This is a genomic window from Paenibacillus sp. EZ-K15 (assembly GCF_002573715.1).
GTDB lineage: Bacteria > Bacillota > Bacilli > Paenibacillales > Paenibacillaceae > Paenibacillus_AQ.
The window spans coordinates 58597-116267 of the sequence record NZ_PDHM01000003.1; the positions used below are offsets into that span (position 1 = coordinate 58597).

Genomic DNA, 57671 nt, shown 5'->3' on the forward strand with positions numbered 1-57671 from the left:
GAAAAAAACAGACCCAAATGGGCCTGTTTGTGCTGTGAAATACAAAGAGCCCCCGTCTCTTCAAGACGAGGGTGAGGTGTGTGATCCAACTGCAAAGGCTATATCCAGCCCTTCTCTTCCGCCATCGAGATCGCCTCGATCCGGTTCTTGGCACTGAGCTTGCTTAAAATCTCGGACATATAGTTGCGGACAGTCCCATAGGACAAGTGTAGCTTCGACGCAATTTCATTGGAGCTGTTGCCGTCTGCAGCCAACCGCAGCACTTCCCGTTCGCGTTCGGTCAGCGGATTGGCCCCCGCACCGGAAAGTGTACCGAATACGAGCTCAGGGGAGACCTCCCGCCGCCCATCCATTACCCGGCGGATGGCTTCTGCCAATCGTTCACTGGGCTCGTCCTTAAGCAGGTATCCCTGAACTCCCGCCTGCACGGCCCGCTCGAAATATCCGGGTCTGGCAAAGGTCGTCAGGATGATGACCCGGCTGGGATAACCGCGCAGCTTTACTTCCTCCGCCACTTCGAGACCACTGCGTGCAGGCATTTCGATATCGAGCAGGCATACATCGGGTTGATGCAAGGCAATCAGGGATAGAGCTTCATTGCCGTCGCCGGCTTGACCAATCACATCAATATCGTCTTCAAAATCAAGCAAGGAAGCCAGAGCGCCGCGCAGCATTCGTTGATCCTCGGCGATCAGCACTTTGATGCTCATGGGATGTGTCCTCCTTCCGGTTCTTGATGATGATCGGAACACGAATGTCTATTATCGTGCCTTGCTGGTCGGAGCTGGCCTCTACGGTGCCCCCGATAAGGGAAAGCCGCTCCACCATGCCTTTCAGGCCATTACTGTTGGATGAAGAAGATGAATCTTCTTCTTTGCATTGAAGACCGACTCCATTGTCGGCCACCTCAAGAAGCCACTCATTGTCAAGCGACTCGATGGCAATCCGGCACTGGCTTGCCTGACTGTGCTTCACCACATTGGTCACGGCCTCCCGCAAGCAGAGGCTCAGAATATTGTGGGCCAGGTCGGATATTCCCTCCAGCTTCGGGTTACCGGTGCAGATAAACCGGATATCGGCACTCTCCAGAATGATCTGGGCCTCGACCAGTTCCTCGGGCAAGGTGGCGGTCCGCATGTCGGATACCAGCTCACGCACTTGGCGCAGCGCGGCGCGCGAGGTGTTCTGAATCTCCCGGGCCTCCATTTGGGCTTTCTCGGGATCCTTTACCGCCAGCTTCTCCACAAGCTGGCTCTTCAACGTGATGAGAGACAGGGTATGACCCAAGGTATCGTGAAGATCTCTGGCAATACGCATCCGCTCTTCGCCTTTAATCAGATTGCGGATCTGCTCGTTAGCCTGCGCGAGCTCCTTCTCCAGTTGCTGCCTCCGGTTTAGAGAGCGGATGCCGAAGGGTGAGAACAGCATGATGAGAAAGAAAGGAATCATAAAGACCAGATCCTTCCATCCCAGCATGCTCGCATTTTTGATCAAAGGAATGATCTCTATGATGCCAAACAGCACAAGGGATATCGTGAATTTGCGCCGGTCGGTATACCAGCCGATGAAATTGGCTGTGAAGAACCCCATATACATATAGGTTGGGTGGTACCACATGCAGAGAATGAAAATGATGGACATCTGAATGCTGAGCCACCAGAAAAAACGAGGAGTGCCAGCAGCGAAGTAAAGCTGGCGGTACGTGAGGAGAAACAAGGCAATCAGCGTATATCCAATCCCCATCTTCCAGCCTTCTTCGCTCATCATGTTAATTATGGGCAGAGATATATAAATGAGCCACAGATAGGGGAAAAACCCCAATTGCGTTGGAAAAACCTCAAACCCCGCGGACTTCGCGTCTTTCAATTTTTTCATGAAGCCATCATCCTATCCCCTTAATCGGCTTGTTGTTTTTTCCGAATATAGGTGGATAGTAACATAAATACTGCCAAATATGCTGCTAAAACCATGAAATTATCCAATCCCGGCGCTTCTCCGCGAACGATTGACCAGGCACCTCCGCCAAAATGATAGGAGGGCATCCACTTGCCGATAGCTTGCATGATTGAAGGCATTGCCTCGATGGGGAACCACATCCCGCCCGTCACGGCCAGCCCTAAGTAGATGCCGTTGCTGACGCCGCTTGCGGTATCGACCCGTTTCATGGATCCAATCAGGGTGCCGATAGCCAGGAACGGGACGGATGCAATCAGAATCCACAGTCCGCTGAGCAGCCATTGTCCGAGGGTGAGGGAGACGCCGTTAATCAGGTAGCCCGCTACGAATATCACGATGATGCAGAGCAGATGCATGACCGTCTGCACAAACATTTTGCCAAAGAAATACACGCTGCCGGGAAGCGGCGTTACCCGCATATATACAGCCCAGCCCTGGACTCTCTCTTGCACGAGGCGAATGCCGAGCGACATGATGGCGGTGCCCATGACACTGAAGGATGCCATCGACATCAGATAATGCGCCTGCCATTGTCCGGTATCGTCAGCCCCCGTATTCACGACCCGGGTAAAGATGAAATAGAACAGAATCGGCATAGCGAGCGACCAGAAAATATAATACGGATTGCGCACCATCCGGAGCAGCTCCATCTTGCACTGTATGGTAAGCAGTTTCCAGGTTGTCATGATTATACGGCCTCCCCTTGATTCATCGTTAATTGCTCAAATGCTTCATCCAGGCTTCCTTGATCGATGCGGATATCACGTACAGCCAGCCCGGCCCGGAACAGAGCCGCTAGCGCTGTGTCCGTATCATCGGTAACGGCGTTCAGCCGACCGTGTAGTTCATATACATCCGTTACGCCGGGCACTTCATGAAGCAGCTCCTTGACCTGCTGGAGGTCCGCATCCACGATAAAGGAGAGCGACCTTCGGGTCAGCTTAGCCTTGATAGCTTCCGGCGTGCCGTCTGCCGCAACCTGACCCTGGTGGAACAGCAGAATGCGGTCAGCCATATCGTCCGCCTCTTGCAGGTAGTGGGTGGTGAACAGAATCGTCTTGCCCTGATCGGCAAGCTTGCGTACTGTCTGCCAGAATAACCGGCGTGCCGATGTATCCAGGCCGACCGTTGGTTCATCGAAGAATAACAGCTCGGGGTTACCTGCAATCGCCAGTGCAAAGCTGAGCTTGCGTTTTTGGCCTCCGGACATTTTGACAGCCCATTTGTTAAGCTCTTCTGTTGTGAGCCCGCTAAGCAGAGCGATGTCTGAAAGCGACAACGGATTCGGATAATAGCCGCGAATGAGATTGATGATTTCACGCGTGCGGAGCCCGTCCATGACGCTCACCTCTTGAAGCATGGCGCCGATCTTCTCGCGGACTTTCAAGTCCTTCGGGCTTCGGCCGAACAGGAGGACCTCGCCTTCGCTGGCGTCCTTAAGACCGAGCATCATGGAGATGGCGGTTGATTTACCTGCTCCGTTTGGCCCGAGAATGGCCGTAATAGATCCTTTTTCTATCGTAAACGACACTTGGTTGACGGCTTTTTTGCTTCCGAACATTTTGGTTACCTGCCGTAGTTCCGCAATAGGTTCATGGATTGGTTTAGACATGGGTATCGCTCCTTTCGTAATCGAAATGATCTGAATTCATCATACGAAAGAGAGGGAATGCCCGTTAGTAAAGGATGTCATCACTTCGGAGTGACATTTGTCATGTGCGAACTGCTAAAGATTAGAGGAGGTTTGATTATGAACAAATAAGGGCGGTTTCAAGTTTGGTTGTATGCGCTTACATATGCGTGATTAAAGGACTGCCTACGGTTTCCTATCACGTTGTCTTCTCTTGACCGCAGGAGTGCCTTCAATTATAGTGGGTACAGTAGGAGCAATCTATAATATAGAAGGAAAAAGGTGGCTTGAAACATGTCTGAGAACATCTACGTCGGTGTCGATCTGGGCGGAACAGCAATTAAAGTTGGGATTTGCAATGAAGAAGGGCATCTTCTGCATAAGTATGAGGGGCCGACGGAAACAGCCAAAGGCGTTGACACGGTTATTGACAACATTGAGAAATATGTGCGTCACATTGTAGAAGAATCGCCATACAGCTGGGATCAACTTGCTGGTGTGGGAGCTGGATTCGCCGGATTTACGAATATTCGTGAAGGCATCATTATTCTGGCACCGAATGTAGGATTTAAAGATGTACCGATTCGCGCACTGCTTGAAGAGCGTCTCGGCAAGCCCGTCAAAATAGACAACGACGCCAATGTAGCTGCATTGGGTGAAGCTTGGAGCGGCTCGGGCCGCGGCGTTGAGAACTGCGTATGCTACACACTGGGTACCGGTGTCGGCGGAGGCATTATTATTAACGGCAAAATTTATCAGGGTTTCGGCGGCATGGCTGGCGAGCTTGGACATATCTCGGTTGTGCCGGACCTGGAAGCGATTCAATGCGGATGCGGTGAAATGGGCTGCCTGGAGACGGTTTCGTCGGCAACCGGCATTATCCGTATGGCGAAGGATGCCGTAGAGCGTGGGGACCGTACTTCCCTTGCCCATGTAGAGAGCATTGCGGCGAAGGAAGTGTTTGACGCTGCAAAAGCTGGCGATGAAGTTGCCATTCGGATCGTGAATCGCGCAGCTTATTACCTGGGCAAATCCATGGCTGCCGTTGCGGCCGTGTTGAATCCGGAAGCCTTTATTATCGGCGGCGGCGTATCCAAAGCCGGCGACATTCTGTTTAATGAAGTTCGTGCTGTATTTGCGAAGCTGACACCAGAGCCGCTTCAGCGAGGTGTACGCATCGTTCCGGCTGAGCTCGGCAATGATGCCGGCGTTGTAGGCGCTGCTGGTCTGCATTTGCGTTCGTAGTCATTAATCACCATACATCGTCTGATCTAAACTTATAAGGGAGGGAAAGCTGATGCTGGAAGCAGCCAATCGCGGCAGCAACACATCATCCATGGCCACCCTGATCATCATCACCGGGATGTCGGGAGCAGGTAAGACCTTGGCCGTACAAAGTCTGGAGGATCTTGGATTCTTTTGCGTCGATAACCTGCCCCCGGTGCTCATTCCCAAATTCGCGGAGCTGATCGATCAATCCAAGGGTAAGATCGGCAAGGTTGCATTGGTCATCGACCTGCGTGGCCGCGAATTTTTCACGGCTCTATCAGAGTCTCTGAGTTACATCAAGGATCACTTTACCATCCATTGCGAGATTCTGTTCCTGGATGCAACGGATTCCGTGCTTGTACAACGTTATAAGGAAAGCCGTCGTCGCCATCCGCTCGCTCCGGAAGGCATGCCGCTTGACGGTATAAGGTTGGAGCGCAAAATGCTGGATGAGCTGAAGAATTCGGCCACTCAGGTGATCGATACCAGCAATATGAAGCCTGTGCGATTGAAAGAGAAGATTATCTCACGCTTCACGCATCTGGAGAGCAGCACGTTATCGGTAAATATTACATCCTTTGGGTTTAAATACGGTATTCCGATCGACGCTGATCTGGTGTTTGATGTGCGCTTTCTGCCCAACCCGCACTATGTTGAGCAGCTGCGCCCCAATACCGGCCAGAACAGTGATGTATATGAATATGTGATGAAATGGCCGGAGACCCAGGCTTTCTTAACCAAACTGCTCGATATGCTGCATTTCTTGATCCCGCAGTATCGGAAGGAAGGCAAAAGCCAGGTTATTATCGGCATTGGTTGTACCGGCGGGAAGCATCGCTCCGTTGCGATAGCGGAATACCTTGGCAAAATGCTGGGCGTTAGCGAAACGGAGACGGTATCGGTGAGTCACCGTGATTCTGATCGGGATCGGCATTAATTAAGGGAAGTGATAAATGTGGCTGTGCAAGCTAGAAAGCGTCCCCGTATCGTGGTGATGGGTGGAGGAACCGGGCTGTCCGTCATGCTGCGGGGACTCAAGGAAAAGCCGCTCGATATTACGGCCATCGTTACCGTCGCTGATGATGGGGGAAGCTCCGGCATACTGCGTAGCGAATTGCAGATGCCGCCTCCGGGAGATATTCGAAATGTACTTACAGCGCTCGCCGATGTGGAGCCGCTGTTATCCGATATATTGAAATACCGTTTTAAGAATGGCTCGGGACTGGCCGGGCACAGCCTCGGCAATTTAATCTTGGCTGCCATGACGGATTTGCACGGTGATTTTGTCACGGCAGTCAAGGAGATGAGCCGGGTTTTTGTTGTTCGTGGACAGGTGCTGCCCGCAGCGGGTGAAGCTGTTATTTTGCATGCGGAGATGGAGGACGGTTCCATTGTGACCGGTGAATCCAAAATCCCGGAGGCTGGGCAGCGCATTAAGCGGATCTTCCTGGAGCCGGAGCATGTCGAGCCGCTGCCGGAGGCGCTGGAGGCGATTCAGCAGGCCGATGCGATTCTGATCGGTCCGGGAAGCCTGTATACCAGTATTTTGCCCAATTTGCTTGTTCCCAAGCTTGCTGAGGCTATCGTATCCTCTGAGGCGATCAAAATGTTCGTGTGTAATGTGATGACGCAGCCTGGAGAAACCGATAATTATACAGTGAGCGATCATTTGCAGGCCGTTTACGACCATATTGGTCTTCATCTGTTCGATTATGTTATTGTAAATGATGGAGAAATCCCGCCTCAGGTTCAAGATAAGTATGCCCAGAAGGGTGCTAAGCCCGTGTTCCTGGATCGTGATGAGGTGACGAGCAGAGGGTATAAACTCATTGCAGATAAGCTTGTGCTATTTAGAACATACTTAAGGCATGACGCTGACAAGCTGAGCAACCATATTTTTCAGCTGGTACAGGATTGGATTACACGAAAGGGGTGAGTACCTTGTCCTTTGCGGCACAGACGAAGAAAGAACTGACAATGATCGAAAGCCAGAACTGCTGTGAAAAAGCCGAGCTGTCCGCGCTCATTCGGATGAACGGTTCTGTTCAACTTTCGAACAAAAAGGTAATCCTGGATATTTCAACGGAAAATGCCGCGATTGCAAGACGTATTTATTCCTTAATTAAGAGGCATTTCCAGGCGCATACTGAACTTTTGGTGCGTAAAAAAATGCGTTTGAAGAAGAATAACGTATATATCGTTCGTATTCCCGCCCAGGTTCAGGAGATACTTAAAGAACTGTGCATCGTTTCCGAAGGCTTTCTGTTTCAATCGCGGATTGATAAACAAATCGTTCGCAAAAATTGCTGTAAACGCGCCTATTTGCGCGGTGCCTTTATGGCTGGCGGATCCGTGAACAATCCGGAGGGATCCTCGTACCATCTGGAAATTGCCTCAATGTATGAAGAGCACTGCCAGTCCCTGGTGGATCTGGCCAATGAATTTCATCTGAACGCACGTTGTATCGAGCGGAAGAAAGGCTTTATCTTCTACATTAAGGAAGGCGAGAAAATTATCGAATTCCTTAATCTGATCGGTGCCCACCAGGCATTGTTCAAGTTCGAGGATGTTCGTATTATGCGGGACATGCGTAACTCGGTAAACCGGATCGTGAACTGCGAGACCGCCAACCTGAACAAAACGATCGGCGCTGCCGTCCGTCAGATTGAGAATATCAAGCTGCTTCAAAAGGAAATGGGTCTTGAGAATTTGCCCGATAAACTGCGGGAAGTGGCGGAAATTCGACTGGCTCATCCGGACATGAATCTGAAGGAAGTTGGCGAGCTTCTTAAAGGAACCGTCAGCAAATCCGGCGTCAATCACCGTCTGCGCAAAATCGATGAATTGGCCGAAAAGATTCGGAATGGGTAAGAATTTTTTCTTCTAGTGTCCTGTATGGTAAAATGGTATAATATTATAAAATGTCAATCGCGCTTTCAATGCAGCAGATTTATTAGATAGGGGGTAATTTTCATGACAAAGCACCCGGTAGTCGTTCGGTTAAAGACGGGTCTTCACGCCAGACCGGCCGCGCTGTTCGTTCAGGAAGCGAATAAATACTCATCTGAAATCTTCGTTGAAAAAGATGATAAAAAAGTAAATGCCAAAAGTATCATGGGAATTATGAGCCTTGCGATCAGCTCTGGTACGGAAGTTTACATTAGTGCTGAGGGAGCCGACGCGGAGCAAGCGGTTACTTCACTCGTGAACTTGGTGAGCAAAGAGGAACTCGAGAACCAATAAGGGCAACCGTGATTGAAGTTTAAGAAAAGTCTTGTTACTGCAAGGCTTTTTTTGCTATCAAGTTCTGGTATTGCTGGGATTCTCGCTTGATTCTACGTACATAAGAATAGACTTTAAGAGATGGGGTGGAGATATCCGCCCTTTTTCAATTTTGGGGCCCCCGCAAAGGATTTGGAATAAACATCGTAGCATAAGCTCCACTTTGTGGGGTTATTTTACATTGTTTTCATAAAATTAAGCCTTCGTTTAACTTCAGTTTAACTTGTTGATATATTCTTTCCTTACAGATGATAAATAGGGATGGAAGGGAAGAGAAACCGATGAGAGAAACGGATCATACTTCTATACAAGAAATAACGCAGGAAAAGTCAGCAGGCAGCAACAAAGCAGGTTCGCAGGCCTTCTTCCGGCTGTTGAAAGAAACGAAACCTCCGATGCTGCTGCTGATTGGAGCGATCCTGCTGAGTGTGGTATCAACCCTGGTCGGACTAGTCATTCCGATGTTTACAAAGAGCCTGGTGGATGGCTTCTCCTTAACGGATATGAATCGTTCCCATATCATCGGGCTTGGCATTGCGTTTGTGGTGCAGACGATTGCCTCTGGGGTTTCGATTTTCCTGCTGAGTTATACGGGACAGAAGATGGTGGCTGCCCTTAGGGAACGGCTGTGGAAAAAGCTGCTTGTGCTGCCGATCCGCTATTTCGATCATAACCGTTCAGGGGAATCGGTTAGCCGGATGACGAATGATACAGGAGTGATCAAAAGTCTCATATCGGACCATGTGGCCGGATTCTTCAGCGGGATCATTTCTATTATCGGTTCCATTGGGGTGCTCCTCTATTTAAACTGGAAGATGACACTGACGATGTTTATCGTCATCCCGATTGCAGCGCTGATTCTTGTGCCGCTTGGTAAGAAAATGTATAAAATATCGCTTGGCATGCAAGATGAGACAGCTACGTTTACGGCGAATATCAGTCAGGTGCTGTCGGAAATTCGCTTGGTTAAAGCTTCTAATGCTGAGGACAGAGAGTATGAGAATGGGCATAAAGGGATTACCAATCTGCTGAATTTCGGGATCAAGGAAGGTGTGGTATCCGCCTGGATCGCGCCGCTGATGTCCTTCGTGCTGATGATGCTGCTGGTGGTGGTCATCGGGTATGGCGGACTTCAGGTATCCACAGGGGCGCTGACCGCTGGGGAGCTGGTTGCGTTTATCCTGTATCTGATTCAGATCGTGATGCCGATGACGCAGTTAACGACGTTTTTTACCCAGTTTCAGAAGGCTAAAGGAGCAACGGAGCGGATATTGGAAACACTGGATGCAGAGGAAGAGTCCATTTCGGCAGGTAGCGATGTGGTGAACGCGAATCAGCGCATGTCCATCGAGAATCTTTCGTTTGGTTACAAGCCTGATGAGCTGGTGCTGCATGATATCAGCTTTCAGATGGAGCCGGGCACGGTCACGGCCGTGGTTGGACCGAGTGGTGGAGGCAAAACGACGCTGTTCTCCATGCTGGAGCGTTTCTATCTTCCGCAAAAAGGGCAGATCCGCTTGGGCAAGACGGCGATCGATACGTTCTCTTTACGCTCATGGCGCGGATTGATCGGCTATGTCTCACAGGATAGTCCAATGATCGCGGGAACCATTCGTGACAACTTATGTTATGGGATGGACCGGGAGGTGAGCGATGGGGAGATCCGAAGAGCGGCAGAAATGGCCTATGCGGATGGATTTATCGACGAGCTGCCTCATGGTTTTGATACGGATGTGGGCGAACGGGGCGTGAAGCTCTCGGGCGGACAGCGGCAGCGGATTGCCATCGCCAGAGCCTTGCTGCGGGATCCCAAGATTCTGATGCTGGACGAAGCCACCTCCAGTCTGGATAGTCGTTCCGAGATTGAAGTGCAGAAGGCGCTCAAGAACCTCATGGCTGGACGGACGACGATTATTATTGCGCACCGGTTATCCACGGTGGTGGGAGCTGATCAGATTATTTTCATTGAAAAAGGAACGGTAACCGGACGGGGAACGCATGATGAATTGATTGAGCAGCATGATATGTATAGAGAATTTGCCGTGCAGCAGCTGCAGATGAATGAAACGATCGAGGCCTAAGGCCTAAGGGCGCCTTGAAGATGCTGGGGAAGAAGGGATGGCCACCATGGCAAAAATATTGGTAGTGGACGATGACCCGAACATCCGCGAACTCATAAAGGTGTTCCTGGAGGAAGCGGGAATGGAAGAGGTGTTCGAAGCTTCGGATGGCATCGAGGCCTTGTCCGTCATGGATCAGACATCCGTCGATCTGGTCGTGATGGATATCATGATGCCGAATATGGACGGATGGGAGTTATGCCGGGAGATCCGGAGGAACACCGGTATTCCGGTGCTGATGCTGACGGCCAAAGGGGAAACGAGGCAGATCGTGAAGGGCTTTGAGCTGGGCACCGACGATTATCTGGTGAAGCCCTTCGAACCTGCGGAGCTCGTTGTGCGCGTCAAAGCGCTGCTGAAGCGGTATCAGGTAGCCGCATCGCAGACGGTGACCATCGGCAAGCTGCAGATGAACCGCAGAACCTATGAGGTCAAGGCGGGTGATGAGGTTTTTGCCCTGCCGCTGAAGGAGTTTGAGCTGCTCTTCAAGCTGGCCAGTTATCCGGGGAGTACGTTGCCGCGCGACCGGCTGATCGAAGAGATATGGGGCTATGACTTTGAAGGGAACGAACGGACGCTGGACGTCCACGTGAATCGGCTGCGGGAGCGGTTCCCGGAGGAGAAGTACCGGTTCAGGATTCGGACGGTGCGCGGGCTGGGATATCGCCTGGAAGCAGGTGAGGGCTGATGAAAAAAACACCCAAAATCTTGTGGAAGATCGTTCGAGAAACGCTTCAGACGATTTTGGTCTTCGCGGTCTTGGGAGCGTCATGGACGGCGGCGACTTATGTGACTCGGTTTGTTTACACCTGGACGGGAACCCCGCCGTGGGATTATGCCATCCAACTGATCGACTTGTTTGTCGGCGTGATCATTTTCTTCCTGTGCATGCTGGTCGTGGGCATGTTCTTCAAGCACCGGCAAATGGCCATGCTGAATTCCATTACGGATGCCATGCGACGGATATCGCAGGGGGACTTCAATGTAAAGATGAACGAAAATGAATGGCGCGGGGAGTTCAAGATGATCGCGAGCAGCATTAACGACATGGCCGGCGAATTGGGGCGGATGGAGACCATGCGTCAGGATTTCATCTCTAATGTGTCCCATGAAATCCAATCGCCACTTACTTCGATTCGGGGGTTTGCAAGGGCGCTCCGAAGTCCCCGCCTCACGGAGGAGAAGAGAGCCCGTTATCTGGAGATCATCGAAGGAGAGAGCCGCCGCTTGTCGCAGCTGAGTGATAATCTGTTGAAGCTGTCGTCCCTGGAAGGAGAGCAGCCTGCATTCGAATGGGCACGCTACCGGCTCGACGGGCAGCTGCGTGCGGTCGTGTTGGCGAATGAACCGCAATGGCTCGCGAAGCGGATTCAGGTGGATCTGGATCTTGCTGAGGTAGAGATTGAGGCAACCGAGGATCTCCTGAGTCAAGTGTGGAACAATTTGCTGCACAACAGCATCAAATTCACGCCCGAAGACGGCATGATCACGATCGTGCTGAAAGCAGGAGAAGACGGGGCCGAGGTTACGATGACGGATACGGGAGTCGGGATGTCGGAGTCGGATCAGCTGCATATATTCGAACGCTTTTACAAAGCAGACAAATCGCGCAATCGCGCCGCTGGCGGCAGCGGGCTGGGATTATCCATCGTGAAGCGGATCGTCGATATTCATCAGGGGAAGATGACGGTCCAATCCGAGCTTGGAAAGGGATCGAAATTTACGGTGATGGTGCCTTATGGACGCTCCCGTGATCCGAAGTAATGATTGTGCAGTGAAGGTTTGACATTAAGATTGTACGTGAAGAGGTGACATGAAGATTGGATATGAAGATTAGATGGATTTAAATTACGTGGGGGGTTGAGATAAATAAGACGGTGGTCGTCGTGACTCTCCTCCAAGAGGATGGGAAGGTATGGTATGGAGGGATTGTGCTGTTCCTGGGATGTTCTCAAGCAGATTAGAACTAAGGTGTGAGGATATGGCTGCTTACTCGCCATATCCGGAACAACTTGAACCGGTTAATGTTCATAAAACAGGAGTAAGGGCTATAATCGCCCCTACTCCTGTTTGAGCTGTGCGTGATGCGATGTGGACAATCTCACCGAGCCAGGCAAAAGCAGGTGATTTAGCTAAAATGGTCACGAATCTAGCGGACACCAAGGACCTTATTTGCCGATTTAAGCACCGTATCCTAGAATAACGGACTCCAGATCCGTTATTCTAGGATTTGTTTAGGAAAATGCGGCCTTTTGGAAGGAATAACGGATCCTTGGTCCGTTAGTTTCCGGAAAACCCCCATTTTTCCTCAAATAAGGTACTCTCGGTCCGTTAGCTCGACTACAGCAGCGTGCAGCCACCGCATGACCACCGCAGTCGGCCCTGATTTTAATGCACATGCTATATTAGCCGTATGATAACCGGTTAGTTTTACCCTAACGGGCTAGCCGGATATTAGGGTCACTGGTTACTGCATGAATCTAGTCGACAGCCTCCATACACGCACCGTGCGCACAGAGAGCAGTGCGCACAGAGAGAGTACACACAGGAAGCTGTGCGCCCAGGTAGCAGTGCGCACAGGGAACAGTACGCACAGGAAGTTGTGCGCACAGGGACCAGTACGCACAGAGAGCAGTACGCACAGGAAGTTGTGCGCCCAGGGAGCAGCCCGCCCAGAGAGCAGAGCGCACAGAGAAAGTACACACAGGAAGCAGCCCGCAAGGTGCGTGTAGCAACACGGCAACGGTTTACTACAGATCGGTTAGCTGCGTATTACAGCACCTTCTCCAAAAAGCTAATCGTACGCTCATGCTTCGGTCTGCCGAACACTTCCTCCGGCGGGCCTTCCTCTACGATATACCCGCCATCCATGAAGATCACCCGGTCCGCAACCTCGCGGGCAAAGCCCATCTCGTGGGTGACGATCATCATCGTCATGCCTTCGCGCGCCAGGTCCTTCATGACGCCGAGCACTTCGCCGACCATCTCCGGGTCCAGCGCCGATGTCGGCTCGTCAAACAGCATGATGTCCGGATTCATTGCCAGCGCTCGGGCAATCGCCACACGCTGCTTCTGACCGCCCGACAGCTGGCTTGGGAAGGCCTCCGCCTTATCGGAGAGGCCTACTTGCTCCAACAGCTTTAGCCCCGTGGCACGAGCCTCGGACGCGTTCTGCTTGCCCAGCTCGACCGGGGCGAACGTAATGTTCTTCAGCACGTTGAAGTGGGGGAACAGATTAAAATGTTGGAACACCATGCCGATGTTCTGGCGCGCCTTGTTGATGTCTGTTTTAGGGTCATTGATATCCTTTTCATGCACGAATACCCTGCCTGCCGTAATGTCCTCCAGCCGATTGATGCAGCGCAGGAAGGTGCTTTTGCCGGAGCCCGAAGGCCCGATGACACAGACAACCTCGCCTTCCTGGACCTGCATGTTAATGCCCTTCAGCACCTCGTTCGTGCCAAAGTTCTTCTTCAGTCCTTCTACGCGGATTTTATCCATGACGCACCTTCCCTTCCAGACGGCCCGAAATTTTGGTCAGAATCGTGATCACGACCAGATACATGATGGCGACCACGAGCCAGATATCAAACGAAGCGAACGTTCTTGCAATAATGATTTTCCCGGATTGGGTCAATTCGACCAGACCGATTACCGACAGGATCGAAGTATCCTTGAGCGTGATCACGAGCTGGTTAATAAAGGTCGGGATCATGACTTTGATCGCTTGGGGAATGATGATTTTCATCATGGCTTTGCGGTATGGCAGACCGAGCGAGCGGGCAGCCTCCAGCTGTCCAGGGTCAATGGATTGGATACCGCCCCGGATAATTTCCGTGACATAAGCACCGGCATTCAGGCTAAGTGTAAGGACCGCTGCCACGATCGGCGACATCGTGAAGCCGAGTGCCTGCGGAATACCAAAGTAGATGAAGAAGGCAAGGACTAGCAGCGGTATGCCGCGGAAAATGTCCACGAATACGGTTGCGATGCCTCGGAGCCATTTATTGCGTCCGACCTTCATAAAGCCGAATATCAACCCTAAGAAAAACGCGAAGAACAGCGATACGATGGTCAGCAGCAGCGTATTGCCAAGGCCCTTCAGCAGCGAAGGCAGCGACTCCACGATCAGCTCCCAACGGCTTTGAGTCGCCGCGCCTACGGCATTTTCGCCAATGTATTTTGCCTTAATACGTTCATACTCTCCGCTTGCCTTCAGGTTGACCAAGCCGGCATTGAATTTCTCCAGAAGCTCCTGGTTCCGTCCTTTGCCGACGGCAAATCCGTAGGAGGCGCCAGGGACCATATCCGTAACGATCTTCAGTCCATTGTTCTGTTCGACTCCGTAAGCCAGCACGGGGAAGTCATCAAAACAGGCAACGGAATTGCCGGTCCTGACATCGTCATACATCTGGGCCGAATCGTCAAAAGGCACGATGGTGAATCCGTACTTGGAGGATATGGATTCCGCGAAGCTGTAGCCCTCCGTACCCGTTTTGACGGCGACTTTTTTCCCTTTTAAATCCTCATACCCTTTGATGGACTCCTGATCCTGGCGAATGGCCATGACCACACCTGAGTTAAAATAAGGATCGGAAAAGTCGAATTTCTGCTTCCGCTCATCCGTGATGCTCATGCCGGCAATGACACCGTCCACCTGATTGGCTTCCAGCGCCTGAACCGCCGCATTGAAACCGAGCGGCTTGACTTCATATTTGAAGTTCTGATCTTTCGCGATTGCATCCAGCAGATCCATGTCGATACCGACAAAATTGCCGCTAGCATCCTGGAATTCAAACGGGGCAAACGTAATGTCCGTTCCGATCTGATAGGTTTTACCGGAGGCTGGCTCTGCCGCGGCGCTTGCCGCCCCGTATGGCATGCCCGCTGCCATGAGTAGCAGCAGTGACATGAACGCGTATAACATCCGGAATGATTTCATAGTGACCTCCTCTTTTTAACACCGATGTAGTTAGTTACCCATGAAGGCTTCCTTATTAAACAGTTGCCGTCATCTTCATTGGGTATCTTATTGTGCTGATCCACCAATCATGCCTAGATATACCAATTAACAGGGGCGTATCAAAATAAGTTAAAGAAAAATCTCAAAACGCTTCGTTCCGGATGCAACATTTACCAATGCCCTCGCGTTAGAAGGGTAAGGCAAGCATGGCAGCGATGCCAATATAAAGGAGGCTGACAATAATGAAAAGATGGGTCAAACAAGTAGGTTCCATCATGATTGCAGGTGCATTGTTGACTGGCAGTACGGCAGTAGTAGGATTGAGCGGGGCAACCGAGGTGCATGCGGCGGAGGCAGCACAGCAAAACCTTCTTACCGTACTCGGTAAAGGCGAGATCTCGGTGAAGCCAGATATCGTATATCTTTCCATCGGGGCTGAATCATATGCGGAAACCGCAAAATCCGCACAGAAGAGCAATGCGCAGAAGATGGATAAGATTACGAAGATGTTGAAAGAAACGTGGAAGATCGATGACAAGGATATCAAAACCGAACAGTTCTATGTACAGCCTAACTATACGTACTCTGATGATAATGGACGTAAAGTGAAGAATTACAGTGCTTATCATTCTCTGGAAGTCACTCTTCGCGACTTGAGCAAAGTCGGCGATCTGCTCGATGCAGCGTCTGATGCCGGTGCTAACTCCATTGGCAACGCCCGTTTCTCGGTCGAGAACCGCGATGCTTTTGAAGCCCAAGTGATAGATAAAGCTATGGCGAATGCGGACCTGAAAGCTCAAGCGATGGCAAAAGCCTCCAAGCGTCAGCTGGGCATCGTGCTTAACATTGTGGAAGGATCTGTTGGTGTAGATACCATCTATGGTCTCGAAAAAATGGCGATGGAAGCACAATCCGTTGCAGCGGACGCAGGCGCCAACACCTCCGTGAAGCCGGGCGAGATCAAAATCTCGACGCAGCTGTACGTGCAATATGAGCTGAAATAGCAGCTGATTTCGACTAAGAATACTGAAAACCGTTCATCGGGGACTTTACCGGGTGGACGGTTTTTTGTGCATCCCTTTTCGAAAAATGAAATACCAATATCCGGTCCTGTATCCGTGCCTTCCCCTGTCGAAATACACAGAAAAGTGTTGTGTATAGGGGGAAAACGAGGTATAGTGAATATGCGAAAAACTGAACTTTATTTTAAACGTTACAGCCATACCCATGGATATGGCTTTTTTTTTCTTAGTAGAGACTTCTAGACGCTTCCACCCTTAAGAAACGGATTCTGCCAACCTGAGCACGATAGGCAGTATGACCGTTTCTTCTTAGTGGGGAACGTTTTTGTGCATACTGGTTAGCAGGAATGTACACATGGAATAGGTCACATTTTGAAGAAGGGGTTGATGCATGTGATTGAACTTGTCCAGATCGAGAAGCATTTTCAGGGACAAGCGGTCGTGCATCCGCTGTCGCTCTCCATTAAAGAGGGGGAATTCCTGACTTTGCTGGGCCCCAGCGGCTGCGGCAAAACGACGATTCTCCGAATGATAGCAGGATTCGAACAGCCGACCGAAGGACAGGTCTGGCTGGCGGGTCAGAATGTGACGGAAATGCCTGCGAACAAGCGGGACTTGAATCTGGTATTCCAACACTATGCTCTGTTTCCGCATATGACCGTAGAAGATAATATTGCTTTTGGGTTGAAAATGAAAAAAATGCCGCGTCAGCTCATCAAAGAGCGGGTGGACGAGGCCGTTGCCATGACACAGCTGACCGCCCTGCGGGAACGCTTTCCGCACCAACTGTCCGGCGGACAGCAGCAACGCGTGGCCATCGCCCGCGCCATCGCCAACAAGCCGAAGGTGCTGCTGCTGGATGAACCGCTGGGCGCATTGGATCTGCAGCTCCGCAAAAATCTGCAGTCCGAGCTCAAGCATTTGCAGCGGACGCTCGGGATTACTTTTGTCTATGTAACGCACGACCAAGAGGAAGCCATGATGCTCTCCGACCGGATCGTCATCATGAACCACGGACGGGTAGAGCAAATCGGTACGCCGCGCGAGATCTATGCGAAACCGCAAACGCTGTTTGCCGCCACGTTTGTAGGGGAGAACAACGTCTTTTCCTCGCCCGAAGGTCTTTTTGCAGTGCGGCCGGAGAAACTCATTCCGCAGCGGGAGTCGGGTGCCAGGAAGAACGGCGTGATTGAGGATGTACAGTACCTCGGCAGTGTTCATAAGCTGCTGGTCCAATTGGATGATGAACCGATGAAGGTCACGATTGCCCTGGATATCTCGGATGATCATCCTTGGGAGGTTGGTGAACGGGTCGGGGTGAACTGGAACACCAAGGATGAGGTGATCATCGGGCCATGAGGAAATCAAGGTTCCTGTTGACTCCGGTGCTGCTGTGGTTATCCCTGTTCCTGATCGTTCCGATGCTAATTGTGGTCGGCATCTCCCTGCTCTCGCGGGATTCGCTGGGGAATATCGTTTTTTCCTTCAGCCTCGAAGGCTATAAAACCTTTTTTGATCCATTATATTTGGGAATTTACTGGGATACCCTGGTATTGTCGCTGCTGACTACGGTGATTTGCTTGTTAGTCAGCTATCCTTTGGCCTATTATATAGCCAACGCTTCCCCGCGTATCCAAACCTGGGGATTAATTCTGATCACGGTCCCATTCTGGATTAACTTTCTGATCCGCACCTATGCTTGGGTTTTGCTGCTCCGAACGCAAGGCGTGGTGAACAGCCTGCTGCTGTGGATGGGATGGATCGACGAGCCGATTCAAATGCTGTATACGTATGGCGCCGTACTTCTCGGCATGGTCTATAATTTCATTCCCTTCATGGTGCTGCCGATTTACGTGGCTCTGGAGCAGATGGATAAGCGTCTGTTAGATGCGGCCAGCGATCTGGGCGCTTCCAGGTGGAAGGCATTCCGCCACATTACCTTGCCGCAGAGCAAATCCGGTATCATGACGGGAGCGGTTCTGGTCTATGTCTCGACTTCCGGGATGTTTGTAGTTACGGATATTTTGGGAGGCGCGAAGTCCTCCATGATCAGTAATATTATTCAGCAGCAGTTCCTGGGTGCGCGCAACTGGCCCTTTGGGGCGGCGTTGTCGGTGATCTTTGTGATCACGTCCCTGGTGCTGATCCTGCTCTTTAACCGGGCGATGCAAGCCCGCCATCAACGCGTAGGGGAGGGGAGATAAGTGAAGAAGAAGAATCACCCGCTGCTCGGGATTCACTCTTTCCTTATGATGGCTTTCATCTATGTACCGATCATCATGATCATCATCTATTCCTTTAACAACACGCGGCTTAGCGGCAACTGGGAAGGATTTACGTTAGATTGGTATGTGTCGCTATTCGAGAACCGGCACGTGATGGAAGCGCTGATGAACAGTTTGACGGTGGCGGTCATATCGACGATCGTTTCCACCCTGCTTGGAACCGCGGCGGCGCTCTCGCTTCGGAGTATGGGGCGCAGAGGTCGCAGCGGCATGAATGGGCTGCTGTATCTGCCCGTCATTATCCCGGATATTATTATGGGGCTGTCGCTGCTGGTGCTGTTCAGTCAACTGAACATGCCGCTTGGCAAGACGACGGTGATCATCGCACATATAACGTTCAGCCTATCGTATGTGTATGTCGTGGTGACAGCCAGACTGTCGGGCATGGGCAAACAGCTGGATGAGGCGGCCCAGGATTTGGGGGCTACGCCTTGGCAGACGTTCAGGCATGTTACATTGCCGCAGATTGCCCCGGGCATTATCTCCGGCGCCTTGATTGCTTTTACGCTGTCATTGGATGACTTTATGGTCAGCTTTTTTGTCGCCGGCCCAAGTTCAACGACGCTGCCGATCTATATTTACGCTCAGGTGAAGCGCGGCATCTCGCCAGAGATTAACGCGCTGTGTACGCTGCTCATTCTAGTCAGCATCACGCTGATTCTGTTAGCCCAATATATTCTTAACCGCGGCAATGGGCAAAAGAAACATAAAACATTACCGATCTAAGCTTAGATGAACGCTTTGTTTGAAATAAAACATGCAAGTGGAAAGAGAGGAGATATTGAATTGAAAAAATCAAGATGGACCCGCCTGCTGACGGCAGGCATGGTTGCGGTATTGTCTGTAGGACTCTTAGCCGGTTGCGGATCGGATAAGGAGACGCTCCACATTTACAGCTGGGCGGATAACTTTGATCCTGAGGTGCTGAAGGACTTCGAAGCGAAGTTCGATGTAAAGGTAACCTACGACAATTACGCAAACAATGAAGACCTGCTGGCTAAAATCAAGGCTGGTGGCAGTGGATATGACCTCATTCAGCCGTCCGATTATATGGTGAAAACGATGATTGAATCGGAGCTGCTTGAGCCGCTTGATATGAATAATATCCCGAACTTCGTCAATCTTACGGATACTTTCAAAGACCCTTCCTATGACCCGGGCAATAAATATTCGATCGTTTACACGTCCGGTGTAACGGGAATTGCATATAACAAGAAATATGTGAAGGACCAAATCAACAGCTGGGAAGACCTCTGGAACCCGGAATACAAGGGCAAAGTTCTGCTTCTGGATGACAACCGTGAAATGATCGGCATGGCACTGAAAAAGCAAGGAAAATCCAACAGCAGCACGGATGAAGCGGAAATCACCGCAGCTACGGATGACCTGAAGACCCTGCTGCCGAATGTGCTTGCGTTTGATACGGATAACATCAAGCAGAAGATGATTCAAGAGGAAGGCTGGATTGCTACAGTTTGGTCCGGAGACGCGGCGTTCATCGCGGCGGAGAATCCGGATGTGGCGTATGTGGTTCCTGAAGAAGGAGCAACCATCTTCTCCGATAACTACGCGATTCCTAAGGGAGCCAAGAATAAAGAGCTGGCCGAGAAATTCATCAACTTCATGATGGATCCGGAAGTCAGCGCCAAAAACTATGAATTTATCGGATACAGCAATCCGAACACCAAAGCGATGGAATTCCATAGTGAGAAATATCGCGCCAATACGATGATCAACTTGACTGATGAAGAGCTGGGCCGTACCGAATGGCTCAATAATGTAGGTGACTCGCTCTCGATCTATGATCGTTTATGGACCGAGCTGAAGAGTGGTCGTTAATATATAAGCTTACTTTTTCATATTTTTGTAATAAAGAGAGCCTGTCCCATGGGGAGCAGGCTCTTTTTTGCTTGCAAAGAATAGGTCCTAAGACCCGGAATAGGAAAAAATGTCCGTTTTATGCGAATCGAACCACAACTTCGGGGACCGTTTCGTTGTTATATATAAGGGAGGACGTAAACGACTTCAGAACAGGTTTCTATGCGTTTAATCAAGAAAAGGTAAAGAGGCTTGAGCGATGCGAGGGGCTTGCTGATTATTGCAGGAATTGATGCAGGGGTTGTGGCGATTTTGTTTCTGAGTTTTTTGGAGGAAAAAGCGCGCTGCACTTACTGCTGCTGCGTATTCACAGTTCGCTTGTCGGTATTGGCTTTTTTCTTTTAACTTATGTGATTGAAGGCAGTGACATGTTATGGTTTATAGGTGCATGCGCTCTCTTGTTAGGTGTGTTTCCTAAGCGTGACAGCGTTCATACAGAAAGACTGGACGAACGTATAGGCCCTATGGCATGGAATCAAAATTGTCATTGGCGTTGTTACCAATACATTGAAAGCTTTCCTTATAATGATTAAGGGTAATAGATTAACAACAAACGGAAACTTAATTTAACAAAGGTGGAATTCTGATATGAATCCTAAAATTCGTGTATGTGCATCATTAATTGCAACTAGCGTCCTGCTTGGCAGTCTGGGTTTGAGCGGACAGGTCATCGATGCAAGCGCCGCTAAGGCACCCGTTTCCGCCAGCCAAAAATCGTCAAAGAATGAAGTTGTACTGAAATGGAATGACAAGACCCTGTCACAGAAAGGTCTCGTGCTGCACGGGGTAACTTATGTGCCGGCAACCGCTTTGCGGGACGGCCTGGGGATGCCTCTTAAATATGACGCAAAAAACCGTACGTATACACTGGGTAACGGTTATAACAAACTGAGTGCCATCGTATATGATTCAACTGAAATCGGCATTCTGGTGAATGGTTCGTATGCCGGCGAGCCTGGCGGACAGATCATCAATGGTCGTCTGTATGTGCCATTTAAAACGATCAGCGAATATATGGGTGTTCAGGGACAATGGAATCCTTCCTTGAAAACACTCAGCATGACACAAAAGAAACAGAATGACATTACCATTAAATCGGTTGCGCTGAAGAAGAAGATTCAAGGCGTGGATGCCGTTGTGAACTATCCTGTAATCAGTGGACTCGATAATGCAGAGGTCCAAGCTGAAATCAACAAAGTGTTGAAAGAAAATGCTTCCGGCGTAATCACCGGTGCAGAAGGGAATGCTGAAGAATTCCCTCCTTCGGAATCCAATTTCCCCTACGAATTCAGTGGTGACTTTGTGGTTCATTACAACCAGAACGATATCCTGAGCATTACGACGTACGATTATTCTTACACCGGCGGCGCCCATGGTATGACCTTCCGTAAAAGCTTCACGTTCTCCTTGAAGGATGGCAAGCAAATGAAGTTGGGCGATTTCATCAACATGCAGGGCAAGAATAAACAGAAGCTGAACAACCTTGTGCTGAACACGATGAAAAAAGAAGGGGGCTACCTCGGCGGATTTGAGGGCGTGCCTGCGGATGCAGATTTTTATGTGAAGGATAACGCTGCGGTGCTGTACTTCCAGCTTTATGAGTACACAGCGTATGCCTATGGATTCCCGGAGTTTGAGCTGAAGCTGAAAGAGTGGAAGTAAGAGTATACAGTAAGCGGTTCTTATAAGTTGTAATCATTTTCTTAATACAATAGCTTGTCTTGATACAATTATGTTGTCTTGATGTAACACTGTGCTGGAACGAGTTACGAAAATCCCTTGATCATGGAATGTGGAGAGTGTATTCTCCTTTCCTGCGATCAAGGGATTTTTGTGTTTATCGAGAGAGGCCCGCCTCCGATTACGAATATGTGATCCTTAGGAATTGCTATTTAGGCATACTCTGATTAACATAGTCCTCTCGATGATAACTTGTATAGCTTGTACACCATGCGCACTGCTCCCTGGCGCACGATGCGTGGTCCGGGGCAAGCAAGCCGTACGATAAAAGGCCATAAGTCGCCCTATGCGTTACCGGATGCCACCCTGTTTATGGAAACAGTGAGGGTAGCGCATCATTAGTCCTTACGCACCCAATTACCCTTGCAAAGGAAGCCTGCACGGCCTTCCTCTATTCCCCTCCCCACAAGTTAAGGCAGGCCTTTTAGAAGGGGAGTGCCCTTACCATCTTTAGCGTTGGCTGAATTCCTCGAGAAGATGAGAGTATCCTTGGAGGAGCAAGCGTTCGCCTTTGAAACCTTGGAAACCTCCATATCCATTCATTCAAGTTTCCCGATTTCAACAGCGACCGGAGGGGATACTCTCATCCACCCGGAAATGTCCAGCCATACTGAAGACAAAAGAAAGGGCAGGCACCGGATAACGGCGCCTGCCCTTTACTTCAGTTCTTTTATAAGCCTTGCGGCGGTGTATTCTCTAATACTTGATCGATCAGGCCATATTCTTTGGCTTCGTCAGCCGTCATGAAGTAGTCACGATCGGTATCCTTCTCGATGCGCTCCAGCGGTTGGCCAGTGCGATCAGACAGGATGCGGTTCAGCTTGTCGCGCATTTTGAGAATGCGGCGAGCACGGATCTCAATATCCGTAGCTTGACCTTGTGCGCCGCCGAGCGGCTGGTGAATCATAATCTCGCTGTTAGGCAGACCGTAACGTTTGCCTTTAGCGCCTGCGTTGAGCAGGAATGCACCCATAGAAGCAGCCATGCCGACACAGATCGTCGAAACGTCCGGCTTAATGAACTGCATCGTATCGAATATCGCCATACCTGCGGTAATGGAACCGCCAGGACTGTTGATGTAAAGATGAATATCCTTCTCAGGATCCTCAGCCGACAAGAACAGCATTTGGGCAATGATGGAATTGGCGACCACGTCATTTACGTCGGAGCCGAGGAAGATAATGCGGTCTTTCAGCAATCTGGAATAGATGTCGTACGCCCGCTCACCGCGGTTGCTTTGTTCAACGACCATAGGTATAAAACTCACGTGGAAAACCTCCTCTTAAGTACCTCATATAAATACTGTTACCGTATTACCCACATGATAAACAATTTAAATCAAAAAGTCAAAGATAGTCAAACTATTGGGTAAAAAAAAGAGCCGTCATGGGCACTTTAGGGTAATCAGTATAGAGAATAAAGATAAAATGGCGCGCCCGCGAGGAATCGAACCTCGATCTCAGGCTCCGGAGGCCTACGTCATATCCATTGGACCACGGGCGCATAAGAAAAACGTCTATCGACGTACATTCAAAGAAGACAGACCGCGTTTAGCGGTAGTTTTTCTTGCGATATCAGGAAGCTGACTCCGCGAAGTTTATACTTTCTGATATCTAAAAAAAATTAGCAACGAAGTTGATTATACCGCATCTATTTCAAAAATACAATAGCAGACAAAACTTTGTTCCTATTATATAGACAAGCCTGTAGTTGGTCATAATGAATAAGAATGCTTGGGGTAGAGAAATATACTTTCGGACACTTGCAACCGGCATGATTATTGGTTAGAATAAGGGTGGGACTTAAAAAGTTCAACTGGGACATTTTACGACCAGGTAGAGGAGAGCCGAGACGAAGTTTGCAGGAGTGGAATGCATGCGTAACCTATTAGAAATACAAGAGCAGCTTCTGCCGGATCTGATGGATATTCTTAAACGAAGGTATTCCATCCTTCATCAGATCAAGCTGTCCGGAATTGTTGGCCGAAGAACATTGGCTTCATCACTCTCGATGACCGAGCGTGTCCTCAGAGCAGAGACTGATCTTCTGAAAGCGCAAGGGCTAATCGAGATTGAAACGCTTGGCATGCGGATCAGCAGCTCAGGGATATGCTTGCTGGAGGAACTCGAACCGGTTATGAATGAGTTATTCGGACTGGTTGAACTGGAAGAGAAGATTCGTCAGGCTTACGGGCTTCGTAAAGTGGTCATTATTCCCGGTGACAGTGAGTTATCTCCGGAAGTCAAACGCGAGCTTGGCCGTGCCGGAGCAAGAACGTTGCTAAGCTTTGTAAAGGATGGAGATACGATCGCCGTAACAGGCGGCTCCACACTAGCCGAAGTAGCAGAGCAGATGTCCTCTTTACCTGGTGGCGAACCGCTGACAAGCACTTGGTTTGTGCCTGCCCGGGGCGGTCTCGGGGAGAGTGTCGAGATTCAAGCGAACACCATTGCCTCCAAGATGGCAAAGCGCGTGGGGGCTGAGTACCGATTACTTCATGTACCGGATCTGCTAAGCGAAGATGCCTACCAGTCTTTGGTGCAGGATCAGCATATCCAGGAAATTGTGGATGTGATCAGGCGCTGCCGAGTCATTATTCACGGCATCGGAGATGCCATGGAAATGGCAAGAAGGCGGAAGCTGGATGAAAACTCTATTCAGAACTTGCAGGCAGATGGCGCGATTGCGGAATCCTTTGGCTACTACTTTAGTGAAGATGGCGAAGTTGTCCACAAAATGCTTACCCTTGGGCTGCGGCTTGAGGATATTATGCAGACAGAGACGATCATCGGCATTGCTGGAGGGCAAGGCAAGGGCAAGGCGATTCACGCGGTGCTGAAATTCGGACATGAGGATATTCTCGTTACCGATGAAGCAGCTGCACTGGAAGTCGAGAAGGAGATTGACGCCGGTATTTGAATCCACGGGAGTACAACTGATTTTTCATTATTGTTGTCTTGATTGGCTTAACGGCCAATCTTGAATATATAAATTTTACAAATATGGAGGGAACTACTCATGGTTAAAGTAGGTATTAACGGTTTTGGACGTATTGGACGTAACGTGTTCCGCGCTGCGCTGAACAACAGCGAAGTTGAAATCGTGGCAATCAACGATTTGACGGACGTAAAAACGCTGGCACACCTTTTGAAATATGACACAACTCACGGAAGACTTAATGCAACAGTTGAAGCTAAAGAAGGCGCACTCGTTGTAAACGGCCGTGAAGTGAAAGTATTCGCTGAGCGTAACCCAGAAGCATTGCCTTGGGCTGAGTATGGCGTTGAAATCGTTGTAGAATCCACTGGTATTTTCACAGCGAAAGACAAAGCTTCCGCTCACTTGAAAGGCGGCGCTAAGAAAGTTATCATCTCCGCTCCAGCAACTGACGAAGATATCACCATCGTTATGGGCGTTAACGAAGACAAATACGATGCAGCTAACCATACTGTAATCTCCAACGCTTCTTGTACAACCAACTGCTTGGCTCCTTTTGCTAAAGTTCTTGACGAGAAGTTCGGTATCGTTAAAGGTATGATGACTACGGTTCACTCCTACACGAATGACCAGCAAGTGCTTGATCTTCCGCACAAAGATCTGCGTCGTGCTCGTGCAGCTGCTGAAAACATCATTCCATCCACAACAGGTGCTGCTAAAGCGGTTAGCCTCGTTCTGCCACAATTGAAAGGCAAATTGAACGGTATGGCTATGCGTGTACCTACGAAGAACGTTTCCGTAACGGACCTCGTAGTTGAACTGTCCAAAAACGTAACACTTGAAGATGTAAACGGAGCTCTGAAAGCAGCTGCTGAAGGCCCGCTCAAAGGCATCTTGAACTACTCCGAAGAGCCGCTTGTATCCAGCGACTACAATGGCGACCCAGCTTCTTCCACTATCGATTCGCTCTCCACTATGGTAGTTGGCGACAACATGGTGAAAGTTGTTTCTTGGTATGACAACGAGTGGGGCTACTCCAACCGTGTCGTTGACCTCGCTGCTTACATCGCAAGCAAAGGTCTGTAATTGATCTAGCCATACAATCGAAGAGGAGTTCCGTTTCACGGGTCTCCTCTTTGGTTCATGGTTTTTCCTTGTTTTCATGCCAGAGCACTGGGAAGAATAGACAAGATCCGGGCGCTGGTTAGCGATAGAGAGAGAAACGAGAGCAACTGCATGCTGTCGGTGAGGAGAATAGTTTTCTTAGGAGGAACGTGGAGATGAACAAGAAAAGTGTACGTGATGTAGAAGTAAGTGGCAAACGGGTGTTTGTCCGCGTCGATTTCAATGTACCGCTCGAAGATGGTAAAATTACAGACGACACTCGTATTCGCGAGACTTTGCCGACCATTAAATATTTGGTAGAGCAAGGAGCGAAAGTCATCCTGGCCAGCCACATGGGCCGTCCAAAAGGAGAGGTCGTTGAATCTTTGCGCCTGAATCCGGCAAGTCAGCGTCTGTCCGAGCTGCTCGGTAAACCGGTAGCCAAGGCGGATGAAGCGGTAGGAGAAGCGGTTAAAGCGCAGGTAGAGAAGCTGCAAAACGGCGATGTGCTCGTGCTTGAAAATGTTCGTTTTTACCCTGGTGAAGAGAAGAATGATCCGGAACTTGCGAAGCAATTCGCTGAGCTTGCTGATCTGTTCGTGAATGACGCGTTTGGTGCTGCTCACCGTGCGCACGCTTCGACAGAAGGTATCGCTCATCATCTACCGGCAGTATCAGGATTGTTGATGGAGAAAGAGCTGTCCGTTCTCGGCAAAGCCCTTTCGAATCCGGACCGTCCTTTTACGGCCATCATCGGTGGATCGAAGGTTAAGGACAAAATCGACGTGATCGACAACCTGCTTACGCTTGCTGACAATGTCATCATCGGCGGTGGACTTGCTTACACGTTCTTCAAAGCTCAAGGCCATGAAATCGGTCAATCTCTGCTTGATAAAGATAAGCTTGATGTTGCACTTGGTTTCATCGAGAAGGCTAAAGAGCTGGGCAAAAACTTCTACCTGCCGGAAGATATCGTCGTTACGGACGAATTCAGTGCAGACGCGAATACTAAGATCGTTGATATCGACGGTATTCCAGCCGATTGGGAAGGCGTTGACATCGGTCCTAAGACTCGCGCCAAGTATGCAGAAGTGATCAAGAACTCCAAACTTGTCGTGTGGAACGGTCCTATGGGCGTATTCGAAATCGCTCCGTTCTCTGGCGGTACTCGTGAAGTGGCACAAGCCTGTGCGGATACGGAAGCTTACACGATTATTGGCGGCGGCGACTCGGCTGCAGCTGCAGAGAAATTTGGCCTTGCCGACAAGATGAATCACATCTCGACAGGCGGCGGTGCATCTCTTGAGTTCATGGAAGGCAAAGCACTTCCTGGTGTTGTGGCATTGAACGATAAATAGAATTAGGCACTACATTGGATAGCAAGTGGATGAAGTTTGGACCCCGATTCTTCGGGGGAATAAAGGAGTGAATCGTGTGAGAACACCTATCATAGCTGGTAACTGGAAAATGTTCAAAACTGTTCCGGAAGCAACTTCATTTATTGAAGATGTGAAAGGCAAAGCGGAAGTAGAAGGCGTGGAAAGCGTGATCTGCGCGCCATTTACCAATCTTCCTGCATTGGTTGAAGCGGCCAAGGGCACGAACATCAAAATCGGTGCACAAAATCTTCATTTTGAAGATAATGGCGCCTTTACTGGTGAAATCAGCGGTTTGATGCTGAAAGATCTGGGCGTGGACTATGTCATTATTGGACATTCCGAGCGTCGTCAGTATTTTGCTGAAACGGATGAGATCGTGAACAAAAAGGTACATGCGGCATTCCGTCATGGTCTTCTTCCGATCGTATGCGTTGGCGAAAAGCTGGAAGAACGCGAAGCTGGCCAAACCAAAGACGTGTGCAAGGTACAAACGGAAGCTGCGTTCGCAGGTGTTCCGGTTGATCAAGCGGTTCATGTTGTTATTGCTTATGAGCCAATTTGGGCGATCGGAACGGGCAAATCCTCTACGGCAGAGGACGCGAACGAAGTTATCGCATACATCCGTGAACTCGTTAAAGGGCTGTATGGCGAAACCGTTGCAGACCAAGTTCGCATTCAATACGGCGGTAGCGTGAAGCCTGAAAATGTAGCGGAGTATATGGGACAAAGTGACATCGACGGCGCGCTCGTTGGTGGTGCAAGTCTACAACCGGCTTCCTACATCGCACTCGTTGAGGGGGCGAAGTAAATGTCTGCTCCAAAACCTGTAGCTCTGATCATCATGGACGGTTTCGGTCTTCGGAACACCGAGGTGGGCAATGCGGTCGCACAAGCGAACAAGCCTAACTACGACCGGTATTTGAAGCAGTACCCGAACACCACGTTGACCGCTTGCGGCGAAGCCGTAGGCTTGCCGGAAGGTCAAATGGGGAACTCCGAAGTGGGTCACTTGAACATCGGCGCAGGCCGGATTGTGTATCAAGATTTGACTCGTATCACGAAGTCGATTCGTGAAGGAGAATTCTTCGAGAACGAAACGTTGGTGGAAGCCGTTCGCGCTGCCAAGAACAACAACAAGAAGCTGCATTTGTACGGGCTGGTATCTGACGGCGGCGTTCACAGTCATATTGAGCATATGTTCGCCATGCTGGATCTTTGCAAGAAGGAAGATTTCCATGACGTATACATCCATGGTTTCATGGATGGACGCGACGTGGCACCGGACAGCGGCAAGCAGTTCGTTAAGGATCTGATTGCGAAGATTGAAGAAGTGGGCGTTGGCCAAATCGCTACGCTGTCCGGTCGTTATTATGCGATGGACCGTGACAAGCGTTGGGATCGTGTCGAGAAAGCTTACCGTGCCATGGTGTATGGCGAAGGACCTAAATATACGGATCCACTCAAAGCCATCACTGAATCTTACGAGAAATCGGTTTACGATGAATTCGTAGAACCGACCGTAATTGTCAATGGTGAAGGCGAGCCGGTTAGTCTGGTGGAGAGCGGAGATTCCGTCATCTTCCTGAACTACCGTCCTGACCGTGCGATTCAACTGTCCCAGGTGTTTACGAATAATGATTTCCGTGGCTTTGAACGTGGACCGAAGTTCCCGCAAAACCTGCATTTTGTCTGCTTGACGCTGTTTAGCGAGACGGTGGAAGGCTTTGTTGCCTACAAACCGAAGAATCTCGACAACACGCTGGGTGAAGTGCTGGTTCAGCACAACAAGAAGCAGCTTCGTATTGCGGAAACCGAAAAGTATCCGCACGTCACCTTCTTCTTCAGCGGTGGACGCGATGTTGAGCTTCCAGGCGAAACACGTGTACTGATTAACTCGCCGAAAGTGGCGACGTACGATCTGAAGCCGGAGATGAGCGCTTATGAAGTGGCGGATGCTTGCGTGAGAGAAATCGAAGCGGATAAGCATGATGCGATTATCTTGAACTTCGCGAACCCAGACATGGTAGGCCATTCCGGTATGCTGGAGCCGACCATTAAAGCCGTTGAGACTACGGATGAGTGTGTTGGTAAGGTCGTTGAGGCTGTTTTGGCAAAAGGCGGGGTTGTTCTGATCACCGCTGACCACGGAAATGCGGACATGGTATTTGACGAGAATGGACGTCCATTCACCGCACATACCACGAACCCGGTTCCGTTCATCGTAACGGATGAGAATGTAACGCTGCGTGAAGGTGGTATTCTTGCCGACATCGCGCCAACCATTCTCGATCTGATGGGTCTGCCGAAGCCGAACGAAATGACTGGAACCTCCATGATTGCAGCACGTAAATAAGTGGTTCATAATAGAACATAAACATAACATTAAAAGGAGACTATACACATGACTATTATTTCTGATGTATATGCACGCGAAGTCCTTGACTCCCGCGGTAATCCAACCGTAGAGGTTGAAGTATACCTGGAATCCGGTGCAATCGGTCGCGCGATCGTTCCATCCGGTGCTTCCACTGGCATTCACGAAGCCGTTGAGCTTCGCGACGACGACAAATCCCGTTACCTGGGCAAAGGCGTTCTGAAAGCTGTTGAGAACGTGAACGAAATCATTGCTCCTGAAGTGATCGGCATGGACGCTCTGGACCAGCTCGGCATCGACAAGTTGATGATCGCTTTGGACGGTACGCCGAACAAAGGCAAGCTGGGTGCGAACGCAATCCTGGCCGTATCCATGGCTGTAGCTCGCGCTGCTGCGGATGCATTGGATCTTCCACTGTATGTTTACCTTGGCGGATTTAACGCCAAACAACTTCCAGTACCTATGATGAACATCGTTAACGGTGGCGCTCACGCGGACAACAACGTTGACGTTCAAGAGTTCATGGTATTGCCTGTTGGCGCTCCTAGCTTCAAAGAAGCCCTTCGCATGGGCGCTGAAATCTTCCACAACCTGAAATCCGTGCTGAAAGGCAAAGGCCTGAACACAGCGGTTGGTGACGAGGGTGGTTTCGCTCCTAACTTCACGTCCAACGAAGATGCATTGTCTTCCATCATCGAAGCAATCGAAAAAGCCGGCTACAAGCCAGGTGAAGATGTATTGTTGGGTATGGACGTAGCTTCCACTGAGTTCTTCAAAGATGGCAAGTATGTTCTGGAAGGCGAAGGCAAATCCTTCACACCAGCAGAATTCGTGGACTTGCTCGCTTCTTGGGTAGACAAATACCCAATCGTAACCATCGAAGACGGATGCTCCGAGGACGATTGGGAAGGTTGGAAATTGCTCACCGAGAAATTGGGTAACAAAATTCAACTCGTGGGTGACGACTTGTTCGTTACAAACACCGAGCGTCTTGAAAAAGGTATCAACGAAGGCATCGGTAACTCCATCCTGATCAAAGTAAACCAAATCGGTACATTGACTGAAACGTTCGATGCGATCGAAATGGCAAAACGCGCAGGATACACGGCTGTCATCTCCCACCGTTCCGGTGAGTCCGAGGACAGCACGATCGCTGATATCGCAGTAGCTACGAACGCGGGTCAGATCAAAACGGGTGCTCCTTCCCGTACGGACCGTGTGGCAAAATACAACCAATTGCTTCGCATCGAAGATCAATTGGGTGAACTTGCTCAATACAACGGCTTGAAGTCGTTCTACAACTTGAAGCGCAAATAATTGAAATAAGAGAAAGCCCAGCTCCTGCTTTAAGGGAGCTGGGCTTTTTTGCATTAACTTGAGGATGTCGGAGGGAGAGGCTGCACACTCTATTATCGTGCCGTGGGGCGGTGCGTATATCGGTTCCGGTCGCTGTTAAAATCGGGAAGCTGGAATGGAATAGGCTTAAGGAAGCTTCCCGATTTTAAAGGCGAACGCGTTGCTCCTCCACCGATATACACACCTGAGCAGGGGAGAGGTGTGCAGCCTCTTGGGGGCAACTCATGGAAGTGCAAAGAAAGCCCAGCACATGTTAGGTCACATGAGCTGGGCTTTTGGGTGTGGGAGGGGAGAAAGGGAAGGGCTGCGCACTCTGTTAACGTGCTGTGGGACGGTGCGTATATCGGCTCCGGTCGCTGTTAAAATCGGGAAGCAGGAATGAAATAGGCTTAAGGAGGCTTCCCGATTTTAAAGGCGAACGCGTGGCTCCTCCACCCGATATACGCACCTGAGTAACAAAATAGAACAAATCTACACATCCACTGCACTTGCCCCTGGCATCGACCGCACATATCCATGCAATTTCAGATACCCCCATTCTCAAGCGAACCCGTGCTGATATAATTGAAGAACAAGCGAGAGAAAAGGAGAGTGCGGGAGGGTGCTGAACCGAATACGATCCCTGTTTCCACACAAGCTGAAATACCGTCTGTTTGCCGCGTTCGTTCTGGTCATACTGCTGCCTTTCGGCATTTTGAATTTGTACAACTACCAACGGATCGAGACCTTGGTCCAGGAGAAAATCAGCCAGCAGAGCCATAACCAGCTGGAGCAGATGTATCGAACGCTGGAGGATCAGTTAAGTGTGGCCTTTAAAACGCTGATTTTTCTGGAGCAGGATTCGACGGTGGCCTCTGTGCTGACCCATCCCGGGCAGCGACAGGGACTCGAGAACAAAAACCTGATGGAGGAAAAGTTCAAAAATTTGAACAACAGCTTTTTCCTGTATAATCCGTCGGTCTATTTCACGATTCTCGACTTTCATGGCAACGCTTACACTTCATATTCTCCCAGGGAGGCCCTCGATTACAGAAAGCTGCGGGACAACCCTGGCTTTGATAGGGAACAGATGGAGGGCGTGTCGTATCACTGGGTTTCGAGCGATGCGAATTACGTGCTGAGGGATATCTCTACGAGCCCTTACCTGCTGTCGCTGTACGCTTACATGGAAACTCCCCGCAACAAGCCGTACGGCATGGCCCGGATCAGCATCGACTACTCCTTCTGGTTTCAATCCGTAATGAAGCAGTCGACGCTGCGACAGGAATATTTTTTGATTACGAGCGCCGGTGAGAACGTATCCCAATCAATCTTGAACAGCAGCCTGACAAGCGAGGTGAAAGCGAGGATTGCAGCCGAGCCCAGGCAGAAGTATTTTATCGACAAAGCTTCGAACACCCTGGTGAATTATATTTACGTGGAGTCGTTGGACTGGTATATCGTGAACCGGATTCCGCTGATGGTGCTTTTTAACGAGATTGAGGAGCTGAAGCGCCAATATTTTATGACCTTTTTCGTGCTGACAGGCGCGTTTCTCGTCATGACCTTCATTATTGCCGCCACGATTACCCGGCCGTTATCCCATTTGCAGAATAAGATGAAGGCGGTTGTCCGCAACAATCTGAAAATCCGGCTGCCGGAGCATAAGTTCCGAGGCGAGATTCTGGAACTGACGCAGACGTTCAATTCCATGCTCAACGACATGGATGTGCTGATTCAGCGATTGAAGGCCGAGGAAAGGCAGAAGGAAGCGGTGCATTTTCATATGCTGCTGGCTCAGATGAACCCGCATTTTCTGCTCAACACGCTAAATACGGTCAAGTGGATTGCCATCCGTCATGGAAATGAGGATATCACGAATATCACCCTGTCTCTCGGCAAGCTGCTGGAGGCGAGCCTGAATACGGAGAAGGATCTGGTGCACCTGAAGGATGAAATCGAGCTGGTGCAGGCTTACGTCCATATTCAGCAGGTGCGTTACAATCACCGTTTTGACGTGACTTTTGCGTATGACGAGGACATTCTCTATGCGCTTGTGCCCAAGCTCAGTCTGCAGCCGCTCGTTGAGAATGCCATCATTCACGGAATCGGGCCTCTGCCGGAACAGGAGGGTCTCATTGAAATTACGGTTACTCGGGAAGGGCCAAACCGGCTGGCGGTTGAGATCAAGGACAACGGCGTCGGCATGGAGCAGTCCCGGCAGGCGAACGGGATGCGTAAACGGCCGGGCATCGGTCTTAGCAATGTACAGGAGCTGCTTCGGCTGCTGTTTAAAGAAGAGGGCAGCATGGAGATTATTTCTTCGGAGCTGGGAACGAGGATACGGTTCTCTATCCCATTGTTAATCTCAACACCCTATCAGAATGATCACTTGATTTCATCATAACGGGCAGATTATTCGGCGCTTCGGCCTGTGCGGGCTGGAACGGGATTTTAAAAGCTTCAAGGAGGGGAGATCTATGTGGAAGGTGCTGCTGGTGGAGGATGAGGTGTTCGTACGAGAGTCCGTGCGGGAGATCATCGCGTGGGAGGAGCTTGGATTCAAGGTGGCAGGAGAGGCAGGCAACGGTGCCGAGGCGCTGGAGATGATCCGGAGCAACCCGCCCGACCTCGTGCTGACTGATATCGTGATGCCGGAGATGGACGGCGTGGAGCTCCTCCGCAGAACCCGGGAAGAGGGGTACGCTTCGCGGTTCGTGATGCTGACCTGTATGAGTGATTTCGAGTATGTCCGGCAGGCGATGGAATATGGTGCATCCAACTATATCTTGAAGCTGTCAATGAGCGTGAATACGCTGCGGGAAACGCTGCACAAAATGAACGCCGAGCTGACGAAGAATAACCCGAACCCGAGCCAACCTCTTCCGATTCCGGTCGCGCCCACGGAGACGATGCCGCCGTCACAGCCGGTACATCATGCCTCCCCCATGGAAATTACGTCGCACCCAGAAATACAGAAGATACTGCAGTATATCCATGAGCACTACGAGCAGGACATTACGGTGAAATCGATGTCGGGCTACGTGATGATGGGCGAAAATTACGTCAGCGCGCTCTTCAAGAAAAAGACCGGACGCACCTTGATTCATTATTTGCACCAGGTCCGGGTGGATAAAGCCATCGCATATTTGCTTCAAACCGACCTCCCTGTTCACGAGATCGGTCTCCGCGTGGGATTCGTGAACGACAATTATTTTATTAAAATATTCAAGCGGTTGACCAGCTTCACGCCGAGTAAATACAGACAACACAGCAAAGACCCTAAATAGAACGATTCTATGCAGGGCATAGGATTCGCCCAAACAGGAATTCCATCGTTTTCTTCCATTATCTGAATGGATATGTAGCTTAAAAGCGGCTCCCGTTCCCTGCTACGATGAGAGGGCATCACACCAATATGATTCTCGGGGAGGTCTCTAATGTGAGAAATAAAAAAGGATGGGCGATGCTTCTCATCGGCGTATTGCTAATGGGTCTTCTTGCAGGCTGCGGCGGCAAAACAGCGTCATCCGCGAATGAGGGACAAGGAACGGACAATTCGAAAGCGCCTTCATCCGGCGATCCGGTCAAACTAACCATGTGGGGCGGCGTACCGCCGGAGGCGGGACCGCAAGAGGTCATCGACGCGTGGAACGCCGAGCATCCCGATATTCAAGTCGAGTATGTCCGCTACGTCAATGACGATGACGGGAACCTGAAGCTCGATACAGCCATGATTACGGGCCAGGATGTCGACCTGTTCGTGAATTACACGCTTTCCCAAACGTCCAAACGGGTGGAGTCCAACCTGGCCTTGGATCTGAGCCAATTCAACGATTACAATATTGACGAGAAAATGGGACCAGACGCCGAAGGCTGGAAAATCAACGGGAAGTATTACGGGATGCCGACCACGAAAAGCGCCTTCTTCGTCGCGCTGAACAAGGATGCCCTTGATGCGGCCGGCCTGCCCGTTCCGAAGGACTGGACGTGGGATGAACTGCGCGAATATGCCAAGAAACTCAAAGTCGGCAATAACTACGGATTTATTCAAAATATGGAGCCGTTCGTCGATCCGATTGATTCGGTGTTATCGCAAGAGGGGTACACCAAGGCGGACGGAACTTCGAATCTGGACCACCCGCTGGTCAAAAAATGGCTGGAAACCCTGAACGTCATGATGAAGGAGGACAAGACCACGCCGCCGCTCGGAGAGCAGCTGACTTCCAAAATGCCGGTGGAGCAAGTGTTCCTGAGCGGGGAAGTGCCCATGCTGAATATCGGGGCTTGGCTGCTGCGAAGCTCGAATAACTTTACGGATTTTCCGCGCGACTTCACCATCGCGTTCGCCCAAGTGCCGAGACTAACGGACAGTGCGGACAGCTACGTGACAAGGGGCGGCCTCGGAGATTACATCTCCATTAATGCCAAATCCAAAAAACAAGCGGAAGCTTGGGAATTCCTGAAGTGGTATGCGGACGGAGGCATGGCTCCTATGGCTGCGGGCGGAAGATTGCCGGCTTCGAAGGACGCCGATCAGGAAGAGGCGTTAAATAACCTGCTTGGCGATAAGAAAGACACGTATGACCTGGATTCCTTGATGCACGTCATGTTCGAAGACAAAACGCCTACGTACGTTAGGAGCTTGCCGCAAGAGGTAATGGATATGCGCGCCCAAGAGTACGAGAAGTACTTCCTGGACGCACAATCGCTGGATCAAACTCTAGAAGCCATGGTAAATCGGCATAATACATTATTAAAAGAGGGCAAATAAGGGGCTATCAGCACTAATAGAAGGGGATTATCGCTTCGGCGGTGGTCCCCTTTTTTGCTTGAGATAATAGAACAAATCTACGGAGACGCTGAAATTCACGACCCTGCAATTGCATACTTCTGTAGCATAAATTCGAAGGTTTTGTTCCTTATCCCCGCTTGGTCCCGACTGCTATGCTTGAGATGAAAAAGACCAAGAGGAGTGGGGCTATGTGAAAACATCCTGGATGAAACGGCAACAGTATCTCGGCTATCTGTTTATCGGTCCGAACATGGTCGGCGTGATGCTGTTTTTTATTGTGCCAGCCTTGTATTCGTTCTATCTCATGTTTACGGACTACAAATTTATGAGCTCGGACACGAAGTTCGTGGGTCTGGCCAATATTCAAAAAATGCTGGGCGACGAGGTCTTCTACATTTCGATCAAAAATACGCTGTTCTTTCTGTTATCCGTTCCTATATCGATTGGACTGGCTTTCCTCGTCGCCGTGGTTTTGAACCGCTCGGTGTATTTAAAAAAGCTGCTCCGCGCCTTATATTTCATGCCTTACATCACCAGCGGCGTCGCCGTGGCCTTCGTATGGATGCTGCTGTTCCATCCGAATAACGGCCCGATTAACGGAATCCTCAAGTCGTTCGGCATAACTAATCCCCCGGGATGGCTGTCCACCTTGGATTCCTCCATGTATGCCATCGATATCATCTGGATCTGGTTCATGCTCGGTTATAACATGATCATCTACCTGGCCGCGCTGCAAGAGGTCTCAACGGAACTGCTGGAGGCCGCCAAAATCGACGGGGCCCGCGCCTGGCAAACGGTTCGCAGCATCTTGTGGCCGCTCGTTAGCCCCACGACCTTCCTGCTGCTCATTACCGGTCTCATTATGACCATCAAGCAGTTCGGGATCATTCAAGCCATTACGCAGGGAGGCCCAGGCAACAGCACCACGGTGTTGTCCCTGTTCATTTATCAGAACGCCTTCCGCTACTACGAAATGGGTTATGCATCCGCGATCTCCTGGGCGCTGTTCTTCATCATTATGATCTTCACTGTCATTCAATGGATCGGTCAGAAGCGCTGGGTTCACTATTAAGGAGGAAGGACAATGACCAAGACCTTATATACTAAAATAATCATCACGCTCATTATGCTGTTCTTCAGCGTGGTTATGATCGTTCCCTTCCTCTGGATGATTAGCACCTCGTTCAAGATGCCGGCGGAAGTGTTCCATTACCCGATTAAGTGGATTCCCGCCCAATTCATGTGGGATCATCATGTGAAAGTGTGGACTGGCGCGAACAGCTTCGGCCACTATTATCTAAACTCGCTTAAAGTTGCCTTGATCAGCACCGTCGGTGCGATATTGCTGTCCGCTTTAGCCGCTTACGGCTTTGCCCGGATCGAGTTCAAGGGGCGGAATGCCATGTTCATGATCTATCTCTCGATGATGATGGTCCCTCCCCAGGTTCTGTTTGTGCCGAAGTTCATCATGTTCGACTGGGTCGGTATTTACAACACGCATTGGGCTCTTATATTACCGGGGGTATTCACGATTTTCGGGGTGTTCATGATGCGGCAGTTCTTCCTCTCCGTACCGCATGAAATTTCGGAGGCTGCCTTTATCGACGGAGCCGGACATTTTCGCATTTTTTCACGGATCATTCTGCCGATGGCGAAGCCTTCGCTGGCCACGCTGGCGATTATCGATTTCTCCTGGCACTGGAACGATTACGAGAACGCCTTGGTGTTTTTGATCGATCAGGATCTGTATACCGTTCCGCTGGGACTCCAAAATTTCATTCTGGAGAATACGGTGGATTATAACGGCATGATGGCGGCGGCGACCGCAGGCATCATCCCGATGATTCTCGTGTTCCTGATCGGTCAGAAATATATCATTCAGGGCGTGGCAAGCTCGGCTGTTAAAGGATAGCCCAGAATCCAGGCTCATACATGAGCTGGATGAAAATGAAAGGAGTCAGAGCATGAGAAACGAAACGGAAGTAAGCGACATAACGGTGATTGGCGGCGGTTTGGCAGGGGTATGCGCGGCGGTGGCGGCCGCAAGGCTCGGACAAAAGGTAGCGCTCGTACAGAACCGCCCGGTTCTGGGCGGCAACTCCAGCAGCGAGGTGCGCGTATGGGTATGCGGCGCGACGGCTCACGGGATCAACCGCTATGCCCGGGAAACCGGCATTATGGGCGAGATGTTCGTGGAGAACCAGTACCGGAATCCGGACGGCAATCCGTATCTATGGGATTTGATCGTATTGGAGACCGTGAGAGCCGAACTGAACATAACCCTGTTCTTGAACACGGATGTGCATGAGGTTGAAGCGGATGGCGATCCTGACGCGAGGCAGATCCGATCGGTCACCGGTTGGATGATGGGTTCGGAGCGGCGCATCCGGTTTGAGAGTCCCGTATTCCTGGATTGCACGGGGGACGGGCTGGTCGGATTCCTTGCGGGAGCGAAATACCGGCTCGGGCGGGAAGCCCGCAGCGAATACGGGGAGGAATGGGCGCCGGAAACGGCGGACGATGTGACGCTCGGCAGCACGCTGCTGTTCTACACGAAGGATGCCGGACATCCGGTGAAATTCGTGCCGCCCGTCTTTGCCAAGGACATTACGAAGACGCCAATCCCGATCAAGCGGGTCATCCGCAGCGGCGACTCGGGCTGCCATTACTGGTGGATCGAATGGGGCGGAGAGCTCGACACCGTACATGACAATGAGCGGATCCGCGACGAGCTGTGGTCGGTCATTTACGGCATTTGGGATTATATCAAAAACTCCGGCAAGTTCGATGCCGGCAATATGACGCTGGAGTGGGTCGGGGCCCAGCCGGGCAAGCGGGAGTACCGCCGGTTTGTCGGCGATTATGTGCTGACGCAGAACGACATTATGGCCCAAGAGCCGTTCGAGGATCGGGTGGCCTTCGGCGGCTGGTCGATCGATCTGCATCCGCCGCAGGGCATGTACGCCGAAGAGAGCGGCTCGAAGCATATGCATGCGGACGGGAATTACCACATCCCGTACCGCAGCCTGTATTCGGCGAACGTGACCAACCTGTTGTTTGCCGGGCGCAATATCAGCGCCACCCACGTGGCCTTTGGCACCACGCGGGTGATGGCGACCTGCGCCGTCCTGGGGGAAGCGGCCGGCACGGCTGCGGCTCTGTGCGTCCAGCATGGCGTCACGCCGCGCGAGCTGTCCCGCAGCCGGAGCGGGGAGCTTCAGCAGACGCTGCTGAAGCAGGATGCCTCCGTGCTCGGGGTTGCAAACCGCGATCCGCATGATCTGGCCCGAAGCGCCAAGGTCAGCGCATCGTCCCACCTGTCCAGGATCGCGATCGAGGAGGCGGAGGCGCCTTACCCGCTGGAGCGGGACATCGCCGTGCTGATGCCGGCCGATCCGGGTCTGAGCGGGGAACTGGAATGGCTAATCGATGCGAAGCGGGATACTCAACTGACCGTAGAAATTTGGAGCACCGGGAAAAAGGAGATTTACGTGCCCGCCAGGCTGGAGATCCGGACGGAGATCCAAGTGAAGGCAGGAACGCAGCAGTGGGCAGCCATGCCCGTTGATTGGCAGCCGGGAGAAGGGCAGAATGCGTTTGTCATCGTTCGTCGCAATCCGGATCTCTGCCTGTATCTGTCCTCCCGGACCGTCAGCGGATGTCTTGCTTTTGAACGCGGTGCTGCCTCGCAGGTGTCCAAGGAGCTCGAGGACCATGACGACAACCAGCCCGTTGTCGAGTGGAGCATGAAAAAATGGGTTCGCCGAATGTTTTGCCTGAGAATGACCGGCATCACGGATGCTTATCATCCCGAGCATGTCATTGACGGCTATAAACGTCCGTTCGGCGGTCCGCATATGTGGGTATCGGAGCGCATCGCAGACGGGGAGACGCCTTGGTTGAAGCTGGAATGGGAAGAGGCGCGGACGATTCGTGAGATTCACCTCATTTTCAACGATGACGTTAATGAAGATCTGATCAATCTGCACCATCATCGTACGCCGTTCGATATCATCCCTGAGCTGGTCTGTGCCTATAGATTAGAGGCGCTGGATTCGGAAGGGAATTGGATTACGCTTGACTTGGAGGCGCATAACCGCCGCCGGAAGAGAGTCCACCGTTTGGAGGAGCCTGTTCAGAGCACGGCGCTTCGGTTGGTGGTGGAAAGCACGAACGGCTCGGATTATGCCGAGGTTATTGAAGTGAGGGCTTACTGTTAGTTAAAAAAATAAAAGCTGGCTCCTGTATTCATCAGGGTACCAGCTTTATTTCGTTTGTGAATTTCGACGAGCCCTCAAAAGGCCGACCGTGGCTCATTAGCATTTCGGTTTCGTCTTGAAATAACCGCTTAGTAAGAGGTCACCGAAAAGGATCATAAAGGTGGCTTGCTGTAGGCAAGATCATGTATTCATAAGGTTGATGATGCTAATCTTCTTTCGACGGGAAGATATCAATTCGGCTGCAGCATCTCCAAAAATGCCCCTGCAGCCAGCGAGGGCGACACCTGCTTCCGAACAGCGACACCAATATATCGATCCGGTAATGGCGTTTCTGTTCGAAGCTCTAGCAAGGAACCGTCCGAGATGCGAGACGCGACGAAGGCTCGCGGCAAGAATGCTGTTCCATAACCGCGCTCGGCAAATTCCGCTAACATGTCCAGGCTGTTCAACTCGAAGTCGGCTTCCGCTTCCACTCCTTGTGACCGGAACCACCCTTCGATGAAGGAACGTGTCGAGCTGCCGGGGGATAGCATTAAGAGGGGGAGCTCCGCCAACTGTTCTGTAGGAAGGGGCTCTCGCGCCCATTCTGCGAAGGCCGTTCCGATCACAGCGCAATAAGGGGAGGCATGCGAGTCGATGATTTGGATCTCTTCATCCGACACGGGCAGGTGAACAAAACCGAGATCTAACGAGCCTTTCTTTAAACGCTCCAAAATGCTGCTTGTCCGCTCCTGTGACAGCTGAATGCGGATGTCGGGATAGCGGACATGGAATCGGTCGAGCAAGGAGAGAAGAAAGTCCTTAACGATCGCTCCGTTCGCGCCAATCTTCAGCCTGCCTTCGCTGAACTGCTGTAGCCTTTTCAAGCGTCGTTCGGCTGAATCAAGTTCGTCGAATGCTTGCCTTACATGCTGATACAAGGCCTGACCTTCTTGCGTTAAGCGGACCCCCTTGGATAACCGGTCGAACAGCCCCACACCGAGTGCTTCTTCCAACTGCTTGATGGCGTAACTCACAGAAGGCTGTGTCATATGGAGGTTTTGCGCAGCTTTCGTCAGATTGGAAGTCTCTGCGGCATGCAGGAACACTCGATACCATTCCATGTTTGCGATCATTTGTCATCAATCCTCTCTATGGCAACTCTACAATATTACGATTTCATTTATTTCAAATATACCTCTAAACTGAAGGAGAAGGAATCGAAAGTATTCGGGAGGTATGGACATGGCAGGGAGTACGTTTGGAGAGCGGTTAAAAATGACTACGTTCGGGGAATCACACGGAGAAGCGGTAGGGGTCATTTTGGAAGGCGTCACACCGGGCGTTGAGCTGGACGAGGCCTACATTCAGATTCAGATGGATCGAAGAAGACCCGGGCAATCTTCAGTTACAACTCCTCGCAAGGAATACGATAAGATACGAATTTTATCCGGTCTTTTCGAGGGGCGAACGACGGGAACGCCACTGTGCATCATGCTTAACAACACCGACATGCGCCCGTCGGCATACGACACAATCAAATCGGCCTACCGGCCCGGGCATGCGGATTTCACTTATGAAAAGAAATACAAGATCCGCGACTATCGCGGTAGCGGAAGAGCTTCGGGAAGGGAGACAGCTGCGCGAGTGGCTGCCGGAGCAGTGGCTCGCAAGCTTCTGGAACGTCGGGGCGTCTCCATCATGGCTTATACCACGGAGATTGGCGGCATCCGCTGCGAGCAATTCGACGCCGATGCTATCGAACGGAATGCAGTTCGTGCGTGTGATCCTGAAGCGGCCGTTCGCATGATCGAGAGGATCGAACGACTGGCCGAAGAGGGCGACAGCTGCGGGGGGATCGTCGAATGCCGAATTAGCGGCATTGCCGCAGGACTGGGGGAGCCCGTATTCGACAAGCTTGATGCTGAGTTAGCGAAGGCTATGTTATCTGTCGGCGCGATTAAGGGCATTGAATTCGGGACGGGCTTCCAGGCAGCCTCTATGCGGGGAAGCGAACACAACGATCAGATGGACGCAGGAGGGTTCCGGACGAACCATGCCGGCGGGATCATCGGTGGTATCAGCACCGGTGCGGACATTGTGTTCCGAGTCGTCGTAAAGCCGACTTCATCCATTTCTATCCCTCAACAGACGGTCGATGTAGATGGCACCGAACGGGAGATTGCGACGATCGGCAGGCACGATCCATGCATCTGTCCCCGCGTCGTACCCGTGATTGAAGCGATGGCTTGCATGGTAATCGAGGATCATTACAAGCGTCAAGCTGCCTTGCAGGACGAATAGCAGGAACAATATGGATGAATCCGGCCCAAGAGCGTCAGCAGTGTCGTCATCTCAGCCATCGTTATTTTCGACGGTATATTCGCCACGTTAATTCTTTGGGTGTGGTTCGTTGAATTGAGCTGTCTGCGGCCGTCCCATGAGCGGCAGGTTGTCCAAGTTAGCGGTAAGAGCAGGTTATTATACAGCCAAAAACCGGAAGAGACTGAAGTCTTCTTCCGGTTTTTGGTTTAAGAGATAAGAAAGTATAAACATCCGAGGCTTAGCATCCTTATCTCGCAAGAAAAACTTCCGTTAAATGCGATCTGTTTACTGTGAAAGTACGTTGATAGACGTTTTTCTTATATTTAAAGATCCAATGCGGCTACAAGTCCCGGGGGGTGGGACTGAAATCGCATTAAACCAGAGTTTTCAAGGAATCCGGCGTGAATGGTGCCAACTCGTCGAAACGTCCGTCTCGAACCTTAGCAGCCCATTGCGGATCAGCCAGTAGGGCACGGCCTACGGCAACCAGGTCAAATTCATGCTCCTCAAGGCGGTTCAGCAGCTCTTCAAGGTCCTTCTGGCCGGCACCCTTGCCTTGGGTGAAGAGGCTGGTAAACACTTCATCCAAGCCGACAGAACCAACGGAGATGACCGTTTTCCCTGTCAGTTTCTTGGCCCATCCAGCAAAGTTCAGGTCAGAACCTTCGAATTCAGGCTCCCAGAAGCGGCGGGTCGAGCAGTGGAATATATCGACTCCAGCGTCTGACAGCGCGGTTAACAACTGACCCAGCTTTTCAGGCGTATCCGCCAGCTTGGCTTCATATTGGGTCGTCTTCCATTGGGATAGGCGAATGGCAACCGGGAAGTCCGGACCCACCGCTTGACGTACGGCTTTCACCACTTCGACCGCAAAGCGGGCACGCTTCAGCATGTCACCTCCGTATTCATCGGTACGTTGGTTCGTTCTTTCCCAGAGGAATTGGTCGATCAGGTATCCGTGAGCACCATGGATTTCTACCCCGTCAAAGCCAATGCGCTTGGCATTCGCAGCCGCATCGGCATAAGCTTGAATGACCTGCTCGATCTCATCCTTGGTCATCGGCTTCGTGACGATGTTGCCGTCCAGGTCAAGTCCGGATGGTCCGATCGGTAGTGCCTCCGGATTTGGCTCGGCACCTATTGGTCTTGTCATGCCGATGTGCCAAATTTGCGGCATGATCTTACCGCCGACTTCATGGACCTGACGGACCACCTCGGCCCAGCCGTTCAATGCGGCTTCACCATGGAAGTTAGGCACATTGGGGCTATCGGTAGCCGCTGGATGGTTAATCAGTGTTCCTTCGGTAATGATCAATCCGACGCCATTCTCCGCACGGCGGCGGTAGTAAGCGGCCACATCCGGACCCGGAACGCCATTCGGGGAGAACCCGCGCGTCATAGGGGCCATCACCACGCGGGACGAAAGAGTAAGGTTACCGATGGTAAATGGCTCGAATAGGGATGCTGTAGATCGGACATTTTGATTTTGGTTGGTCATGTATGGAATCCTCCAATATGTTTAATATGCTTTTCTGTATTTTCATAAAAATAGATATATATGATAAAAAGAAAGAGCTTTTAAGCTTAATCTTCAATTTGAATTTGCTTTTTAAGCCTAAAGCTCTTTCTTGAGTTGTTCGATAAAACGCTGAATGCCCTCCTCATTACGTCTGTAATATGTCCACTGGCCCGCTCGATGGGATTCCAGTAGACCGGCCTTTTGCAATTTTACCAGATATCCAGAAACGACCGACTGAGCGAGTCCTGTTTTATCCGAAATGGAGCCCACGCAGATACCGCCCTGAAAATCACATTTAGAAGGCATGTGATCCTGCGGATCAAAATGTTCCTCGGGATGCTTCAGCCACTCCAGGATTTTAAACCGGGACTCGTTTGATAGTGCTTTGATGGTTTGTAAGGTATCCATATGCTTATTATATCTATTTTTATAGAAATGTAAATATGGTTTTTAAAAAGATGGCTATCGGAGGATACCGACGAAACCAAGCATTTATTGTTTTGCCGTATGAAGGATGCAGACTACAGCTTACCGTGCTCCCACAAATTCAGCTGATTTGATGCCGGCTTGGCGGCCGAAAATAATGATCTCGGCAACAGAGTTGCCACCGATCCGGTTTTGACCGTGCAATCCGCCTGTTAGTTCACCGGCTGCAAACAATCCTGGAATAGGCTTGCCGTCTTTATCCAAAACTTCCGTGTTCGTGTTGATTTTTACGCCGCCCATGGTGTAGTGAATACCGGGGGCGATTTGGATGGCATGGTATGGCGCTCCGGACAAGTCGTTATCCATGCCTGTCGTTCTGTTGAATTCGGTATCTTTATTGTTCTTCACCGCACTGTTCCATGTATCCAGAGTGGCTTTAAGCTGATCAGCTGGAACGCCCATTTCTTTGGCCAAAGCCTCGATCGAATCACCTTGAATGACAAAGCCCATTTTCTCATATTGCTGAATCGCTTTGACGCGGGATTTTACCCCGGAATCAAACACAAGATAAGCCGATTTTTCAGGAAGCTTATTGATGGCGCCGGTGACGTTGTCCCGAGTATCCAGCTCGTTTGTGAAACGTTTGCCTTGGCTGGTCACGAGGATGGCTCCTTCTCCCCGAACGGCTTCCCCGATGAGATAAGATTTCTCCTGCTGCACCGTAGGGTGAACCTGGATTTGATCCATATCGACCGTTGTACCGCCGAGTTTTTCAATCATGGTGATGCCGTCACCGGTGCTGCCTTCCTGGTTGGTGGTCACGTACCCTTTCAGATCGGACCGAACTTCGGAAATCATGTCCATATTGGCTCCGAAACCGCCGGTTGTCACAACGACGGCATCTGCTGCAATATTTTTCTCATCATTCTCGTTGAAGATAACTTTGACGCCGTTTACCTTGCCGTCTTTTTCCGTAATATCCGTTACCTTGGAATTGACGAATAGCGGGATTTCTTGTTCTTGTACATTTTTCACCAGTCCGTTGACAAGGTATTGTCCTACCGCCGAGCCGTCCTCAGGACGGTGCGTGCGCTTTTCGTTCATGCCGCCCGTAATGGTGATATTGTTCAACCGAATCCCGATGGAATCCAGCCAATCGATCGCGCTTGCCGAATTGTCAACGAAGAAACGAAGCATGTCTTTGTCGTTGGTTCCATGACCGCCCTTTAAAGTCTCTTCATAAAATAAATCGTTGTTGTCCTTAATGCCCTGTTCTTGTTGGAACTTGGTTTCGGAAGCATTCATGCCCGAAGATGATTTTATGGTATTCCCGCCGGCAATCGGCATTTTTTTAAAAATAACCGGGTTCATGCCTTTATCTTTTGCCTCAAGGGCAGCAGACATACCTGCTCCGCCTGCACCGACGATGATGATATCATACTTTTCTTTGAGCTGATCGATCGGCGTATAACCGGTTTGGGACGCACCCGAAACGGCTGTTTCCTGGGCTTCTTCCTTTTTCTCGGTGTCCTGACTCTGATCCTGTTTCCCGCTGCCGCATCCCGCGATGGCGAGCATGAAAGAGAGAATGAGTATAAGCGTTGCTGCAACTTTCTTTTTCACTGTGTAACCCTCCATTTTCTCTATATCTATTTAGTTGACCATAAAGAGCCAAACGAAAAAGGAGGTCGTAACGTAGAATAACGAGAAACGAAAGGGAACGTAAGCGTTGCCTTTATTCTTCGAATCTCAGATCTTCCCCGGTTGCCTCCCTCTGGTCAGCCTCGTTAGGTCCACTTCATTGTAATATAGAGCAGTCAATTAAGTGGTGAATTATTTCACAATATGTATTGAGTTTTATTTATAACGATGCCACCGGGTTACGATCTTCTCGACTTTTGCGTGTTTCCAATTTATTTTGCCTCATAGGGATACCGCTTTTTCGCGTTGAGTTCCTTTATAATGAAGATGTATAATCTGATAATTGCCTTTGTGGATGATCACGTTCTTGATTGGAGGGGTTTTATGGCACAAACAACAAAAAAGGCGCTTGCCCTATCGCTAAAAAAAATGCTTGAGAAAAAAACGCTTGATAAGATAACCGTTATTGATATTGTTGAGGACTGCGAAGTAAATCGCCAAACGTTTTATTATCATTTCAAGGATATTTATGATCTTGTGGAGTGGATTTGCACGAGCGAGGCTACCATAGCGCTGGATGGCAAGAAAACATATGACACGTGGCAGCAGGGCCTATTGCAAATATTTGAGTATGTGCTGAAAAACAAGGCGTTTGTGACGAGCGTCTATCATTCGATTAAACGAGAGCAGCTGGAAAGGTACCTATTTAACGTAACGTATAATCTTTTGATAGGGGTTATCGATGAAAAGGCCGTTACGATGTCGATCAGGGATGAGGATAAGTCGTTTATCGCTGACTTTTATAAATATGCGTTTGTAGGGCTGATGCTGGATTGGATTGCTAAAGGGATGAAGGAAGAGCCCGCTGCGATTGTGGACCGGCTAAGCATTTTGATTCAAGGGGATATTTTTTTCGCGCTTGAAAAGTTTAAATCGCACCACGATTATTAGACAATATTAAGCTTTTGTCGAAAGTTTCGACATTAGGCGGACATTGTCTATGGGAGACCTCCGAATATTTTCTTATGATGAAGTTGCTAGAATCAATTCGGAGGTGACTGGAATGTATTATAGCAATGGAAATTATGAAGCGTTTGCCCGTCCGGAAAAACCGGTCGATGTCGACAAAAAATCAGCATATCTGGTTGGAGCCGGTTTAGGCTCTCTGGCAGCTGCGTGCTTCCTTGTGCGCGACGGCCAAATGAAGGGAGAACGGGTTCACATTCTGGAGGAGCTTAGTCTTCCCGGAGGTGCCTGCGACGGAATTCATGACAGCGATAAAGGTTTTATTATTCGCGGTGGACGGGAAATGGAAGATCATTTTGAATGCTTGTGGGATTTGTTCCGTTCCATTCCGTCTCTTGAAATTGAAGGCGCATCGGTTTTGGATGAGTTTTATTGGCTGAACAAGAAAGATCCGAACTATTCTCTAATGAGAGCCACGGTTAACCGAGGCGAGGATGCCCATACGGATGGAAAATTTGCTCTGAGTGAAAAAGCTTCGCTGGAAATCGTGAAGTTATTCTTTACTCGAAACGAAGATTTGTATGATAAGCAAATTACCGATGTATTCACGGAGGATTTCTTTGCCTCGAATTTCTGGCTTTACTGGAGAACGATGTTTGCCTTTGAAGATTGGCACAGCGCTTTGGAGATGAAGCTTTACATTCAAAGATTCATTCACCATATTGGCGGACTGCCTGATTTTTCGGCGCTAAAATTTACGAAATATAATCAATATGAGTCATTGATTCTGCCAATGATGAAATATTTGCAGTCGCATGGCGTTCATTTCCAATATGATACAACGGTCACGAATGTAGTATTTGATATTCAAGGTAATAAGAAGGTTGCCAAGCAAATGGTATGTCGCCGTGCTGGCAACGAGGAATATATCGATTTAACGGAAGATGATTTGGTGTTTGTGACAAATGGCAGCTGCACGGAAAGTTCTTCTTCGGGCGACCATCATCGTGCGGCTGAATTCAATCGTTCCACAGGCGGCTGCTGGGAGCTCTGGAGGAATATCGCCAAGCAGGATCCATCCTTTGGGCGCCCCGATAAATTCTGCACGAATACGGAAGCGACGAACTGGGAATCGGCAACCGTTACGACCCTTGATGACAGAATCCCGCCTTATATCAGAAAAATCTGTAAACGCGACCCGTTCAGCGGAAAGGTCGTTACCGGCGGCATCGTGTCCGTTAAGGATTCCAAGTGGCTCATGAGTTACACTCTAAATCGTCAACCGCATTTCAAAGAGCAGCCGAAGGATCAGCTTGTGGTGTGGGTGTATGGATTATTCACCGATGTGCCGGGCGATTACGTCAAGAAGCCGATGAGAGAATGTACCGGCGAGGAAATTACGATGGAATGGCTGTACCATATGGGTGTGCCTGAGCATGAAATTGCGGACATGGCTGCCAACTCTGCCCGCTGCATCCCGACCATGATGCCTTACATTACGGCATTTTTCATGCCGAGAACAGAAGGAGACCGGCCAAAAGTAGTTCCGGATGGTTGCGTCAACTTCGCGTTTATCGGACAGTTTGCCGACACGGTTCGCGACACCGTATTTACAACCGAATATTCGGTTAGAACGGCAATGGAAGCCGTGTATACCTTATTAAACGTGGACCGCGGCGTACCTGAAGTATTCGGCTCCTGCTATGACGTCCGCGTACTGCTGGACTCCACTTCCAAAATGATGGACGGTAAAAAACTAACCGATTTGAAGCTTCCGTTGATCATGAACTTATTAGAAAAGCAGGCTTTAAAAAAAGTTTCCGGAACTGTCATCGAAGATTTACTGAAACGCTATAACATCATATAGTCGAAGTTCCATTGTCAAAGATGATATGGAGCATCAACGAGCGCACCAATCCCAAGATTGGTGCGCTGCTTTATTCTACATAAAAAACTGGAGCATCCTCAGATGTTATAATATAGGTAAACATTGCAAAAATGAAGGAGCGGGGTGCTATAAATTAGATGCGGAGATGAATTTCGAAACTTTGCGCAGTTGAACAACTTTATGAAGTATGGCGGGTTCATCGAAATGCCTGAGAACCAGGGAATCCCCCTCCACGAGTGGATGCTTGCCTGTCAATTCAGCAGCAGGAGCACCAAAGGCATTCGATTGGATTTTGAGTATCGGCATTGCGATTTGACGCTGGTGTATGTGCAAGATCATTACTATGGCTCTCTTCTTGATTATAAGCGACTGTCAAAAATCCAAGACAAAGATAAGATCATAAGAAGCTGTGAGATCCATTTCTGGCCTTATTTCGAGGACTATGCGAAGGAACAGGGATTGATCATCCAAAGATGCACAAAAACCAAAAATAGCATCAGAGCCGTATTAAGTAACGGATTGCGATTGACGTTTCATTACTCCAAGGCTCATGATGATTATCTGATCCGCGAAATAACCAGCCAGTTCGGAAACAAAAGGCTGATGAACTTATCACTTTTGGAACCCGCAATCCTTGAGATGGAGAGTTTGAATTTATCCCTAATCCAGTACTTGAAACAGGGGGGATTCTTTAACCTTCCCGGCCATGAAAACCGCGGTTTGGACGATTTATTGATGAAGTGCTCCGCCAAAGATAGCCACAGCGGTATATCCGGCACCATTTTGGGATTTGAGTTTAAACATTGGCTGATGGAAATTTTTTACGATAACAATCGGGAGCTGATAGGGGAAAATCTGAAGTTCCTGGGCAATGTCCACTGCCAAAGCAAGGATGAAATCATAGCGGAAACCGAAATTCATTTTTGGGAACATTTTAGGCGGTACGCGGAGCAACATGGAATGCAAATCATCGAAACGTGCACAAGCCCGGATCTAATCATTGCCTTCTTAAATACCGGATCCAATTTGCATTTTGATTATATAGAGGAATACGGGGATTACTTGGTGAGCGTGATCGAAGGCGACGGGGCGAAGCATAGGGATACTTATAGAAAAATGTATAAGTCCTAAATGTTGGAGTCCTGGGATTCATACGAATATGGGAATAAACAAACACGATAGATCCCTGGTCCTTATGGCCTCAGGAGACCTATCGTGTTTATTTATTCTTTGAAGGCTAGGCCCTTCTCGGCAAGTGCTTCGCGCAGTATTCGGATCGCTTTGGGTCCTACCCCGTGAAGCGCCAGCAGTTCTTTCTCGGATGCCTGGGTGAGGTCGGCAAGCTGATGATAGCCTGCGACGATAAGGGCTTGCCGTGCAGGTTTGCCGGCTTTAATGGGAAAGTCGCTCTCTGCAGCCGGAGTGGGGGGGTGTCACGCATGGAGATCCCTCTCTTTTCGGTTGTTTTGTTAAAGCGGATATAAGGCACGAGAATGAATGGTAGACGCTAAGTTTGTAGAAATAATTAGTAAGATTATGTTATACATCTAATGTTCTGTAAAGATCGAATCCCATATTCATGGCAGAAAAGGCAGATTCATGGAGGGTTCAGACAATCTTCATAAATTCTATTGACAATCTTAATGAGAATAATTATCATTGTGCTGAGTATTGATAATGATAATTGTTCTCAATAATTATTATTAATAAACAATATCTACAATACATAGAGGGTATGAGGGGGAGAAATTCGATGCGCAGTATGAAGGGTCTCGTGTTTATCGTATTGATATTTGCTTTGGTTTTAGCCGGTTGTGGCGGAGGCGCAGCATCCAACCAAGGAAGCGGCTCCACCGCGGCACCTAATTCGGATCAAGAGGCTGCACAGGGTGGGGATAACACCGAGGCCACGCCGGAGACCCGAACCATTAAGCACGCCCTGGGCGAAACGGAAATCACTGGCGTTCCTAAGCGTATTGTCGCACTGGAGTGGCTTTACGCGGAAGATGTCCTTGCGCTCGGCGTTCAGCCCGTCGGCATTGCAGATATTGAGGGGATGAACCAATGGGTAAACATTCCGGTGGAGATCGGTTCGGACGTGACCGATGTCGGCACTCGTCAAGAGCCGAATCTCGAGCTTATCGCTTCCTTGAAGCCGGACCTGATCATCGGTTTGAAATCGAATCTTGAAGCTGGCTATGATACTTACAACAGCATCGCGCCAACATTGGTATTCGATCCTTATCCGGTTGAGGGACAAGGGGACCAATATGAAGAGATGGTTAATACCTTTAATACGATTGCTGACGTGCTTGGCAAAAAAGACGAAGCTGCAAAAGTGCTTAGCGACCTGGATCAAACCTATGCCGACGCCAAAGCCAAGCTTGAAGCTGCCGGTATGACGGAAAAACCATTTGCGCTGGCGATGGGGTACAGTAACCAGAATGCGGTGACGTTCCGGATTTCGACGGACAATTCCCTGGCCGTCAAAATTCTGGAGCACATCGGGTTAACCAATGCCCATAAGCCTAATCAATTTGAGGTTTATGGATTTACCACTGGGGACGTAGAGGCATTGCCTGCCCTTCAGGATGCAAATTTCCTGCATATGATTCAGGATAGCGATAACGTCATCGAGAACCAATTGAAGGACAATCCGGTATGGAAAGGTCTGAACTTTGTTAAAGAAGACCGCGTGTATGCACTTGGCGGTGACATGTGGCCATACGGCGGCCCATTGTCTGCCCAAACCATGGCTCAGAAGACAGCTGATCTGCTCACAAAATGAGTCTCGGCAAGAAACTGGCACAAGGCTCCGCGCCGATGAGCATCCATCCAGCCCCACCCGTTTCCTCAGGTAGGGGCTGGAAGCCGTTATGGATGCTGGCTGGAGGTCTTGTGGCTCTGTTATTTCTCACATTTATCAGCTTGACGCAAGGGCTAGCGGATATATCCGTCAAAACGGTGGTCCAGGCTTTGGTGTCTCCTCAGGATATTGCAGATCATCATCTCATCCGCAGCGTGCGCCTTCCTCGAACAGTGATGGGCCTATTATCGGGCGCGGCCTTGGCGGTGTCGGGTGTGCTTATGCAGACCGTCACGCGCAACCCGCTGGCATCGGAGACAACGCTTGGCGTGAATGCCGGCGCTTATTTGGCCGTCGTGGCGGGGATGATCTTCTGGCCGGGACTGCTGCATCAGTATGCCCTTCCTTTGGCTGTGGCAGGAGGAACACTGGCGGCTGTAGCGGTTTATGCGCTGGCGGGAAAAACGCAGGGCTCCCCCTTGCGGATTGCATTGTCCGGGATGATTGTCACCCTGGTTTTATCCTCCGTTACGAGTGCGCTGGTGCTGCTGAACCAGCAAACGACGCAGGGGATTTTTCTGTGGGGCTCCGGCTCGCTAATTCAGAATGACTGGGATGGCGTAGCTTTTTCATGGCCGTGGATCATTGGCGGATTGATCGTGCTGTGTTTGGCGGTACGCCAGTGGGACATTCTGACCCTCAATGAAGAGTCGGCACGTTCCCTTGGCCAAAAAGTCGGCACCACCCGCTTGCTTGCGATGGGGGCAGCCATTGTGCTGGCCTGTGTAACCGTTAGTGTAGTGGGTCCGATCGGCTTTATCGGGCTGGTCGCTCCCCATCTGGTCCGCCTGTCCGGGGTGGTCCGGCATGCGGGGTTAATTCCGCTGGCTGCCTTATGGGGCTCTGCACTGCTTGTCGGGGCCGACACGGTGGCCAGGATGTTCATAAACGCCTACGGTGAGCTTCCGGTCGGGGCCATTACGGCCATGATCGGGGCTCCGTGCCTCATCTGGCTTGCCATGCGGGTATCCCGCTCGTTGATCGGAGGGCGCGGGGCTTCCGGCGGATCGGCCATGGCGGGCACGAGCCTGCGCCGGATACCTTATCCGGCCTTGGTAACGCTGTTCAGCGTGCTGCTGGTGCTGGTATGGGTATTCAGCCTGATGAGCGGCAGTCTGCGCATTCCCTTCACGGAAGTGCTGGCCGTGCTTACGGGAGGCGGCGAGTCGATGTATCGCCAGATTCTGCTGGAGTTCCGCTTGCCCAGGCTGTTGACTGCCGGTTTGTCTGGCATGGCACTGGCCGTCAGCGGCAGTCTTCTGCAGAATGCGGTCCGGAATCCGTTGGGGGATCCCCAGGTGATCGGGGTGACCAGCGGAGCCGGTGCGGGCGCACTGCTTCTGATGGTAGGCTTTCCGCAATTGTCGGCTGGCTGGGTACCGGTCGGTGCGGTTCTCGGGGGTATGGCTGCAGCCGCTTTGGTATATGCGGTGTCCTGGAAGAGAGGACTTCATCCGACGATTCTTACGCTGGTCGGCATTGCCGTCGCCGCGCTTGGTTCTGCCATCATCAATCTGATGATCATTCACGCGAAGGTCGACGTAGCGCCCGCATTATCCTGGATGGCGGGAAGCACGTATAACCGGGGCTGGACGGAGGTGCAGCGGATTGTTCCCGCCATTCTGATCCTGCTGCCGCTGGCTGCATGGCTCGGGCGGAAGGTGGATCTGCTGACGTTCAGCGAAGAAAGCTCCACCGGTCTTGGCCTTCATGTGCGGAATACCCGGATGTATGTGGCCATCATTGCGGTGCTGTTGGCTTCGATTGCCGCAGCCAATGTCGGCTCGGTCGGCTTTATCGGACTGCTTGCGCCGCATGCCGCCAGGATGCTGGTCGGCGCCCGCCATCGGCAATCGATGGTCATCGCGGCGCTGCTCGGCGGAATTTTGCTGGCTGGGGCAGACTGGATCGGGAGAGTGGTCATGATTCCGAAGGAATTGCCTTCGGGTATCGTTACCGCGCTTCTGGGTGCGCCTTATCTGTTATATCTGATGGGGAAAACCAATAAGCTGAAGAAGAAATAACCGTCATGATGATTAAATATCCCAAAAAGGCTATTCCATAGTCGCCAAGAGAGGTGACATGGGATAGCCTTTTTTGTCTTCATTCGGTTGATTATTAGATTTGCCTCGCTTTGCTTTGCCTTGCTTCTTCTGGCTGTGGTCGGCTGTTAGGCTTCCGTGTACCGCACAAAAGACAGGATGATATCCTGCGGATGATCTCCGAAACCCGAACCATATAGATTCAGGCCGTTCGGGTGCTCGGCGTCTTTCTTCACTTCAAAGCGGACGCGGATGGGCCGGTTAAAGGCAAGCTCCAGCGATTCGATGGTCGTGGTGCTGGACTCGTGGCCATTGACCTGGCTGCCTTGCTTGGTTACGCGCCATTCCGTCAGCATGCCGTACTCACTGCCGCTTCTCCATTTATCCGGGGTGAGTTTCCCCTTGCGATCACCAAAATCACCGGGACTTGTCCAAGTGCCTACAGGGAGGTCGTTGATGCTAACGGTGATGTCGGATGGCCAATCCTGCTGGAAGGAAGGCGCCTCGGAGCTAAGCTCCGCGCGGATGCGCAGCTCATCAAGAGCCGCTCCGGGCGGCATAGGGTTCGCAAAATAATATTCGATATATCCTGATCCCGAGAACCAGAGCAGCGCAGCCTCCGTTCGTTCCGGCATGTAAAAGGCGCGCGGGTCGTCAGGGGACCCGATCAGAGATCCGTCCCGAGCTGCCATACCGCATGTTGGCTCGATGAAACAGTGGGAGAACATACCGATCGGCATGTGGATTTCTTCCGTGCGCTGCAGCCCCTCGCCGGGCTTCGAGGGGAGTTCGAGAAAAATGGAGCGGCAGGTGACGGCGCAGATTTTTTCCCGATTCGCTCCTTGCGAAGAGACGATCAGATCCGCTTGCTCCAGCATCTGGACATTAATGGACACCGTAGGCTGCGCAATCCCAAGCGCCTCCGCCAACTGACCGACACTCATCGGTTTATCGCCGAGCGCTTCAAGGATGCGGACACGGACATCACTGGATAGGGCTTTGGCTACTTCCACGATCCGGGATGCCGGATAACGGTTGGTTTCCAGCTTCGATTCGTTCATAATCCCCTTCCTTTACTGAAGAGTTGTAGTGACTCCAAGTGTACAATAAATTCGATATATTGTAAAAGTATAATGTACATTGCATTTATTATATACAGATGCTAGAATAGGGGCAAATTCAGAAAAAGGAAAGGTTGTGTTCGCTTCATGAAGACTCCTGTAGCACCCTCCATTCACACGGAAATTCCGCGCGCGGAGTACCCCAGACCGGATTTTGAACGAAAAGATTGGCTGAATTTGAACGGCCAGTGGTCGTTCCGGCTCGATACGGAAGGATCAGGTAATGTACGACAGCAGGCAGGTACGAGCGCCGGTGATGACGCTACTGGCTTGCAGGGCGGAGACACCAGCCTTTTTACCTCAGAGATTACGGTGCCGTTCTCTTGGGTCAGTCCCTTGTCCGGTATTGAGCGTAACGAGAAGGGGGTAGGCTGGTATCGTCGGTCCGTGAAATGGGAGCCGGCGAAGAAGCAGTCCCGAATCTTTCTGCGGTTTGGCGCCGTGGATTATCTGTGTGATGCATGGGTCAACGGCAAGCATGTCGGCTCGCATCAAGGCGGCTACGGAGCCTTTGAATTTGACGTGACAACAGTGTGGGATTCGGCAAAAGATAATACGATCGTTGTGCGTGCAGAGGACTTCGACCACAATTACCAAGCCCGAGGGAAGCAGGGGTATGGCGAGATCAGGGGCATTTGGCAGCCGGTTTGGCTGGAGGCCAGCCCCCAAACCTACTTGGAGCAAGCAATCTTTACAACCTCCATTGACGGTCAGATCGAATTGAAATCCAAGATCCAGGCTCAAGAAGCAGGCCCAGTGACACTCCAACTCTCGTTTGCGGAGGGCTCGGTTACGCATCAGGTGGAGTGGGAGCTGCAAGAAGGCGCGAATGAACGGACAACGGTATTCCAAGTCCACGACCCGCGGCTGTGGAGTCCCGAAACCCCTCATTTATACGAAGGGGAGCTGCGTCTGGCCGGTTCATCCGGCGAAGATGTCGTCCATACTTATTTTGGCATACGCGAGATCGGAACGGCGAAGTTCGACGGACGGGATTATCGCTGGATTACGCTCAACGGAAAGCCGATCTATTTAAACGGGACGCTGGACCAATCCTACCACCAGACGGGATTTTTCACCTACCCGACGGATACGGAGATGCGGGACGAGATCTATCTGATGAAACGGCTTGGACTGAACTTCGTGCGAATTCATATTAAGCCGGAGGAGCCCCGCAAGCTGTATTGGGCGGATAAACTTGGGATTCTGGTAATGGAGGATATGCCATGCTTCTGGGGTAATCCGGATGAAACGGCGCGTTCTGCCTATGAACGCGAAGCGCAGGAAGTGATTGAGCGGGACCGGAATCATCCGTCGATTTTTTCATGGGTTATGTTTAACGAAACTTGGGGACTCCGTACCGACAGTAAAACGACGGGTTTAACGGGCGGAGAGGAGCAGCACAGCTACTATCTTCCGGAGACGCAGGAATGGGTAAGGGAGAAATACAGATGGGCCAAGGAGCTGGACCCGACTCGGATTGTGGAGGACAATTCTCCATGCGCTTACGATCATGTGGAGACGGATATCAACACGTGGCATTTTTACATCAATGGGTATGAACCGCTGCGCAATCATATCGAGGAGATTGTCCAGAAGACTCATCCGGGATCCGAACATAACTATATCGGCGGCAATCAGCAAGGCGATGCTCCGCTCATGAACAGCGAATGTGGAAACGTGTGGGGAATTGACGGAGGAGCCGGGGACAGCGATCTCGCGTGGCATTACCATTACATGCTGAACGAATTCCGGCGCCATGATAAGCTGTGCGGTTTCGTATTTACGGAATTCCGTGACGTGACAAACGAATTCAACGGCTACTACCGTCTGGATGGGACGGACAAAAAATTCGGGTATGAGGATTTTGTGCCGGGCATGACGATCGCGGACCTGCACACGCCGGACTTCATCGTGATTGACGCACCGCCTTGCCAGACGCTGGAGCAAGGGGCTGAGGCCGTCATACCGCTGCTGCGCTCCAGTTATTCGGATCAATACCATGGACAGAAGCTTATTCTGGCTTGGGAATTATCCTATGATCAGCTCGGAACGAAGGTTGTAACTGATCAAGGGACCCTGGAAGTGGCCTGGGAAGGCTACGGTGTTACGCCACTAACGGAATTGAAGCTTCGCATGCCGAAGACGGATGCAGTTGCGATCCTCGGAGTTCGCCTCGTGAATGCAGCGAACGGTGTGGTAACGCGCAACTTTACGACGTTTGACGTGCGTGGCGGAGAGGGACAGGGGAATGTTGGAGTGGAAGGCAGAACCATAAGCATCCCGGTTAACACATTCCGTGAGCAAAGCTTCGCCAACATGTGGGAGGCGCTTCAAGGCTCCAAAGTGAATGGCGGCGGAGAGGGCCGATTCGTCTATGAGGTGCAGCTGCCGGATCATGACGAACAGCCGCTGATCCGCGATATCGAGATTTTCTTCGAGGCTGGCGCGAAACGCTTATTAGCCAGAAATATCGAGGGTGCACGGCATCGCACGCACGGAATCGACTTTATGCACGGGGCGTCGGCAGACGTGGAGTATAACCCAAGCACTTATTATATGACGGATGAAGAGCTGCATGAATCCCGTGTATCCGTGTGGGTGGACGA

Annotated in this window: 45 protein-coding genes and 1 tRNA gene (1 of these 46 running past the window's edge); 33 read left to right on the top strand and 13 right to left on the bottom strand. The window is 50.7% G+C overall.

Annotated elements, in window-relative coordinates; genetic code table 11:
• Window positions 1-98 precede the first annotated feature (98 nt).
• From CRG97_RS00910 to CRG97_RS00925, 4 genes are read right to left on the bottom strand one after another with little or no spacing between them, the layout of a single operon-like run.
• Window positions 99-710: a response regulator transcription factor gene (locus CRG97_RS00910; protein ID WP_098741331.1), complete on the bottom strand. Its 612-nt coding sequence runs from the start codon at window positions 708-710 to the stop codon at window positions 99-101.
• Window positions 643-1875, bottom strand: coding sequence for a sensor histidine kinase (locus CRG97_RS00915; protein WP_098741332.1), 1233 nt, complete (start codon window positions 1873-1875; stop codon window positions 643-645). The genes CRG97_RS00910 and CRG97_RS00915 overlap by 68 nt, the downstream gene beginning before the upstream one ends.
• Window positions 1876-1895: 20 nt before the next feature.
• Entirely contained in the window at window positions 1896-2642 is a 747-nt protein-coding gene (locus tag CRG97_RS00920) for an ABC transporter permease (protein WP_098741333.1), read from the bottom strand.
• Window positions 2643-2644: 2 nt separating this feature from the next.
• Window positions 2645-3568: an ABC transporter ATP-binding protein gene (locus tag CRG97_RS00925; protein ID WP_098741334.1), complete on the bottom strand. Its 924-nt coding sequence runs from the start codon at window positions 3566-3568 to the stop codon at window positions 2645-2647.
• Window positions 3569-3880: 312 nt separating this feature from the next.
• Here CRG97_RS00925 and CRG97_RS00930 point away from each other — a divergent pair, with 312 nt between their 5' ends.
• The 8 genes from CRG97_RS00930 (at window position 3881) to CRG97_RS00965 (ending at window position 12021) form a co-directional block, all read left to right on the top strand.
• Window positions 3881-4831 (top strand): ROK family glucokinase, encoded by a 951-nt coding sequence (locus tag CRG97_RS00930; RefSeq protein ID WP_098741335.1) that lies wholly within the window; start codon window positions 3881-3883, stop codon window positions 4829-4831.
• A gap of 52 nt (window positions 4832-4883) precedes the next feature.
• A complete protein-coding gene (gene rapZ / locus CRG97_RS00935; RefSeq protein ID WP_071219481.1) occupies window positions 4884-5792 on the top strand; it encodes an RNase adapter RapZ in 909 nt (302 codons plus the stop codon).
• A 57-nt stretch (window positions 5793-5849) separates the two neighbouring features.
• On the top strand, window positions 5850-6791 hold the full coding sequence (locus tag CRG97_RS00940) for a gluconeogenesis factor YvcK family protein (RefSeq protein WP_174819264.1): 942 nt from the start codon (window positions 5850-5852) through the stop codon (window positions 6789-6791).
• Window positions 6792-6796: 5 nt separating this feature from the next.
• The gene (whiA, locus tag CRG97_RS00945; RefSeq protein WP_076326180.1) at window positions 6797-7726 is read left to right on the top strand and encodes a DNA-binding protein WhiA; all 930 of its coding nucleotides are present in this window, start codon (window positions 6797-6799) and stop codon (window positions 7724-7726) included.
• A gap of 102 nt (window positions 7727-7828) precedes the next feature.
• Complete coding sequence (locus CRG97_RS00950) at window positions 7829-8098, top strand: HPr family phosphocarrier protein (RefSeq protein WP_006207570.1); 270 nt, start codon at window positions 7829-7831, stop codon at window positions 8096-8098.
• Between the two features lie 320 nt (window positions 8099-8418).
• Complete coding sequence (locus CRG97_RS00955; protein ID WP_098741337.1) at window positions 8419-10218, top strand: ABC transporter ATP-binding protein; 1800 nt, start codon at window positions 8419-8421, stop codon at window positions 10216-10218.
• A 46-nt stretch (window positions 10219-10264) separates the two neighbouring features.
• Window positions 10265-10945 (top strand): response regulator transcription factor, encoded by a 681-nt coding sequence (locus tag CRG97_RS00960; RefSeq protein WP_098741338.1) that lies wholly within the window; start codon window positions 10265-10267, stop codon window positions 10943-10945.
• Window positions 10945-12021, top strand: a complete 1077-nt coding sequence (locus CRG97_RS00965) for a HAMP domain-containing sensor histidine kinase (RefSeq protein ID WP_098741339.1) — start codon at window positions 10945-10947, stop codon at window positions 12019-12021. The genes CRG97_RS00960 and CRG97_RS00965 overlap by 1 nt, the downstream gene beginning before the upstream one ends.
• A 1008-nt stretch (window positions 12022-13029) precedes the next feature.
• On the opposite strand, the gene CRG97_RS00970 is transcribed toward CRG97_RS00965, so the two are convergent.
• Both CRG97_RS00970 and CRG97_RS00975 read right to left on the bottom strand, forming a co-directional pair.
• Window positions 13030-13758 carry an amino acid ABC transporter ATP-binding protein gene (locus tag CRG97_RS00970; RefSeq protein WP_098741340.1) on the bottom strand — a complete coding sequence of 243 codons (729 nt, stop codon included), beginning with the start codon at window positions 13756-13758 and terminating at the stop codon, window positions 13030-13032.
• Window positions 13751-15139 carry an amino acid ABC transporter substrate-binding protein/permease gene (locus CRG97_RS00975; protein WP_237566241.1) on the bottom strand — a complete coding sequence of 463 codons (1389 nt, stop codon included), beginning with the start codon at window positions 15137-15139 and terminating at the stop codon, window positions 13751-13753. The genes CRG97_RS00970 and CRG97_RS00975 overlap by 8 nt, the downstream gene beginning before the upstream one ends.
• A 323-nt stretch (window positions 15140-15462) precedes the next feature.
• Between CRG97_RS00975 and CRG97_RS00980 the strand changes: the two genes are divergently transcribed.
• The 6 genes from CRG97_RS00980 (at window position 15463) to CRG97_RS01010 (ending at window position 22067) form a co-directional block, all read left to right on the top strand.
• Window positions 15463-16224 carry an SIMPL domain-containing protein gene (locus CRG97_RS00980; protein WP_098741342.1) on the top strand — a complete coding sequence of 254 codons (762 nt, stop codon included), beginning with the start codon at window positions 15463-15465 and terminating at the stop codon, window positions 16222-16224.
• 405 nt (window positions 16225-16629) lie between these two features.
• Window positions 16630-17601, top strand: a complete 972-nt coding sequence (locus tag CRG97_RS00985) for an ABC transporter ATP-binding protein (RefSeq protein ID WP_076326186.1) — start codon at window positions 16630-16632, stop codon at window positions 17599-17601.
• Window positions 17598-18446, top strand: a complete 849-nt coding sequence (locus tag CRG97_RS00990) for an ABC transporter permease (RefSeq protein WP_098741343.1) — start codon at window positions 17598-17600, stop codon at window positions 18444-18446. Before CRG97_RS00985 ends, CRG97_RS00990 begins: the two co-directional genes overlap by 4 nt.
• A gap of 45 nt (window positions 18447-18491) precedes the next feature.
• The gene (locus CRG97_RS00995) at window positions 18492-19253 is read left to right on the top strand and encodes an ABC transporter permease (RefSeq protein ID WP_179090738.1); all 762 of its coding nucleotides are present in this window, start codon (window positions 18492-18494) and stop codon (window positions 19251-19253) included.
• Between the two features lie 60 nt (window positions 19254-19313).
• Entirely contained in the window at window positions 19314-20366 is a 1053-nt protein-coding gene (locus tag CRG97_RS01000) for an ABC transporter substrate-binding protein (RefSeq protein ID WP_098741344.1), read from the top strand.
• A gap of 627 nt (window positions 20367-20993) precedes the next feature.
• Window positions 20994-22067 (top strand): PdaC/SigV domain-containing protein, encoded by a 1074-nt coding sequence (locus tag CRG97_RS01010; protein WP_098741345.1) that lies wholly within the window; start codon window positions 20994-20996, stop codon window positions 22065-22067.
• Between the two features lie 748 nt (window positions 22068-22815).
• Here the strand turns inward: CRG97_RS01010 and clpP are convergent.
• Window positions 22816-23412 (bottom strand): ATP-dependent Clp endopeptidase proteolytic subunit ClpP, encoded by a 597-nt coding sequence (clpP, locus tag CRG97_RS01015; protein WP_006207581.1) that lies wholly within the window; start codon window positions 23410-23412, stop codon window positions 22816-22818.
• 161 nt (window positions 23413-23573) lie between these two features.
• Window positions 23574-23648: transfer RNA gene (locus tag CRG97_RS01020), tRNA-Arg, on the bottom strand.
• 372 nt (window positions 23649-24020) lie between these two features.
• On the opposite strand from CRG97_RS01020, the gene CRG97_RS01025 reads away from it, so the two are divergent.
• From CRG97_RS01025 to CRG97_RS01080, 12 genes are all read left to right on the top strand, one after another.
• On the top strand, window positions 24021-25064 hold the full coding sequence (locus CRG97_RS01025; RefSeq protein WP_076326191.1) for a sugar-binding transcriptional regulator: 1044 nt from the start codon (window positions 24021-24023) through the stop codon (window positions 25062-25064).
• A 99-nt stretch (window positions 25065-25163) separates the two neighbouring features.
• A complete protein-coding gene (gene gap / locus CRG97_RS01030) occupies window positions 25164-26168 on the top strand; it encodes a type I glyceraldehyde-3-phosphate dehydrogenase (RefSeq protein ID WP_098741346.1) in 1005 nt (334 codons plus the stop codon).
• A gap of 194 nt (window positions 26169-26362) precedes the next feature.
• Window positions 26363-27544, top strand: coding sequence for a phosphoglycerate kinase (locus tag CRG97_RS01035; protein ID WP_098741347.1), 1182 nt, complete (start codon window positions 26363-26365; stop codon window positions 27542-27544).
• Window positions 27545-27620: 76 nt separating this feature from the next.
• Window positions 27621-28373 (top strand): triose-phosphate isomerase, encoded by a 753-nt coding sequence (gene tpiA / locus CRG97_RS01040; protein WP_098741348.1) that lies wholly within the window; start codon window positions 27621-27623, stop codon window positions 28371-28373.
• Window positions 28374-29918, top strand: coding sequence for a 2,3-bisphosphoglycerate-independent phosphoglycerate mutase (gene gpmI, locus CRG97_RS01045; RefSeq protein WP_098741349.1), 1545 nt, complete (start codon window positions 28374-28376; stop codon window positions 29916-29918).
• A 48-nt stretch (window positions 29919-29966) separates the two neighbouring features.
• Window positions 29967-31256 carry a phosphopyruvate hydratase gene (gene eno, locus CRG97_RS01050; RefSeq protein ID WP_076326196.1) on the top strand — a complete coding sequence of 430 codons (1290 nt, stop codon included), beginning with the start codon at window positions 29967-29969 and terminating at the stop codon, window positions 31254-31256.
• A 640-nt stretch (window positions 31257-31896) separates the two neighbouring features.
• Window positions 31897-33681, top strand: coding sequence for a sensor histidine kinase (locus tag CRG97_RS01055; protein ID WP_098741350.1), 1785 nt, complete (start codon window positions 31897-31899; stop codon window positions 33679-33681).
• A 73-nt stretch (window positions 33682-33754) separates the two neighbouring features.
• On the top strand, window positions 33755-34564 hold the full coding sequence (locus tag CRG97_RS01060) for a response regulator (RefSeq protein ID WP_098741351.1): 810 nt from the start codon (window positions 33755-33757) through the stop codon (window positions 34562-34564).
• Between the two features lie 152 nt (window positions 34565-34716).
• Entirely contained in the window at window positions 34717-36048 is a 1332-nt protein-coding gene (locus tag CRG97_RS01065) for an ABC transporter substrate-binding protein (protein ID WP_098741352.1), read from the top strand.
• Between the two features lie 211 nt (window positions 36049-36259).
• Window positions 36260-37141, top strand: coding sequence for a carbohydrate ABC transporter permease (locus tag CRG97_RS01070; RefSeq protein ID WP_098741353.1), 882 nt, complete (start codon window positions 36260-36262; stop codon window positions 37139-37141).
• Window positions 37142-37153: 12 nt separating this feature from the next.
• Window positions 37154-37981 (top strand): carbohydrate ABC transporter permease, encoded by an 828-nt coding sequence (locus CRG97_RS01075; RefSeq protein WP_098741354.1) that lies wholly within the window; start codon window positions 37154-37156, stop codon window positions 37979-37981.
• Window positions 37982-38033: 52 nt separating this feature from the next.
• A complete protein-coding gene (locus CRG97_RS01080; RefSeq protein ID WP_098741355.1) occupies window positions 38034-40289 on the top strand; it encodes an FAD-dependent oxidoreductase in 2256 nt (751 codons plus the stop codon).
• Between the two features lie 230 nt (window positions 40290-40519).
• On the opposite strand, the gene CRG97_RS01085 is transcribed toward CRG97_RS01080, so the two are convergent.
• Window positions 40520-41404, bottom strand: a complete 885-nt coding sequence (locus tag CRG97_RS01085) for a LysR family transcriptional regulator (protein ID WP_098741356.1) — start codon at window positions 41402-41404, stop codon at window positions 40520-40522.
• Between the two features lie 109 nt (window positions 41405-41513).
• Here CRG97_RS01085 and aroC point away from each other — a divergent pair, with 109 nt between their 5' ends.
• Complete coding sequence (gene aroC / locus CRG97_RS01090; protein ID WP_098741357.1) at window positions 41514-42572, top strand: chorismate synthase; 1059 nt, start codon at window positions 41514-41516, stop codon at window positions 42570-42572.
• Between the two features lie 394 nt (window positions 42573-42966).
• Here the strand turns inward: aroC and CRG97_RS01095 are convergent, their stop codons facing one another.
• The 3 genes from CRG97_RS01095 to CRG97_RS01105 form a co-directional block, all read right to left on the bottom strand.
• Window positions 42967-44091, bottom strand: coding sequence for an NADH:flavin oxidoreductase (locus CRG97_RS01095; RefSeq protein WP_098741358.1), 1125 nt, complete (start codon window positions 44089-44091; stop codon window positions 42967-42969).
• Between the two features lie 117 nt (window positions 44092-44208).
• Window positions 44209-44520: an ArsR/SmtB family transcription factor gene (locus tag CRG97_RS01100; protein WP_098741359.1), complete on the bottom strand. Its 312-nt coding sequence runs from the start codon at window positions 44518-44520 to the stop codon at window positions 44209-44211.
• 120 nt (window positions 44521-44640) lie between these two features.
• Entirely contained in the window at window positions 44641-46161 is a 1521-nt protein-coding gene (locus CRG97_RS01105) for a flavocytochrome c (RefSeq protein ID WP_098741360.1), read from the bottom strand.
• A gap of 402 nt (window positions 46162-46563) precedes the next feature.
• On the opposite strand from CRG97_RS01105, the gene CRG97_RS01110 reads away from it, so the two are divergent.
• The 5 genes from CRG97_RS01110 to fhuB all read left to right on the top strand — a co-directional run bounded on the left by CRG97_RS01110 (window position 46564) and on the right by fhuB (window position 53923).
• Window positions 46564-47130: a TetR-like C-terminal domain-containing protein gene (locus CRG97_RS01110; RefSeq protein WP_098741361.1), complete on the top strand. Its 567-nt coding sequence runs from the start codon at window positions 46564-46566 to the stop codon at window positions 47128-47130.
• Window positions 47131-47242: 112 nt separating this feature from the next.
• The gene (locus tag CRG97_RS01115) at window positions 47243-49012 is read left to right on the top strand and encodes an oleate hydratase (RefSeq protein ID WP_098741362.1); all 1770 of its coding nucleotides are present in this window, start codon (window positions 47243-47245) and stop codon (window positions 49010-49012) included.
• Window positions 49013-49237: 225 nt separating this feature from the next.
• Window positions 49238-50164 (top strand): hypothetical protein, encoded by a 927-nt coding sequence (locus CRG97_RS01120; protein ID WP_153047479.1) that lies wholly within the window; start codon window positions 49238-49240, stop codon window positions 50162-50164.
• A 622-nt stretch (window positions 50165-50786) separates the two neighbouring features.
• The gene (locus CRG97_RS01130) at window positions 50787-51821 is read left to right on the top strand and encodes an ABC transporter substrate-binding protein (RefSeq protein WP_098741364.1); all 1035 of its coding nucleotides are present in this window, start codon (window positions 50787-50789) and stop codon (window positions 51819-51821) included.
• Window positions 51818-53923, top strand: coding sequence for a Fe(3+)-hydroxamate ABC transporter permease FhuB (gene fhuB, locus CRG97_RS01135; RefSeq protein WP_343225180.1), 2106 nt, complete (start codon window positions 51818-51820; stop codon window positions 53921-53923). The genes CRG97_RS01130 and fhuB overlap by 4 nt, the downstream gene beginning before the upstream one ends.
• Window positions 53924-54069: 146 nt before the next feature.
• Here the strand turns inward: fhuB and CRG97_RS01140 are convergent, their stop codons facing one another.
• Entirely contained in the window at window positions 54070-55002 is a 933-nt protein-coding gene (locus tag CRG97_RS01140; RefSeq protein ID WP_098741365.1) for an ArsR/SmtB family transcription factor, read from the bottom strand.
• A gap of 147 nt (window positions 55003-55149) precedes the next feature.
• Between CRG97_RS01140 and CRG97_RS01145 the strand changes: the two genes are divergently transcribed.
• Window positions 55150-57671, top strand: the 5' portion of a protein-coding gene (locus CRG97_RS01145) for a glycoside hydrolase family 2 protein (RefSeq protein WP_098741366.1). The gene runs 268 nt beyond the window's last position; the window shows 2522 of its 2790 coding nt (coding positions 1-2522); it begins with the start codon at window positions 55150-55152; the stop codon falls past the right edge of the window.

Bases quoted from the DNA above. Each gene is read 5' to 3' on its own strand.
- CRG97_RS00955 (WP_098741337.1), top strand. From the start codon at position 8,419: ATGAGAGAAACGGATCATACTTCTATACAAGAAATAACGCAGGAAAAG.
- CRG97_RS01140 (WP_098741365.1), bottom strand. From the start codon at position 55,002: ATGAACGAATCGAAGCTGGAAACCAACCGTTATCCGGCATCCCGGATC.
- CRG97_RS00995 (WP_179090738.1), top strand. From the start codon at position 18,492: ATGATGGCTTTCATCTATGTACCGATCATCATGATCATCATCTATTCC.
- CRG97_RS01025 (WP_076326191.1), top strand. From the start codon at position 24,021: ATGCGTAACCTATTAGAAATACAAGAGCAGCTTCTGCCGGATCTGATG.
- CRG97_RS00975 (WP_237566241.1), bottom strand. From the start codon at position 15,139: ATGCCATACGGGGCGGCAAGCGCCGCGGCAGAGCCAGCCTCCGGTAAA.
- gap (WP_098741346.1), top strand. From the start codon at position 25,164: ATGGTTAAAGTAGGTATTAACGGTTTTGGACGTATTGGACGTAACGTG.
- CRG97_RS01115 (WP_098741362.1), top strand. From the start codon at position 47,243: ATGTATTATAGCAATGGAAATTATGAAGCGTTTGCCCGTCCGGAAAAA.
- fhuB (WP_343225180.1), top strand. From the start codon at position 51,818: ATGAGTCTCGGCAAGAAACTGGCACAAGGCTCCGCGCCGATGAGCATC.
- CRG97_RS01035 (WP_098741347.1), top strand. From the start codon at position 26,363: ATGAACAAGAAAAGTGTACGTGATGTAGAAGTAAGTGGCAAACGGGTG.
- CRG97_RS01100 (WP_098741359.1), bottom strand. From the start codon at position 44,520: ATGGATACCTTACAAACCATCAAAGCACTATCAAACGAGTCCCGGTTT.
- eno (WP_076326196.1), top strand. From the start codon at position 29,967: ATGACTATTATTTCTGATGTATATGCACGCGAAGTCCTTGACTCCCGC.
- gpmI (WP_098741349.1), top strand. From the start codon at position 28,374: ATGTCTGCTCCAAAACCTGTAGCTCTGATCATCATGGACGGTTTCGGT.
- CRG97_RS00970 (WP_098741340.1), bottom strand. From the start codon at position 13,758: ATGGATAAAATCCGCGTAGAAGGACTGAAGAAGAACTTTGGCACGAAC.
- CRG97_RS00925 (WP_098741334.1), bottom strand. From the start codon at position 3,568: ATGTCTAAACCAATCCATGAACCTATTGCGGAACTACGGCAGGTAACC.
- CRG97_RS01075 (WP_098741354.1), top strand. From the start codon at position 37,154: ATGACCAAGACCTTATATACTAAAATAATCATCACGCTCATTATGCTG.
- CRG97_RS01080 (WP_098741355.1), top strand. From the start codon at position 38,034: ATGAGAAACGAAACGGAAGTAAGCGACATAACGGTGATTGGCGGCGGT.
- CRG97_RS01130 (WP_098741364.1), top strand. From the start codon at position 50,787: ATGCGCAGTATGAAGGGTCTCGTGTTTATCGTATTGATATTTGCTTTG.
- CRG97_RS00960 (WP_098741338.1), top strand. From the start codon at position 10,265: ATGGCAAAAATATTGGTAGTGGACGATGACCCGAACATCCGCGAACTC.
- aroC (WP_098741357.1), top strand. From the start codon at position 41,514: ATGGCAGGGAGTACGTTTGGAGAGCGGTTAAAAATGACTACGTTCGGG.
- CRG97_RS00980 (WP_098741342.1), top strand. From the start codon at position 15,463: ATGAAAAGATGGGTCAAACAAGTAGGTTCCATCATGATTGCAGGTGCA.
- CRG97_RS00920 (WP_098741333.1), bottom strand. From the start codon at position 2,642: ATGACAACCTGGAAACTGCTTACCATACAGTGCAAGATGGAGCTGCTC.
- CRG97_RS01095 (WP_098741358.1), bottom strand. From the start codon at position 44,091: ATGACCAACCAAAATCAAAATGTCCGATCTACAGCATCCCTATTCGAG.
- CRG97_RS00910 (WP_098741331.1), bottom strand. From the start codon at position 710: ATGAGCATCAAAGTGCTGATCGCCGAGGATCAACGAATGCTGCGCGGC.
- CRG97_RS00990 (WP_098741343.1), top strand. From the start codon at position 17,598: ATGAGGAAATCAAGGTTCCTGTTGACTCCGGTGCTGCTGTGGTTATCC.
- CRG97_RS00965 (WP_098741339.1), top strand. From the start codon at position 10,945: ATGAAAAAAACACCCAAAATCTTGTGGAAGATCGTTCGAGAAACGCTT.
- CRG97_RS01060 (WP_098741351.1), top strand. From the start codon at position 33,755: ATGTGGAAGGTGCTGCTGGTGGAGGATGAGGTGTTCGTACGAGAGTCC.
- CRG97_RS00985 (WP_076326186.1), top strand. From the start codon at position 16,630: ATGCATGTGATTGAACTTGTCCAGATCGAGAAGCATTTTCAGGGACAA.
- CRG97_RS01110 (WP_098741361.1), top strand. From the start codon at position 46,564: ATGGCACAAACAACAAAAAAGGCGCTTGCCCTATCGCTAAAAAAAATG.
- CRG97_RS01085 (WP_098741356.1), bottom strand. From the start codon at position 41,404: ATGATCGCAAACATGGAATGGTATCGAGTGTTCCTGCATGCCGCAGAG.
- CRG97_RS01120 (WP_153047479.1), top strand. From the start codon at position 49,238: ATGCCTGAGAACCAGGGAATCCCCCTCCACGAGTGGATGCTTGCCTGT.
- CRG97_RS00930 (WP_098741335.1), top strand. From the start codon at position 3,881: ATGTCTGAGAACATCTACGTCGGTGTCGATCTGGGCGGAACAGCAATT.
- CRG97_RS00940 (WP_174819264.1), top strand. From the start codon at position 5,850: ATGGGTGGAGGAACCGGGCTGTCCGTCATGCTGCGGGGACTCAAGGAA.
- CRG97_RS00915 (WP_098741332.1), bottom strand. From the start codon at position 1,875: ATGAAAAAATTGAAAGACGCGAAGTCCGCGGGGTTTGAGGTTTTTCCA.
- rapZ (WP_071219481.1), top strand. From the start codon at position 4,884: ATGCTGGAAGCAGCCAATCGCGGCAGCAACACATCATCCATGGCCACC.
- CRG97_RS00950 (WP_006207570.1), top strand. From the start codon at position 7,829: ATGACAAAGCACCCGGTAGTCGTTCGGTTAAAGACGGGTCTTCACGCC.
- CRG97_RS01010 (WP_098741345.1), top strand. From the start codon at position 20,994: ATGAATCCTAAAATTCGTGTATGTGCATCATTAATTGCAACTAGCGTC.